The organism is Vibrio sp. MED222, assembly GCF_000153005.1.
GTDB classification, from domain to species: Bacteria; Pseudomonadota; Gammaproteobacteria; order Enterobacterales; family Vibrionaceae; genus Vibrio; species Vibrio tasmaniensis_A.
Genome location: NZ_CH902610.1, coordinates 172,292 through 229,962 on the forward strand (window position 1 = coordinate 172,292; position 57,671 = coordinate 229,962).

Annotated in this window: 46 protein-coding genes and 1 other RNA gene (2 of these 47 running past the window's edge); 30 read left to right on the plus strand and 17 right to left on the minus strand. The window is 43.5% G+C overall.

What is annotated here, in order from left to right:
- Nucleotides 1-1,179 carry the 5' portion of an exodeoxyribonuclease VII large subunit gene (xseA, locus tag MED222_RS03705; protein WP_009848302.1) on the minus strand. It extends 168 nt beyond the left edge of the window, so only the first 1,179 of its 1,347 coding nucleotides appear in the window; the start codon lies at nucleotides 1,177-1,179; its stop codon lies beyond the left edge, outside the window.
- Nucleotides 1,180-1,450: 271 nt separating this feature from the next.
- On the opposite strand from xseA, the gene guaB reads away from it, so the two are divergent.
- The 5 genes from guaB to MED222_RS03680 all read left to right on the plus strand — a co-directional run bounded on the left by guaB (nucleotide 1,451) and on the right by MED222_RS03680 (nucleotide 8,287).
- A complete protein-coding gene (guaB, locus tag MED222_RS03700; RefSeq protein WP_004735127.1) occupies nucleotides 1,451-2,914 on the plus strand; it encodes an IMP dehydrogenase in 1,464 nt (487 codons plus the stop codon).
- Nucleotides 2,915-3,116: 202 nt separating this feature from the next.
- Nucleotides 3,117-4,670, plus strand: a complete 1,554-nt coding sequence (guaA, locus tag MED222_RS03695) for a glutamine-hydrolyzing GMP synthase (protein ID WP_009848303.1) — start codon at nucleotides 3,117-3,119, stop codon at nucleotides 4,668-4,670.
- Between the two features lie 286 nt (nucleotides 4,671-4,956).
- On the plus strand, nucleotides 4,957-6,669 hold the full coding sequence (locus MED222_RS03690) for a chitinase (protein WP_009848304.1): 1,713 nt from the start codon (nucleotides 4,957-4,959) through the stop codon (nucleotides 6,667-6,669).
- A gap of 142 nt (nucleotides 6,670-6,811) precedes the next feature.
- On the plus strand, nucleotides 6,812-7,606 hold the full coding sequence (locus MED222_RS03685) for a hypothetical protein (RefSeq protein ID WP_009848305.1): 795 nt from the start codon (nucleotides 6,812-6,814) through the stop codon (nucleotides 7,604-7,606).
- An 87-nt stretch (nucleotides 7,607-7,693) separates the two neighbouring features.
- Nucleotides 7,694-8,287, plus strand: a complete 594-nt coding sequence (locus tag MED222_RS03680; protein ID WP_009848306.1) for an acetate uptake transporter — start codon at nucleotides 7,694-7,696, stop codon at nucleotides 8,285-8,287.
- Between the two features lie 210 nt (nucleotides 8,288-8,497).
- On the opposite strand, the gene MED222_RS03675 is transcribed toward MED222_RS03680, so the two are convergent.
- The 4 genes from MED222_RS03675 to MED222_RS21605 form a co-directional block, all read right to left on the minus strand.
- Nucleotides 8,498-10,045, minus strand: a complete 1,548-nt coding sequence (locus MED222_RS03675) for an alanine/glycine:cation symporter family protein (RefSeq protein ID WP_009848307.1) — start codon at nucleotides 10,043-10,045, stop codon at nucleotides 8,498-8,500.
- Nucleotides 10,046-10,501: 456 nt separating this feature from the next.
- Nucleotides 10,502-11,842: an MBL fold metallo-hydrolase gene (locus MED222_RS03670; RefSeq protein WP_009848308.1), complete on the minus strand. Its 1,341-nt coding sequence runs from the start codon at nucleotides 11,840-11,842 to the stop codon at nucleotides 10,502-10,504.
- Nucleotides 11,843-12,019: 177 nt separating this feature from the next.
- Entirely contained in the window at nucleotides 12,020-12,787 is a 768-nt protein-coding gene (locus MED222_RS03665) for a 1-acylglycerol-3-phosphate O-acyltransferase (protein WP_009848309.1), read from the minus strand.
- A 197-nt stretch (nucleotides 12,788-12,984) separates the two neighbouring features.
- Nucleotides 12,985-13,923 carry a hypothetical protein gene (locus MED222_RS21605; RefSeq protein WP_032555325.1) on the minus strand — a complete coding sequence of 313 codons (939 nt, stop codon included), beginning with the start codon at nucleotides 13,921-13,923 and terminating at the stop codon, nucleotides 12,985-12,987.
- Nucleotides 13,924-14,193: 270 nt separating this feature from the next.
- Here MED222_RS21605 and MED222_RS03660 point away from each other — a divergent pair, with 270 nt between their 5' ends.
- The 4 genes from MED222_RS03660 (at nucleotide 14,194) to MED222_RS03645 (ending at nucleotide 19,789) form a co-directional block, all read left to right on the plus strand.
- Entirely contained in the window at nucleotides 14,194-15,906 is a 1,713-nt protein-coding gene (locus MED222_RS03660; RefSeq protein WP_009848311.1) for a class I SAM-dependent methyltransferase, read from the plus strand.
- Between the two features lie 58 nt (nucleotides 15,907-15,964).
- Nucleotides 15,965-16,693: a DUF429 domain-containing protein gene (locus MED222_RS03655; protein ID WP_009848312.1), complete on the plus strand. Its 729-nt coding sequence runs from the start codon at nucleotides 15,965-15,967 to the stop codon at nucleotides 16,691-16,693.
- 82 nt (nucleotides 16,694-16,775) lie between these two features.
- Nucleotides 16,776-17,603 (plus strand): M15 family metallopeptidase, encoded by an 828-nt coding sequence (locus MED222_RS03650; RefSeq protein WP_009848313.1) that lies wholly within the window; start codon nucleotides 16,776-16,778, stop codon nucleotides 17,601-17,603.
- 305 nt (nucleotides 17,604-17,908) lie between these two features.
- Nucleotides 17,909-19,789, plus strand: a complete 1,881-nt coding sequence (locus MED222_RS03645) for an ATP-dependent zinc protease family protein (protein ID WP_009848314.1) — start codon at nucleotides 17,909-17,911, stop codon at nucleotides 19,787-19,789.
- A 139-nt stretch (nucleotides 19,790-19,928) separates the two neighbouring features.
- Here MED222_RS03645 and MED222_RS03640 read toward each other — a convergent pair whose 3' ends face one another.
- From MED222_RS03640 to MED222_RS03630, 4 genes are all read right to left on the minus strand, one after another.
- Entirely contained in the window at nucleotides 19,929-21,242 is a 1,314-nt protein-coding gene (locus MED222_RS03640) for a HipA domain-containing protein (RefSeq protein WP_009848315.1), read from the minus strand.
- Nucleotides 21,226-21,528: a helix-turn-helix transcriptional regulator gene (locus MED222_RS03635; RefSeq protein ID WP_009848316.1), complete on the minus strand. Its 303-nt coding sequence runs from the start codon at nucleotides 21,526-21,528 to the stop codon at nucleotides 21,226-21,228. The genes MED222_RS03640 and MED222_RS03635 overlap by 17 nt, the downstream gene beginning before the upstream one ends.
- A gap of 318 nt (nucleotides 21,529-21,846) precedes the next feature.
- On the minus strand, nucleotides 21,847-21,999 hold the full coding sequence (locus MED222_RS22115; protein ID WP_442852149.1) for a helix-turn-helix domain-containing protein: 153 nt from the start codon (nucleotides 21,997-21,999) through the stop codon (nucleotides 21,847-21,849).
- A 663-nt stretch (nucleotides 22,000-22,662) separates the two neighbouring features.
- Nucleotides 22,663-24,333 (minus strand): DEAD/DEAH box helicase family protein, encoded by a 1,671-nt coding sequence (locus MED222_RS03630; protein ID WP_009848317.1) that lies wholly within the window; start codon nucleotides 24,331-24,333, stop codon nucleotides 22,663-22,665.
- 190 nt (nucleotides 24,334-24,523) lie between these two features.
- Between MED222_RS03630 and MED222_RS21680 the strand changes: the two genes are divergently transcribed.
- The 7 genes from MED222_RS21680 to MED222_RS03605 are packed head-to-tail and all read left to right on the plus strand — an operon-like array spanning nucleotide 24,524 to nucleotide 35,389.
- Nucleotides 24,524-26,962, plus strand: a complete 2,439-nt coding sequence (locus MED222_RS21680) for an N-6 DNA methylase (protein ID WP_009848318.1) — start codon at nucleotides 24,524-24,526, stop codon at nucleotides 26,960-26,962.
- Entirely contained in the window at nucleotides 26,963-28,714 is a 1,752-nt protein-coding gene (locus MED222_RS03625) for a type I restriction-modification system subunit M (protein ID WP_009848319.1), read from the plus strand.
- Entirely contained in the window at nucleotides 28,707-29,981 is a 1,275-nt protein-coding gene (locus MED222_RS03620) for a restriction endonuclease subunit S (protein WP_009848320.1), read from the plus strand. The genes MED222_RS03625 and MED222_RS03620 overlap by 8 nt, the downstream gene beginning before the upstream one ends.
- Nucleotides 29,981-30,820 carry a hypothetical protein gene (locus MED222_RS21685; protein WP_009848321.1) on the plus strand — a complete coding sequence of 280 codons (840 nt, stop codon included), beginning with the start codon at nucleotides 29,981-29,983 and terminating at the stop codon, nucleotides 30,818-30,820. The genes MED222_RS03620 and MED222_RS21685 overlap by 1 nt, the downstream gene beginning before the upstream one ends.
- A complete protein-coding gene (locus MED222_RS03615) occupies nucleotides 30,813-31,427 on the plus strand; it encodes a hypothetical protein (protein WP_009848322.1) in 615 nt (204 codons plus the stop codon). The genes MED222_RS21685 and MED222_RS03615 overlap by 8 nt, the downstream gene beginning before the upstream one ends.
- Before the next feature lie 17 nt (nucleotides 31,428-31,444).
- The gene (locus tag MED222_RS03610; RefSeq protein ID WP_009848323.1) at nucleotides 31,445-34,654 is read left to right on the plus strand and encodes a type I restriction endonuclease subunit R; all 3,210 of its coding nucleotides are present in this window, start codon (nucleotides 31,445-31,447) and stop codon (nucleotides 34,652-34,654) included.
- Nucleotides 34,655-34,657: 3 nt separating this feature from the next.
- Nucleotides 34,658-35,389 (plus strand): M48 family metallopeptidase, encoded by a 732-nt coding sequence (locus tag MED222_RS03605; RefSeq protein WP_009848324.1) that lies wholly within the window; start codon nucleotides 34,658-34,660, stop codon nucleotides 35,387-35,389.
- Nucleotides 35,390-35,477: 88 nt separating this feature from the next.
- Here MED222_RS03605 and ssrA read toward each other — a convergent pair.
- Both ssrA and smpB read right to left on the minus strand, forming a co-directional pair.
- Nucleotides 35,478-35,844, minus strand: a transfer-messenger RNA (tmRNA) gene (ssrA, locus tag MED222_RS22120).
- A gap of 66 nt (nucleotides 35,845-35,910) precedes the next feature.
- Nucleotides 35,911-36,396 carry an SsrA-binding protein SmpB gene (gene smpB / locus MED222_RS03600; protein ID WP_004735156.1) on the minus strand — a complete coding sequence of 162 codons (486 nt, stop codon included), beginning with the start codon at nucleotides 36,394-36,396 and terminating at the stop codon, nucleotides 35,911-35,913.
- A 119-nt stretch (nucleotides 36,397-36,515) separates the two neighbouring features.
- Between smpB and MED222_RS03595 the strand changes: the two genes are divergently transcribed.
- Together MED222_RS03595 and MED222_RS03590 are read left to right on the plus strand one after the other, a co-directional pair.
- Nucleotides 36,516-36,944 (plus strand): SRPBCC family protein, encoded by a 429-nt coding sequence (locus tag MED222_RS03595; RefSeq protein ID WP_004735157.1) that lies wholly within the window; start codon nucleotides 36,516-36,518, stop codon nucleotides 36,942-36,944.
- Between the two features lie 3 nt (nucleotides 36,945-36,947).
- A complete protein-coding gene (locus MED222_RS03590) occupies nucleotides 36,948-37,259 on the plus strand; it encodes an RnfH family protein (RefSeq protein ID WP_009848325.1) in 312 nt (103 codons plus the stop codon).
- Between the two features lie 156 nt (nucleotides 37,260-37,415).
- On the opposite strand, the gene bamE is transcribed toward MED222_RS03590, so the two are convergent.
- The 3 genes from bamE to nadK form a co-directional block, all read right to left on the minus strand.
- On the minus strand, nucleotides 37,416-37,775 hold the full coding sequence (bamE, locus tag MED222_RS03585) for an outer membrane protein assembly factor BamE (RefSeq protein ID WP_009848326.1): 360 nt from the start codon (nucleotides 37,773-37,775) through the stop codon (nucleotides 37,416-37,418).
- Between the two features lie 167 nt (nucleotides 37,776-37,942).
- Nucleotides 37,943-39,607, minus strand: a complete 1,665-nt coding sequence (gene recN / locus MED222_RS03580; RefSeq protein ID WP_009848327.1) for a DNA repair protein RecN — start codon at nucleotides 39,605-39,607, stop codon at nucleotides 37,943-37,945.
- Nucleotides 39,608-39,884: 277 nt separating this feature from the next.
- On the minus strand, nucleotides 39,885-40,769 hold the full coding sequence (nadK, locus tag MED222_RS03575; protein ID WP_009848328.1) for an NAD(+) kinase: 885 nt from the start codon (nucleotides 40,767-40,769) through the stop codon (nucleotides 39,885-39,887).
- A gap of 143 nt (nucleotides 40,770-40,912) precedes the next feature.
- Here nadK and grpE point away from each other — a divergent pair, with 143 nt between their 5' ends.
- From grpE to dnaJ, 4 genes are all read left to right on the plus strand, one after another.
- Nucleotides 40,913-41,494, plus strand: a complete 582-nt coding sequence (gene grpE / locus MED222_RS03570; RefSeq protein WP_009848329.1) for a nucleotide exchange factor GrpE — start codon at nucleotides 40,913-40,915, stop codon at nucleotides 41,492-41,494.
- A gap of 387 nt (nucleotides 41,495-41,881) precedes the next feature.
- Nucleotides 41,882-43,156, plus strand: a complete 1,275-nt coding sequence (locus MED222_RS03565; RefSeq protein ID WP_009848330.1) for a dicarboxylate/amino acid:cation symporter — start codon at nucleotides 41,882-41,884, stop codon at nucleotides 43,154-43,156.
- A gap of 337 nt (nucleotides 43,157-43,493) precedes the next feature.
- On the plus strand, nucleotides 43,494-45,407 hold the full coding sequence (dnaK, locus tag MED222_RS03560) for a molecular chaperone DnaK (RefSeq protein WP_009848331.1): 1,914 nt from the start codon (nucleotides 43,494-43,496) through the stop codon (nucleotides 45,405-45,407).
- 284 nt (nucleotides 45,408-45,691) lie between these two features.
- Nucleotides 45,692-46,837, plus strand: coding sequence for a molecular chaperone DnaJ (gene dnaJ / locus MED222_RS03555; RefSeq protein WP_009848332.1), 1,146 nt, complete (start codon nucleotides 45,692-45,694; stop codon nucleotides 46,835-46,837).
- A gap of 143 nt (nucleotides 46,838-46,980) precedes the next feature.
- On the opposite strand, the gene MED222_RS03550 is transcribed toward dnaJ, so the two are convergent.
- Nucleotides 46,981-47,463 (minus strand): type IV pilin protein, encoded by a 483-nt coding sequence (locus MED222_RS03550; RefSeq protein ID WP_009848333.1) that lies wholly within the window; start codon nucleotides 47,461-47,463, stop codon nucleotides 46,981-46,983.
- A 51-nt stretch (nucleotides 47,464-47,514) separates the two neighbouring features.
- On the opposite strand from MED222_RS03550, the gene MED222_RS03545 reads away from it, so the two are divergent.
- The 7 genes from MED222_RS03545 (at nucleotide 47,515) to tadA (ending at nucleotide 54,475) form a co-directional block, all read left to right on the plus strand.
- Nucleotides 47,515-48,021, plus strand: a complete 507-nt coding sequence (locus MED222_RS03545) for a GspH/FimT family pseudopilin (protein ID WP_009848334.1) — start codon at nucleotides 47,515-47,517, stop codon at nucleotides 48,019-48,021.
- Nucleotides 48,002-48,634 (plus strand): PilW family protein, encoded by a 633-nt coding sequence (locus tag MED222_RS03540; protein WP_009848335.1) that lies wholly within the window; start codon nucleotides 48,002-48,004, stop codon nucleotides 48,632-48,634. The genes MED222_RS03545 and MED222_RS03540 overlap by 20 nt, the downstream gene beginning before the upstream one ends.
- Entirely contained in the window at nucleotides 48,631-49,941 is a 1,311-nt protein-coding gene (locus MED222_RS03535) for a hypothetical protein (protein ID WP_009848336.1), read from the plus strand. Before MED222_RS03540 ends, MED222_RS03535 begins: the two co-directional genes overlap by 4 nt.
- Nucleotides 49,931-50,380 carry a type IV pilus modification PilV family protein gene (locus MED222_RS03530; RefSeq protein WP_009848337.1) on the plus strand — a complete coding sequence of 150 codons (450 nt, stop codon included), beginning with the start codon at nucleotides 49,931-49,933 and terminating at the stop codon, nucleotides 50,378-50,380. Before MED222_RS03535 ends, MED222_RS03530 begins: the two co-directional genes overlap by 11 nt.
- Nucleotides 50,381-50,677: 297 nt before the next feature.
- The gene (locus MED222_RS03525; RefSeq protein WP_009848338.1) at nucleotides 50,678-52,240 is read left to right on the plus strand and encodes an AbgT family transporter; all 1,563 of its coding nucleotides are present in this window, start codon (nucleotides 50,678-50,680) and stop codon (nucleotides 52,238-52,240) included.
- Between the two features lie 230 nt (nucleotides 52,241-52,470).
- A complete protein-coding gene (locus MED222_RS03520) occupies nucleotides 52,471-53,760 on the plus strand; it encodes a hemolysin family protein (RefSeq protein ID WP_009848339.1) in 1,290 nt (429 codons plus the stop codon).
- Between the two features lie 76 nt (nucleotides 53,761-53,836).
- Nucleotides 53,837-54,475, plus strand: a complete 639-nt coding sequence (gene tadA, locus MED222_RS03515) for a tRNA adenosine(34) deaminase TadA (RefSeq protein ID WP_009848340.1) — start codon at nucleotides 53,837-53,839, stop codon at nucleotides 54,473-54,475.
- A gap of 61 nt (nucleotides 54,476-54,536) precedes the next feature.
- Here tadA and MED222_RS22755 read toward each other — a convergent pair whose 3' ends face one another.
- Together MED222_RS22755 and mltF are read right to left on the minus strand one after the other, a co-directional pair.
- Nucleotides 54,537-54,671 carry a hypothetical protein gene (locus MED222_RS22755; protein WP_009848341.1) on the minus strand — a complete coding sequence of 45 codons (135 nt, stop codon included), beginning with the start codon at nucleotides 54,669-54,671 and terminating at the stop codon, nucleotides 54,537-54,539.
- A 292-nt stretch (nucleotides 54,672-54,963) separates the two neighbouring features.
- The gene (mltF, locus tag MED222_RS03510; protein ID WP_009848342.1) at nucleotides 54,964-56,532 is read right to left on the minus strand and encodes a membrane-bound lytic murein transglycosylase MltF; all 1,569 of its coding nucleotides are present in this window, start codon (nucleotides 56,530-56,532) and stop codon (nucleotides 54,964-54,966) included.
- Nucleotides 56,533-56,861: 329 nt separating this feature from the next.
- Here mltF and purL point away from each other — a divergent pair, with 329 nt between their 5' ends.
- Nucleotides 56,862-57,671 carry the start of a phosphoribosylformylglycinamidine synthase gene (gene purL / locus MED222_RS03500; protein WP_009848344.1) on the plus strand. Its footprint extends 3,105 nt past the window's final position, so the window shows 810 of its 3,915 coding nt (coding positions 1-810); its start codon is at nucleotides 56,862-56,864; the stop codon falls past the right edge of the window.

Sequence of the window (57,671 nt, forward strand, 5' to 3'; positions counted from 1 at the left end):
TACTGTTTCTAACTTCTCGGCAGCCATGGCTAGTTGGTGGCGAGTAGTCAGTAATGTCTTGTCCATTGCATCCAATAGCTTTTGCTCTGAACGTTGTAGATGCAGTTTCTGTTCACCAAGGCGTTTCACTGGCGAGTTCAGCTGAAGTTGGTGCTGCTTACGTTCAACACGCTGAGCATGTTGCTTTAGGTATTGAGTCATACCACGACGCAAACGCATGTCTAAGTCATCAAGCTGCTGACTCTGCTTTTGCAGTTGGTAGCTCGGGTGTTGTTTCTCTAAGCGGTATTTCAACGTTTGAGTTGATTGCGCTTGTTTTATTAGTACATGACGAATCGCACTCACTAAACGAGCACGTTTAGACGCATAAGCTTGCTCTTTATGACTGTTGTCACGGCTAACCAATTCAGCGGCTGCTGATGGCGTTGGAGCTCGCATATCTGCGACGAAATCGGCGATAGTGACATCAACTTCGTGTCCAACGGCGCTGATAATCGGGATCTGACTTGCTGCAATGGTGCGAGCAACGATCTCGTTATTGAAACACCATAAGTCCTCTAATGAGCCGCCGCCTCGGCCAACGATCAATACATCACACTCATTGCGTTCATTGGCACGCCCAATCGCTTGAGCGATCTGAATCGAAGCTCCTTCACCTTGTACCATAGTCGGATATACGATGACTGGCAATGACGGGTCGCGCCTTTTCAGTACATCGAGAATATCGAAGAGGGCAGCGCCTGTTTTAGAGGTGATAACACCAACACATTTAGGATGTTCTGGAAGAATTTGTTTACTGGACTGAGCAAATAAACCTTCCGCCGCCAAGTTCATCTTAAGTTTTTCAAACTCTTGCTGAAGCTTGCCGTCACCTTCTGGCTGCATGCTTTCGATGATCAGTTGATAATCACCGCGTGGCTCATAAAGAGATAGGCGCGCTTTAACTAGCACTTGATTACCGTTCTGAGGCTTAAAAGTCACACGACGGTTATTGCCACGAAACATAGCGCACTTAACTTGAGCGCGAGAGTCTTTAAGCGTGAGGTACCAGTGACCAGAGACAGGTGCAGAGAAATTTGAGATTTCACCAACGAGCCAGACTATTCCCATTTCGTTTTCTAATAGGAGACGAACCTCTGAATTGAGGCGAGAAACAGTAAAGATGTTTGGATTGGTCATAGAAGCGCTATCTATCCTTGAAGGAAGGTCTTTCTCTTGGAATCTCACTGGGCGTGAGTATGGAAGATAGCGGCAATATAATACATAGCAAGGGGGTAAATGCAAATTAAAAGTATAAAAATGTGTAGCCAAGCGATTTCGTTGGCCGTATAATCCGTCCGCAATATCTAATCCAAATGCAGTTTGATTTTCCTTAATTGGCTGCCCTCATTAGGCGAAACGATGAGATTGGATTGTTTCTTTTTACTCCTATTATTGTGAGATATTGCAAATGCTAAGAATTGCCAAAGAAGCGCTGACATTCGACGACGTACTGCTAGTGCCAGCACACTCCACCGTTCTCCCTAATACAGCTGATCTTCGCACTCAGTTGACGAAGAATATTTCCCTAAACATCCCAATGATCTCTGCATCGATGGATACTGTGACAGAAGCTCGCCTAGCGATTGCACTGGCGCAAGAAGGCGGAATAGGCTTCATTCATAAGAACATGTCTATTGAACAGCAAGCTGAAATGGTTCGCCAGGTTAAAATTTACGAAGCAGGTGTGGTTTCTCACCCTGTTACTGTAAACCCTGACGCGACAATCGCTGATGTTGTAGCTCTTACTCAAAAACACGGCTTCGCCGGTTTCCCTGTTGTTACTGAAACAAACGAACTTGTTGGTATTATTACTGGCCGTGACGTTCGCTTTGTGACTGACCTTTCTAAGAAAGTTGACGTAGTAATGACGCCTAAAGCTCGCCTTGCTTCTGTTAAAGAAGGTGCAACTCGTGAAGAAGTTCAAGAGAAAATGCACGAAGCGCGTGTTGAAAAAGTTCTTGTTGTAAATGATGACTTCCAACTTACGGGAATGATCACTGCAAAAGATTTCCACAAAGCAGAACGTAAACCAAACGCTTGTAAAGATGAGCGCGGCAGCCTACGTGTAGGTGCAGCTGTTGGTGCTGGTGCTGGTAACGAAGAGCGCGTTGCTGCTCTAGTTGAAGCTGGCGTAGACGTTCTACTTATCGACTCTTCACACGGTCACTCTGAAGGCGTACTTAACCGTATCCGCGATACGCGTGCTGCATACCCTGACCTACAAATTATCGGTGGTAACGTAGCAACTGGCGCTGGCGCTCGTGCTCTTATCGAAGCGGGTGTTAGTGCGGTTAAAGTAGGTATCGGCCCGGGTTCAATCTGTACGACTCGCATCGTTACTGGTGTTGGTGTTCCTCAAGTAACAGCAATTGCAGACGCAGCTGAAGTAGCAAACGAATACGGTATTCCAGTAATCGCAGATGGCGGCATCCGCTTCTCTGGCGATATCTGTAAAGCTATCGTTGCTGGCGCATCTTGTGTGATGGTTGGTTCAATGTTCGCGGGTACTGAAGAAGCACCGGGTGAAGTTATCCTTTACAACGGTCGTTCTTACAAGTCTTACCGTGGTATGGGTTCTCTTGGCGCTATGTCTCAAGGTTCTTCTGACCGTTACTTCCAATCTGATAACGCTGCAGACAAGCTTGTTCCAGAAGGTATTGAAGGTCGTATCGCATACAAAGGTCGTCTAAAAGAGATCGTTCACCAACAGATGGGCGGTTTACGCTCAAGCATGGGCCTAACGGGTTCTGCAACTGTTGAAGATATGCGTACTAAAGCTGAGTTTGTTCGTATCTCTGGTGCGGGCATGAAAGAATCTCACGTACACGATGTTCAAATCACGAAAGAAGCACCTAACTACCGTTTAGGTTAATAATACGTCCAAACGTTTGAATAATGTGCTGATTTAGTCGGCACATTATTTTATCTACCGCCTGTTTTGCAGAAAGTCTGATTTTCTCAAAACACGAGGTTACAGATAACCAACGAAAACGTTTGCTTTATTTCTTGAAGAGTTAATCAGAGGTGAGTAAACTCGCCTCCGTTTTATCACATAGCCAATAAGACTGCTTACAATGACTAAAAATATTCATGACCAACGTATTCTAATTCTGGACTTCGGTTCTCAATACACACAGCTAGTAGCTCGTCGTATTCGTGAGATCGGTGTTTACTGTGAACTTTGGAGCTGGGACGTAGAAGAAGCGGATATTCGTGAATTCAATCCAGACGGTATCATCCTATCTGGTGGCCCTGAAAGTGTAACGGAAGAGAATTCTCCACGTGCACCTCAGTACGTATTTGATTCAGGTGTTCCTGTCTTCGGTATCTGCTACGGCATGCAAACGATGGCTGAGCAACTTGGCGGTAAAGTAGCAACGTCTACTGAGCGCGAGTTCGGCTACGCTGCTGTACAAGTGACGGGTGAATCTGCACTTTTCACTGACCTTGAGACAACTCAAGACGTTTGGATGAGCCACGGTGACAAAGTGGTTGAAATCCCTGCTGATTTCACAAAAATCGCAGAGACAGACACTTGCCCATACGCTGCAATGGCAAACGAAGAGAAGAAATACTACGGTGTTCAATTCCACCCAGAAGTAACGCACACTAAAAACGGCTTAAAAATGCTTGAGAACTTCGTTCTTAACGCGTGTGGTTGTGAAGGTCTGTGGACTTCAGCGTCTATCATTGAAGATGCAGTTGCACGTATTAAAGAGCAAGTAGGTGACGATGAAGTTATCCTTGGTCTTTCTGGTGGTGTTGATTCATCAGTAGTAGCGATGCTTGCTCACCGCGCTATCGGCGACAAACTAACATGTGTATTTGTTGATAACGGCCTTCTTCGTTTAAACGAAGGTGAGCAGGTTATGGAGATGTTTGGTGACCAATTCGGCCTAAACATCATTAAAGTTGATGCGGAAGATCGTTTCCTTGACGCTCTGGAAGGCGAAGCTGAGCCAGAAGCGAAGCGTAAGATCATCGGTCACGTATTCGTAGATATCTTCGACGAAGAGTCTAAGAAACTGAAGAATGCTAAATGGCTTGCTCAGGGTACTATCTACCCAGACGTAATCGAGTCTGCAGCATCTAAGACAGGTAAAGCACACGTAATCAAATCTCACCACAACGTTGGTGGTCTTCCTGATGATATGGAAATGGGCCTTGTTGAGCCTCTACGTGAGCTGTTTAAAGATGAAGTACGTAAGATCGGTCTAGAGCTTGGTCTTCCATACAACATGCTTTATCGCCACCCATTCCCAGGTCCTGGTCTAGGTGTTCGTGTACTTGGCGAAGTGAAGAAAGAGTACTGTGATTTACTGCGTCGTGCTGATGCTATCTTCATTGAAGAGCTTCACGCTGCTGACCTTTACCACAAAGTATCTCAAGCATTCACGGTATTCCTACCAGTGCGTTCAGTTGGCGTAATGGGCGATGGCCGTAAGTACGATTGGGTTGTATCTCTACGTGCCGTAGAAACTATCGACTTCATGACTGCTCACTGGGCACACCTACCATATGACTTCCTAGGTAAGGTATCTAACCGTATTATCAACGAAGTTAACGGCATTTCACGTGTTGTTTACGATATTTCTGGTAAGCCACCAGCAACTATCGAGTGGGAATAACCTCTTAGAGATTTAACCAGTTTTGATTAAAATCTTAAGCCTCGAACTCAGTTCGGGGCTTTTTTCTTTTTATTTAGGAGATTAAGGATTTACATCTACAACGAGCAACAAAATCCGTTGGAAGTTAGATATCACCTCAAGAAACAATGAGACGTTTTGTTGTGTTGAAGGGTACATAAAAGTGTCACTCGCACTTTTTATAAATTTACATGGTAACGACTAGCTCATTTCCCATGCGCCGCATACTCTTTGATGGACTTATTAAGGACAGATAAGAGAATCCATCATGTTAAAAATCAAATATTTGGCGACAGTAGTTGGCTGTACTTTAGCTGCACACAGTTACGCGTCTTTGAACATTCAACCTGATCCGCAAAACCCGAATGGCTACCTTGTTGAAAAGTCTGCACTGCAAGCGGCTGAACAAGCGAAAACATCCGATCCTATGTATGCGATCTGGTCACAAGCATTACAAACTCGTCCCAATAGTATCGTTGAAGCGATTGAGCCGGGTTTAGCCTCGAATCCTGAAAACGTGAAACGAGTCGAGCGTGTATTCCCTCAATCTGAATGGGACTTCCTCACTCAGATGGCTGCGCCAGAATACACGTACACTCGCTTCTTACGGGCGATTGGTAAATTCCCTGCCTTCTGTGGAGAGTACACTGATGGCCGAGACTCAGACGCCATCTGTAAAAAATCCATCATCACGGCCTTTGCTCATTTCGCTCAAGAAACAGGCGGGCACATCGCAATAGATAACACCTCTGATAACCCATTAGCTCTAGAAGAGTGGCAGCAAGCGCTGGTGCATGTTCGTGAAATGGGTTGGTCTGAAGGCCAAGAGGGTTACACCACCGGTTGTGGCCAGAACGATTGGCAGAATGCACGATGGCCATGTGCGGCAGGGCAGGGTTACTTTGGACGTGGTGCTAAACAGCTTTCTTACCATTTTAATTACGGTGCGTTCTCGGAAGTGATGTTCGATGGTGATGCGACGGTTCTATTGAATAACCCAGGTTTGGTTGCTGATTCGTGGTTGAACTTGGCTTCTGCTATCTGGTTCTTCCTTACACCTCAAGCTCCTAAACCAGCAATGCTGCACGTTATTGACCGCACTTGGACACCCTCTCAGCGAGAGTTGGATGCGGGAATTGGCTATGGGTTTGGTACCACAATCAACGTAATTAATGGTGGTATCGAGTGTGGTGAGCAGAACAAAAACAAAGGCCAACCAGTTAACCGAATTCGTTATTGGGAAGGATTAGCTGCGCATTATCTGATCCCTGTAGAAGCGGATGAAGCCAATACATGTTGGCAGCAAACGCCTTATGGAAGCTTGAACTTGAATGGTGCGACTGATGTGTTGTACACCAACTGGGATGGTAACTGGAAATACTACGCAGACCGCCCAGAAGGCTATTCATTTGAGTGTGAGCTTGTTGGTTTCCAAACCGCTTATTCAGCCTTGGTGGCCGGAGATTATGAGAAGTGTGTGACCAATTTTTATGGATCACATGCGAGTTGGCCTGAAGTGAAAGTGGTCGATAAGCTTGATCCGGTTGACCCTGGTACTAACCCCGGAGGTAACGGTTGGAGTGCGAGTAAAGTTTACAATGCTGGCGACCAAGTCACTCACAACGGTGCGACTTACCAAGCTAAATGGTGGACTCAAGGGGATGATCCTGCCAATGGCGGCCCTTGGAAATTTGTAGCGGGTGAACCAACACCACCCGTAGTGACAGATCCATCGCCAGTTGTCCCTGCACCTGTCGATCCTGCTCCGGTAGACCCAACACCGGTTGAACCACCTGTGACTGAGCCGCCTGTCGTTGTTGATCCATCGGTGTTTATCACATGGCAAGCGGGTGTTAGCCAAGTGAGCAATGGCGACAAGGTGACACATAATGGCAAGTGCTTCGTAGCTAAAAACGGTCCAGGTGTCTGGGAAAGCCCTGTTCAATCGAACTGGTTCTGGGATGAAATTAGCTGTAAATAATTAAACTAAGCAAGCCTCTGTTATAAGAGGCTTGCTTGTTCAGTGACAGTTATACGACACTTCCCTTACTTTCTATTACAGTAGTGCTTTCCATTTATCGATAAACTGTGTTCGTGAATAATTTGATTACAGGGCAATTAAAATGAAGTTAAAGCTATCTATTCTTGCGTTATTGGTAACTGGAGTTACTGGGTGTAACAGTACGCCGCAGTCAGGTCTCGAGCAAAGTTTGGGATGGGGTAATTATGGCAGTTTGAGTTTTGAAACGAGCTCTGAAGGTATTGTTGCTCAGCGTTATCAAGTCTTAAAAAGTCCTGTAGGCCAAATCACATCTATTGAGGAACAAGGTAACCAAATCCATGTTATTCAAACACTTGAAGGCGCTTTAATTAAAGGTGTCGATAGTACAGGCATTATGAATTACGAAGGCTGTATGGAGTCTGTTGGGGAAGTTGATGCTGCTGTTAATGCATACCCGTCAATCGTTCAATTCTTATTAAAGCAAGCTGCGCCTCAAGGTCCTAATTCTGTATCAACATCATTACCTTTCACTGTCTCAGAGTCAGCCAATAACGCTCAAATTTACATTGGTGAAGCAACTTCTGTAGAAATTGAAGGTGAAAGCTATCCTATCGGTCCTATGATCGAACTTTCTGCGCCGTGGGGGGCATCTGGCCAAATCACATCTGTCGATGCGACAACCTTTGAGTTTTCATATTTTACGACCAACGATGGGCACAAAGATACGGTTGATATCCGTGGTGCATGGAGCCAAAGTATGGGCCCGATGGATAAGTTTAACCAAGAACCTTCGGGAGAGTGGTTAGCGTGTGTAAAGCCCGAGGTTCAAGCGGTCTTGATGGAACTAAGCCCTAAACGAGTTGGCGAGATACTTGAAATCATCACGAAAGCCGAACTGGCGAACGATGCAATCTAAGATTGCGATTTAGCGATCTATCTTTTTATGCCGTTCGGATTAAAATTTGCGTACAAATTTTATTAACTTTTTTTAAAGGCGCGCAAAATGTCAACAAAACTGGCGAACCCGGCACCACTTGGCCTAATGGGTTTCGGTATGACTACTATACTTCTTAATATCCATAACGCAGGTTTCTTTCCAATCGATTCAATGATTCTTGCTATGGGTATTTTTTACGGTGGTCTAAGCCAAGTTATCGTGGGCACAATGTGTTTCAAACGTGGTGACACGTTCGGTACAACTGCGTTTACTTCTTACGGTCTATTCTGGTTATCTTTGGTTGGTTTAATTGTAATGCCTTACATGGGCCTACCAGCAAGTCCAGCAGCGTTTATGGGTTGGTACCTACTACTATGGGGCATCTTCACTGGCTTCATGTTCATTGGTTCTCTATGCTACCCAGTAGCGAAACAAGTAGTATTCGGTTCACTTACTATTTTGTTCTTCCTACTTGCCGCTCGTGATTTCACAGGCAGCGAACTGATCGGTACTATCGCTGGTTTTGAAGGTATCTTCTGTGGTGCGTCAGCTATCTACTTTGCAATGGCACAAGTAATCAACAACGAATATGGCCGCACAGTACTGCCAATCGGTGAGAAAAAAGCGCCTCAAATGACGGCTCAAGAGATCGCTGCTTAACGCTCTAGCTTGGGAACAGTTAGTTTGTTATAAGCAGTCAGTTCGTTATAAGTAATGAGCTCGTTATAAACTGCGATTTTTATGAACAAAACAAAAGGGGTTAGCCGAAATGGCTAACCCCTTTTTTATGCGTTATTAATAGCGCGAGTTAAAGCGATCTACTCATAAAAATGATCTATTCGTAAACGCGATCTGTTTGATAAGGCAAGCTTAAGCTGAAGGTTGCTCTACAGGTTTACTGTCTGCAACTTCAGATTCAGGAGACTTGCCAGTTTTACGCTTGTATTTCTCTTCCCAGTAAGTAGCACCTTTAATGCCTAGTTTTACAGGGTTGAATGTGTACTCAGTCACACCTTGTTTCTGTTGTTCTTCGTAGTCTGCTAAAGCCTTAAGCGCAGGCTTAGACATGAAGAATATGATCAGAATACCAACGATGTTTAACCATGCCATCAAGCCAACACCCACATCACCCATTGCCCATGCAAGGTTTGCTGTTTTAACGGTGCCATAGAAAACGGCACTAATAAGAACAAGCTTAAGTACGAACATCATGCCAGGGATCTTGATGGTACGACGTAGGTAAGCAATATTCGTTTCTGCGATGTAGTAGTAAGCAAGAATCGTTGTAAATGCGAAGAAGAACAGAGCAAATGCGATGAACGGCTTACCAATGCCTGGCAGTGCACTTTCAATAGCAAGCTGTGTAAATACGGGACCATTCGCACCGATGTTTGCTGCTAGGTTCTGAACAAGGAATACACCTTCAGCGCCGCCGTGAACGTTGTAAGCACCAGTGATGATGATCATGAACGCTGTAGCAGAACATACTAGAAGAGTATCAATGTAGATAGAGAACGCTTGAACCAAACCTTGCTGAGCTGGGTGATCAACACTTGCCGCAGCTGCCGCGTGAGGACCAGTACCTTGACCTGCTTCGTTTGAGTAAACACCACGTTTAACACCCCAACCGATTGCAGCACCAAAGCCTGCCATAGGAGTGAATGCATCACCCAGAATCATTCCGAAAACAACAGGAACTTGGCTGATGTTTAGTAGGATGATAACGAATGCGATGATGATGTAAGCCAACGCCATGAATGGAACGACAATTTGTGTGAAGTTCGCGATACGTTTAACACCACCAAAGATGATGAAAGCAAGGATGATAGCAACAACAGTACCAGTGAAAATTTTAGCGAAACTGAATGTACCGATAGCTGTTTCAATCATATCACCTGAGCCAAATGCAGCTTCTACAGCATTACCTATACTGTTTGACTGAACACCTGGAAGCAAAATACCACATGCAAAAATAGTCGCGATAGCGAAGATCCATGCGTACCACTTCTGACCCATTGCTTTTTCAATGTAGTAAGCCGGACCACCACGGAACTGGCCTTCATCTTCTTCTTTATAGATTTGCGCCAGCGTAGATTCTGCGTAAGCAGTCGCCGCGCCAAAGAAAGCTACCACCCACATCCAGAATACTGCACCAGGGCCACCGAAACCGATAGCGGCAGCAACACCTGCAATGTTACCTGTACCTACACGGCCAGACAGCGAAACGGCAAGAGCTTGGAAAGACGAGATGCCTTTTGATGAGCTTTTACCCGAAAGTAGCAAGCGCCACATTTCAAAGAAGTGACGGATTTGAACAAATCGAGTCATGATGGAGTAGAACAAACCTGCACCTAAACATAGGTAGATAAGTACTGGGCTCCAGATTATTCCATTCAAAAAATCAACGAACGACTGCATGAGTATTTTCCCTGTTAGTTTTGCTTATGATTGTTTTTCGAACAACACAATACTTCACTTGTAACCCGAGTGTTAAATTATTTAACTGCGCATTAGGATTACTGTGACATAAAGCAAGTTATAGAGGGTGTTTGTTAATGCTTAGTGCTAATTCGATAATCGTTCCATTTAACTTGTTATGCAACAGATTGTTGAGGCTGGTGTTTTGCAAAGTGAATAAATAGTGATTAATACAAAAATGGAAATTTGAGCCATGCAGATGAGACAAAATCGAGAAAAACAGAGGTTAAAATCGCTTAGCATGAACGGCTGATATATGAGTGGTGAGATGGATTTGATTGGAATATATCACCTGCATCGAGTGATCTCGCAGGTCTAAGAGACTGTGTTTTTTGAAGGTTCGATAGTTGAGGACTTCATGTTTACTGAGGGAAAGTGGCTAGTTTGATGCGTGTTTCAAACAACCACAAACCCTCGCGCCTTTAGTTCTTGAGCGAATTCAGACTGAGTATTTGGCTCACCGTGAATCAAATGCACCTCTTTCGGTGGAGTCGCGATGCCCTCTATAAATCGATTGAGATCCTCTTTATCGGCATGAGCAGAATAGCCAGACATGCCATGAATTTGAGCATTAACCTCAACGTCTTTGTTATCAATAGAAACTTGCATTTCGCCTTGTTGCAGCTCTCGTCCGAGCGTTCCGTGTGCTTGATAGCCCGCTAAAATCACATCCGTCCGTTTATCGGGAAGCAAAGCGGATAAGTAGTTCATTATCCTGCCGCCCTGACACATTCCAGAAGCTGCGACCACAATCGCGGGTTCACCTGTCGACTTGAGGCGATTCACGATTTTCTTGTGCATTCTATGTCCATCAACCGTAATGCACTGCTCAAAAGCGAGTGGGTGACGTTTCAGTTCAAGACGCTGCTTTGCTTCTTGCCCCCATAACTCTTTAAAGCGTCGGTAGGATCGCGTCACCTTTTCTGCCATAGGCGAATCGAGGATGATAGGAATATCGCTGCTGAGTTGATGCTCAAAAATTAGGTGTTCGATATCAAATAGTAGTTCCTGTGTTCGACCGATGCTAAAAGCCGGAATTAGAATAACGCCGCCATCGAGTAACGAACGATCAATGATTGATTTGAGGCGTTCAGAGCGTGAAGCAATATCGTCGTGCGTGCTAGTGCCGTAAGTCGACTCAATAAACAGATAGTCGGCTTGCTGTGGTGGTTTAGGATCCGGCAGCAGTGGCGTGTTACTAGGGCCCAAGTCACCTGAAAAGACCACTACCTCTTGGCTTGGTAACTTAATCTCTATATAGGCCGAACCTAAGATATGCCCTGCAGGTTGAAAACGAGCATACAGAGTATTTGGCCTATGATGATCCTTTCCGTTGTTTTGTTGTGTGGACGTGATGGGAAACCAATCCCCGTAAGGCTTGGGAGCTATCAACGAATGAATCTTTTTGAGTATCAGCTTTGATTGTTTATTGCTGAGCCCTTGCAGTTTTAAGCCATCTTCAATCATTAAAGGAGCGAGCTCTGCGGTGGCTTGCGTGCAATAAATTGGTTGGTTAAAGCCACTGGCAAGCAACCAAGGTAATCGACCAATATGATCAATGTGAGTATGAGTCAGCAGCAGAGCGTTAAGGTGAGACGTTTCAAATTCAATATCAAGAGGGCGGGTGTCTTCTCCTTGAAAAAGGCCACAATCGATGAGAACCGCTTGGCCTGAATCTCTTAATTCGTGACAAGATCCTGTAACGGTATGTTTGCCGCCATGGTGAATCACTTCCATCGTTTACTCCCATTACTCTATAAAGCCATTAACGCCTGTTTTTATTGTGCGGATAAGCGCCAGCAAGTAAAACAAGAACAATGAGAGTTGCGATCGTTGAGTGTCTTTTTAAGTAACTGAGCAATGACTCTGTGGGTTCGTTGCGAGTTAGCTCTTGTTCCTTCTGTGACTACCTTGTTAGCGCGTAGAAGAACGGTCTGAATCCAGCTCTGGATTTTGTTGAGCCTCTATACGAGCCACTTCGACATCAAGCTCTGCTATTTTTTCAGCCATGATTGCGTGACAGCGATTGGCTAGTTCTCTAGCGTCGCTGATCTTGTATCCAGTCACATCGATAGGTTCAAGCATCTCGGTGATCACAATGCCATTATTAATTCGGTTGAGATCAATCTTATTGTGTGTGGTGCTGGTACACATCGGGGTGATAGGCACACCGGCTTCAATCGCCATCCGAAAAGCACCCGTCTTGAATGGCAGTAGTCCACGCCCTTTACTGCGCGTTCCTTCAGGGTAAACCCAAACAGACAGATCTCGCTGATGAATCGCTTCCGCCACTTGCTTGATGGTATCGCGTGCTTTGGATTTATCTTCGCGGTTAATCATGATATTACCTGTGATCCAATACAGCAGGCCAAAGAAAGGCACATACAACAAATCACGCTTGCCTAAAGAAACGGTACGAGGCCTTAGCATTCCTGGGTCGGTCACAAAGTCTAATATGCTTTGGTGGTTAGAGATGTATACGCTTTTTTCTGATGTCGGCGCATTGTCTAGGCCGCGCTGCATCAGTTTTACACCGACGATCTTTTGTAGCTGGTTGAACCAACGACAGAAAACGTACACATGCTTGGGGTTCTTGGGGCTAAACAAGCAGTAAACAAAAGCACAGAGGGTGGTGAAAATAATAAACACCGTAGCCAAAATAATACGAAGAACAGCAAGCACAATTCACTCCTTACTCACCGCAAGATTGCAGTGATTAAATAGTTTTAGATGCTTGAAGTTTTCACTCTATTTAACTGAATTGCAACAATTAACTGTTATAGGGTTCTGTTTTTAGATCTTTATATAAAACAAGGACTAACAATGGGTGTTTGACACGATTATCGAGCTTACACGTGTTCACCAGTAGCGAGGCATGTTCACCAATACTGTTTATTTGGATCCGACTTTTCTACCCATTCAGGATCTTGACGCGACTCTAAATAGAGTTGTAGGCCGTTATAAGACATGAAAGCCGCAGGGCCACCAAGATGCTCGAAATAGTCAAAATAATCATCCTCGAGCGCGCAAAGGTGAGCTAAATCTTTAACGTTATTCATCATTGCCCATTGAATAGCGAACACCGGAGCCGTCGAACCTGAAATGCTGACCTCTTCGACATTTGGGTTGAACAGTGAGTTGGCTTGTTCAAGCAGTATCTCTGCTTGTTCAGACTCTTGCTGTAACACCTCTTCGACGATCTCTGAGCGTTTGGTATTAGAGACATTCTTGTTTAGCTTGGCGATTCGTAGTGCGTAGCTAAAACGGTCTGTTGAAACTATGTCGACAAGTTGCGATAGCAGCTCTTTGTCTACGCCTGCAGCCTTAGTGAAATAATCGATACATGAATTGATTGAAGCATAGCGAGTACCGTCGAATTCAAAGCCACTGGTTTCGTCGTAGACCTCTATTACAATGTCATCAACCGACAAAGGCCAACCTTTATAGTCGATTCGCTGTTTGGCTATTTGATACATCTTCCAAGCACTGCGCCCAAACCCGCCAAGTGTCGATCCCGAGAAATCTGAATCAATAAGCTCTTGCTCCGTCCAGTTCTCACCGATGCCTAGGTGCTTTGCGTACTTATCGATGAGTGCGTGTTTTATCTGATCGCGCACAGCCCAAATTGAGGTTAGATCCTTTGCATACCTAACACTCGCGCACTCCTTGCAAGCAGGCAGTGCAATCGGTGAATAGTCTATCTTGGCAATAGCCTGAGCAATCTTAGGGAATTCAACAACATCATTGGAAGGTTCACCACAAAACCAACAGGTGTGGCGCAGGTTGAATGGGATGTCTATGTACGAGTATGTGTTCATTAGTCTTTATCAGCTAGGTGCTTGAGGCGAGTTAATCATCTTCAAACAATTATCTCTGTTCGCACGTCAGCTTGCACCTTGTTTGTTTTTATTTTGCTGACGAAACTGATTCGTGATGTGACTCGCCTGATGAAATCATTAGGTGGATATTGATATAAAACAGTCACTAACGATAAATATTGCTCGGTGTGGCTGAACTTGCGTGAGCTGCTAGCAATCGCCTAAGCTCCCCATTACTATTGAGATAGACTCCTTACCCCAATAGTGCATATGTCCTCATCGATTCCTTTTTACGATAAAAATGCTCACACACTTTGTGAACAGTACAACTCAGTGACGTTCGAGACGGTACATAAAAGCTGGCAAGCTTATTGGCCTTTAGAGGGCGATAAAGTACTAGATGTTGGTGCAGGAAGTGGTCGTGATGCACTATGGATGCACAAAGCCGGAGCTGATGTTATTGCGATAGAACCAAGTACTTCATTACGCGAACAAGGCTCGAAATATACAAGCCCAAGTGTTACCTGGATTGATGATTCACTTCCCTCGCTTAGCCGCATTGAAAACCTCGGAATGCGTTTTGACTTGATATTGGTGAGCGCAGTATGGATGCACTTAGCCTCGTCTCATCGAGAGCGTGCATTTAGAAAGTTGTCTAACTTGCTGGCTCCAAATGGCAAGTTGGTGATCACTCTGCGTCATGGGGAATTTCAAGACAGTCGACAATGCTATGAAGTCTCAGTTGAGGAGCTCGAGCGTTTATCAAAAAACAGCGCCTTGTTGGTTCGTCATGTTGATGATAGCCAAGATACATTGAACCGCAGTGAAGTGTGGTGGCAAACCGTGGTGATGACATTGCCAGACGATGGCTCCGGTGATTTGAACAAGGTGCGCCACATTATTGTGAATGACAACAAGTCGGCCACATACAAGTTGGCTTTGTTGAGAACGTTACTGCGAATTGCGGATGCTCATTCAGGCGCTGTGATTGATCGGACTGATGGGAAAATTTCTCTACCAGTGGGCTTAGTTGCTCTATATTGGGTAAGGCAGTTTAAGCGTTTGATTGATATCGATATAGAAGGCGCTGGAATTCAGCAAAATAGCAACACGAGTAAAGGCCTCGGATTTGTAAAAGAGGATGGTTGGAATAAACTCAAACACCTCAGTGCTGATGATCTAGCGATAGGCGCTATGTTTCTCGGCGATGAAGCCAAGGCACTACAGAAGCTGTTTTCACAAACGATCAGCACCATTAAATCAGGGCCTGTGACTTTTATCTATCAAGGCTCGAAAGACAACCGACTATTCGATATATACCCACCTCAGAAACGACGGAAGAGCCGAGAATCACTGGTCATTGATAGTGAGTTCTTAGAAAGCTTTGGCTATTTCACTCTCGATGAAAGCCTGTGGGAGTGCTTTAGAATCTACCACTCTTGGATTGAACCGCTGGTGGTGAATCAATGGGTCATGGAGATGCAGCGTTTCGAGTTGAACCGACAGCGAAGTATCTCACTACAGACGTATCACGACTGCTTGGTATGGATCGATCAAAACCACGATACTCGCGATGTGCGTAAACGTGTCGAACAACTTAGATCTGAACGTGCCGATATTGTCAGTGTCTGGAGTGGAAAATCATTAAAAAATGAGTATCACGTTGATCACTGCTTGCCTTTTGCTTATTGGCCGAATAACGACAAGTGGAACCTCTTTCCGACCACAAGCAAAGAGAACCTAAGCAAAAGTGACAAAGTTCCTACGGCTGAAAAACTTCGAGCGTCTAAGTTTCGTATTCTCGAATGGTGGCAATTGGCGTGGAGCGATTCGGCTCATTTTGAACAACAATTCTTCTCAGAAGCCGCTCTTTCGTTACCTAACATCCCTGCGAAGTGTCGAGACTTTGAAGAGGTGTTCGATGCAATGGGCTTGCAGGTACGTGGTGTAAAAAGCAGACTGCTGATTAGTGAGTGGCACTGATCATTTAGTGGGCTAGTTATCCCAAATAACCCTCAACAAACTAATAATCGAGAGCATAATGAAATACATCGGAATTGATGGCTGCAAGGCCGGTTGGATCGCTTGGATTATCTCAGACAATGAGATACCTGCGTTTAAAGTGGTAAACACGCTCGATGAGTTGCTTGATTATCTTACAGGTTCGACGACGTTAATCGATATGCCTATTGGCTTTAGCGACTCGCTCACGCCAGACCGATTATGCGATAAAGCGGCAAGGCGTTTTCTCACCAGTAAGCGTGGCTCTTCCGTTTTTCCTGTTCCGTGTCGTGAGGCGGTTTACCAAACCAATTATATTGCAGCGTGTAATGCCAATGTGGAGCAGCTTGATAAGAAGTTTTCTAAACAGACTTGGGGAATAGTGCCCAAGATCCGCGAGCTTGATGAGCTCATTGAAACTCATCCCAATCTTTCTATCAGGGAATCACATCCTGAGGTGGTGTTTGCAGCTTTGAAAGGCGAACCGCTGACGTTTTCCAAACGAACCCAAGAAGGCAAAGAGGAAAGGCTTTCTATTATTCAGCAACTTGCCCCTCAATGGTGTGACGGCTTGTCGTTGGCCATTTTAAATACTAAGCGTAAAGACGTCGCGATAGATGATGTCTATGATGCGTTAGTACTGATGTTGGTTGCCTATTACGCTCCGCAACTATCGACCTTACCTGAACTTTCTGATGTTGGTGGAGAAGCTGACAAGGATCAGAACGGACGAGTTCGAGAGATTGTCTATTGGAATAAAGCGCGCTAACAAAGCGTGCGCTCAACTTGGCTTAATATGATATTTTCCAACCTCTGCTACTTTTCACTCTTACTATTTTTGAGTCTTTGATATGAAACGTTTTATTGTCGGCTGGCTGGCCACTGTGCTCAGTGCTGCGAGTTATGCTCAAGTTGCGCCTATATCTCAATGGCAATGCGACATGATGAAAAAGAACAATGTCTTGAGTAATGGTGCGCCCGTTGGTTGTGAGCGACTATCCAAAGTGGATTTCGATTTCATTAATTTCAAAGGGGAGACGCAACAGGGCAATATGATCGTTCTTGATGTTATTGCGCCTGCTGTTGAACAAATCTTTTCAGAGCTTAAACAGCGCAATTTCCCTCTTCATTCCGCTCGTTTAATGCGAGAATTCAGAGGTGACGACAACGCCTCAATGGATGCGAACAACAGCAGCGCGTTTAATGCTCGTCCTATTACAGGCGGAGGAGGTTGGTCGAAGCATGCCTATGGTGTGGCGATAGACATCAACCCAGTTCAAAATCCTTTCTTAGAGTTCGATAAAAACGGAACCATCACGGTCAAGCCATCACAATCGGCAACCCGCTATGTGAACCGTACTCGTTTTCGCGCGCGTGATGAAATTGAACGCCGAGGCATGGCAGAAGATGTGGTTGAGCTGTTTGCTCATCACGGATTTATGATCTGGGGAGGGGATTGGAATAGCCCAATCGATACTCAGCATTTTGAGGTCGGCTCAAGAAAATTTGTTAACCAACTGCTCTTTAAACCAAAACCTGAAGCCAAGGTGTTATTTGAGCGTTACGTCGAATCTTATCGACAGTGTTTTAATAAGAACCACAGTGATTCAAAAAATAAAGGTGAGGGCGCAGAAAAAGCTCGTGCTATCTGTGCAAAGAAAACAGTCGGCACTTTTTAGTGCTATGTTTATCTAGAACCGTTTGTATTTTAGCAAGTTAAACTCGCTTCAGAGGTGTTTTGAGTCGCTAAGGTCAGCGCTTGTCGTTGGCCTTTTTTGTATTCATTTCTTCAATAGAACACCACATATTGAAAAGGTTATTGGGTATCCAATGGTCAAAAATCGATAAGCGAATGCAGCGCAAAGTCATCGGTTTGTCATCGAAAAACTCATAGCGTTAACGTTATGTGAGAACCATTGCTGGTGGGGGAACTATTTGCCGAATCGCCAGTATTATTAGTGAACTGATCACAACGGACCAACTAATGAAAAAGATACCTTTGGCTCTAACTCTTTTAAGCACTCTACTTTTTACACAATATTCTTTGGCTACAGACACTTCACACACCACTCAAAACCCGACTTACGAACTCGATGGTAAGTCGGTATTAGGTCGCACTGAGAACGTGTACCTATCTAGCGTTCAAGGGCTAAAAGACGTTCCTTTCATTGGTAAAATTGATACCGGTGCGGAAACCACTTCTATGCATGCGGAAGACATTCATGTGAAGAGCTCTAATCCCGATTACCAAAATCTCAAAGACAAAGAGTTGATGGCGGCGTTAACCGAAGACCTGTTGAACAATTCTGATGTTGATTACGATGATTGGGATGGCAGAACCTTTGCGAAATATGAAGCTGTGGTCTCTTTCAAGGTTCAAAACCCACGCACGGGTGACATGGTATTAATCGAAGCACCTTTAGAGCGTGTCAGCATAATACGCAGCCGCACCAGCAGCACGCCTTTGCTTCGTCCTACCGTCAAAATGTCGCTCACCATTGCGGATCAAGAGTTAAAAACAGACGTTAACCTGACCGACAGAAGCCACTTCTCTGCGCCAGTATTGATCGGCAAAACCTTCCTTGCGGATAACGCACTGGTGTTTGCTGGTTACGACTATTTGCAGGAGCAGGAAAACGCGACGGTTGTTGGCCGAAAAGAGGTGATGTCTATCTCGGGAATGGCGATGAACGCGACCTTCTCATTAAAAAATCGCTACAGCATTCTTCATGCGAAAGACATCGATGTAGATAAGAAGAACAGTGAAGTGACGTTTGATATGTTCGACAACGATGGTAAGCAGAAAGAGATGACACTGCCATTAGTTCGTATGTTAAGTGTAGGTGGTAAAAAAAGACCTTTGGTGTATGTGCCGGTTCAACTCGATGAAAACACAACCAAAGACGTTCTGGTGTACCTGCGCGACCGTTCGAATAGCAGCTCACAGCTCAGATTGGGCACTGATACAGCAAGCGAGCTTTTTATGATTGACACCAGTGCTGAGAATATTCTTTCAGAAGGATCTGAGAATTTCAGTGAGGTCACGAAAAAGACTGAGCCACTGATTATCTCACCGGAAGAAGATATCACATTAGATGGTTTCCCTATGAAGGCTGTTGCTTCATTTACTGTCAACACGCCTTTGTTGAAGGTCGACAGTTTTGAAATGACAGGTAAAGGCAAAGAGGCTTCCGTTGAATTTTATCTTACAGATGTAAATGGTGAGAAGCAGAAGATAACAAAGCCAATTATTAAGAAGCTTAAGGTCGGTGATGATACTCGCCCGGTTGTAAGTGGTGAGTTTTTGGGAGCTGGTAAAGTTCGCCAACAAGAGTTTGCTATCGATGTGCTTAACAGCAATGAAAAAGAAGCGTACTTCATTCTAGGTAAGAAGATGGCGAAAGATGGGGTATATGTGAATACTCGATCTGATTATCTTTTGAAATCGGAACCTTTGTTTAAAGTTGGGCATATAGAAGTTGTTGAAGTCAACGGCATGAAGTTCCCGGCCAAGTTGGATACTGGCGCAGATGTAAGCTCAATGAACGCAGTCAACATCAAACGATTTAAGAAAGATGGCCAAGACATGGTGAGCTTTACCTATCAAAACAACCAAGGCGATAAGCAAGAGTTCACTAAGCCAGTGATTGATGTGATGCGTATTAAAGCCAAAAAAGGCGAGAAGGTGAACATTCGCCCTGTGGTAGAAATGAAGGTTAAGTTGGGTGACTTAGAGAAAGAGGTGAGGGTAAACCTTCAAGATCGCTCTCGCTTTGAATACAGCATGATTCTAGGTAAAAACTTCTTAAAGCACGGCGCAGTAGTGAGTAGCGATGAAGATTACTTACTGGGCGATATGGAGTAACACCTAAATTTATCTAATTTCTATCGGTTCAACTTCCTCATCAGTAACTGAACTGGCTGCGTTAATTATCAAGTAGGTAACACAAAGAGCTTTTGCTCTTTGTGCTTTCTATATTCTGATTAGATAGCTTATCTATAAGTTAAAGCTCAATTTCAGTGATGAGTGGTGATTGTTTAAGGAAGTGCTTACATCTAGCCACAACGATTTCACGGTATCGGTTTAAATAAGGTAATTGTGAATCAGAAGTAGGAGTGACGAGAGATATAGCATCATCAATGTTGTTTATAATGTCATTTGCGATCTTTACTAGGCTCTGTTGAAGCAATTTTGGTGAAATACCACAATCGTCAGCAAACTCTACAAGTTGGTAGGCATTAATAGAATCTGAGTCAAATTCATCCCCAATTGCCATCGCAAGATCCTGCTCAAATTCAGGGTACATCCTTACATTGACTAGATCGTAAAGTGGCGTTGGTGTTAAGCCCGATTTTTGGACAAAGAAACTGAAGTTTTTGCCATGTGCATCTGCGTTATAAATGCAGAGATTGAACATTGCCCACTTTAGGATCGCTAGTTTTGCCGCTAATGGGTTTTCACATTGCTCTGTTACCGAAAAAAGTCGGGTGAAGCTGACACCATCACGAATATGACTGACATCTCTTTGTTTACCTAAGTTTCGTTCATACTTTCTATCGACACCTAGGTTACTAGCTTGACAGGCATCGATCATATGCCTTCGTTTCACACTTGTTGAGCTAAATAGCTTTCGATCAAATCTCTCTACAATTAAGGCTGGAAATTGGTCAAAATACCGCAACTCAACATCAGCAACATCTAGTTCAACTAGCTTCGCTAACTTCATCGTCACAAATTCATTTATGACAAGGTGTTGTTGGTCATTTTTTTCGAACTTCACAATGTGAGTTGAGCATAGTTCACCCTCTCCAAACCCTAAGTTTCCATCGATAGATAAAACGTTTAGCTTAGATTGAACCCCCGCTACTGATAGTCTTGGTTTTCCTTCCCATATTTCTAAATACCCAAGCTCAGGGTCAGATAGTTTCTTAATTAATTCACTATCGTTGATTGGGTTGAAAGAGGTTTCAGTTTGAACGGGAGAAACACCTTCAGATAAGAACATCATTGCACCTGATGTATCTGTTCCAATACCACCAACTTGTGCAAATACGTTTGAACGTGATACGCCAAGAAAGTCGATCAAATAATCTAACCCTTTATTTTCAGGGAGCAAATTCTGTAAGAACCTCCTGATATTGACTGATGGTATATCAGAGTTAAATGGAAGGTGTGGCGATATGGGAAACCCATTATCAATCCAATCTTGCTTGTAGATTACAGATAGAGCATCACTTTCTTTACTCAGTGATAGTTTGCCTATGACTTGCTGGCTATAGACTATATCGAGGATGTATTGATTAGACCCAGACATCATTACCTTTCTCCTGTGATGAGACTGAAGCATCTAAGTCTTGCCATGGTTGTATCGATATCTTTATTCCTAGAGCAGACACAACTTTCATTAAAGAGGTTAGTTTAATATCGGAGCTGCCTTGTTCAATTTTTATGTAGGTTTGTTTTGAAACACCAGAAAGCAATGCTGCATCTTGCTGAGTGATTTTACTTTGAGTTCTTTTTGCTTTGATCGCCTCACCAAGTAGTGATGGTGTGAACACCTGGCTTAGATCTGGTGACTCAGTTGCTTTTACTTTCTTAACCATAGAACCTCCATATAGCATGATGCAATAAAGTATGCCTTAGTAGACTTTTAAGTTATTTATACGTAGATTTTAAATAAAAGTCTATTAAAGTTCACTTTTATAGTGGATACATTGAGTTATCACATAAAAGTCTACCATAGTGAGCTTTTATGGTTACAAACTTGGCGATCTTATTAAAAGTCTAATGTGATTTACTTTATCTAATGAAAGAACAATAGAAAACTCAAAGCCATGGGGCTTTGAGATACCTAAAGTATGGCTAACTCTCTATCGGAACCTTAAGGTGGTCGTTCAAGTATTGTGTGTAATACAAAGGCATTACAACATTGTCTTGCTCTCACTTCTTGTTTCAACCTTTACTGTCAGATCTAAGGCTTGAATGATTTTAAACATGGTAGAGAGCGTGGCTTTATCTGGTCTAGTTTCAAAGTTAGAAATGGTAGCTTGTTTTATGCCGACTCTCTTTGTCACTTCGAACTGAGTCCACTTATTTTTTTGCGTATTAGCAATAAAGTACTGGCTAATTGTTGTGGGCTATAAATCACAAGTTGTCACTTCATATTATGAGGTTTGATCCCCATTAGAGGATATTGGCCGTGCTATCCCAACAAAGGGATATATATAACTTTATACCTTGCAGGGGATAATCAAAGCCTTTAGCTTAAAGAGGTATTGCAAGAAGGTGGATACCAGCCTTTATAAGACTTGTCGCTAAGTTTTTCTGCGATTGGCGATTATCCATGCGGGTAAGGTGAGGCGATGGTTACACGTAAGTAGATCAAATATGCCACACAAAAGTTAATTGGAAATACTGACTTTGAAGCGCATGAGATGGTTCGAAACTAAAGTCATGGGAATCAAAAGCACTTTACACCGTGCGTCACCCTGTGAGTGAAAGGTAGCGCGTTTAGTACCGATAGCATAATTGATGATTATAAAATACAAAAAGGGCCAACTCTTTCGAGTTGGCCCTTTCCAAACGTTTGGTGGAGCTGGCGTCATCTGACTTTGCATGCTAACTGTTTGGTATTTAATGTTTTATCTGATTGTTTTTTTTTTAGTACTTCTCTTGGTACAAAAAATCGTTGCTAGAGAAGTGAGATAAAGTTTTCAAATAAAGTTATTAGTCCTAATTCACGGCTCTAATGACCAGTCTGAATCAACAAAATCTACAATTTGTCCTGTAACATTCTCTTTGTGTGGCCTGCTAACTTGGGCAACTAACTTATATCTTAAATCGAGTGACACTGGGCTAGTAACATAGGCGGTATCAACTTGAAGTCTTTCATTATCGATTAGAAAAGCACTTGTTCCTATCAGTATTGAAAGAGGTGACTGATTATCTTGGAATTGTAGGATAATTGTCTCCCTATCTTGTGGAGTCTTTTTAGTGGATATTGTGTTAACTGTATTATTTGAAGATTCAATTCCACCCCATTTAGGCCTTATCTGGTAAATCAAGTTTAGTAGTATCTCTGCAGAGTTTATATCTCGAACTAGGACAATAGCTTTTCGCAAGTATACTTGTGATTCTGTATGTCGAATTATTTGTTCTGCTATGGCTTGGAGGTGTCCACTCGTTGGGACAGTCGCGGTTTCAAACGAGCGAAATAGGGGCTGTATCAATTGTACAGAGTCGAAGAGCGAAGTCTGTTTTTCCAAATTTAAAGGAACAAGCACATGGTCTTCAATAGCTTGATAGTAGGAATACTTACCAATTACTTCGCCATAAAACTCTATTGCTCGTTCAGTAGCTAAACTTGTGAATAGAATGCGAGTTGAATTGGGAAGCAGGGATTCAAAAAGTTCTGGTATCCTAGATAATTGAAACCCAACCAATAAAAGTTCATCACTGATTTTGAGATTTTTGGAAATTATATTTTGAATAGTGGTAATCGTAATATTGCAGTCGCCGCTTTTTAAAGTGAGCTCATACTCATTAATTGAATTACCTACTTGGAGGTTGGTTTGGAAATTTTCAGTGATTAATGAATTTAGTTGATATGCAATATCTGCTCGGTCCACTATGATTAAGATAGGTAGAGAATAAAGGTCTGTGTGTTTAGTTATAGCTAAAATATAGTCTACTAGAGAGTTAGACAAACCACTTCCTGTCACTTGCTCAACTATACCCACTTTCGATAGGTGATTATTAGCAACTGAATCATGCGTGACCTTTAGCGCATGTTGTACAATTTTATCACGGTTTCGCTCAACGTAAGAATGTATTGGTTTCGCTGATCTTATGATTTCAGGGAGGACTTTCTTTTTGAAATTTTCATCCATGACCTCTCTAGAGAGCAAGGCTAATAAGGGATCTAGGATGTCATAGAGTAATGTGGAAACTTGGGTGACGTTAATTTCTATAGAGAAGTGAACTATTTTATTTCTATATTTTGATAAGTCATCTATTAGAATTCGTAGGGGTTCTTTTTCAGAAAGTTCATTGAGTTTTAATTCTTTCGTTGCCCTTTTTATTACGTCTTTGAAACCAACAGACATTACTCCTTCATCATGATCGAATAAATCTAACAGCGCTGCCTCTGCCATGCCTTTTCTCTTTCTAAGAGAGCTTAATCTTTCGACTGCTTTGTTGACGTTTTGGAAGACTAAAAATTCATTTGATTGTACTAACAACTGCTTCAAAAGTAGCTCTATGCCATGGTGCACCCAAATCACTGCTTCCTTTAAGAGCCAAGGATTATCTGTTTTTTCCCATTCCTTCCATATTTCATACCCGCGAGTTAGGGAGTGAGAACCATTATCGAGTAGGCCGATATTTAAACTACTTTTGACATTTGACATTAGTTAAGTCCTTACGTGTTATGAATTTTGTATTTTACTGTTATGTTTTTTGTGGCATATGCATTGCTCATTCTCATAATCAATCTAAGTTGATTGCTCCGTCAATCACATATCCGTAAAATTCTCACCAATATTTATTCGCTTACATGCGAGCTTGTTCCAGTATGTACAGCTTTACTTGGTAACCCACATGCCTCAAACACTATCTCTCCAGCAACTAGAATCTTTCCTATGGGAAAGTACTGATATTCTTCGTGGTTCTCTGGATGCCGCTGACTATAGAGAGAATATATTAGGCATGCTGTTTTTAAAGCGGTTGTCAGATGTATTTGAAGATAAGAAACAGAAAGTTATTCAGCATTACATCGATAACGGTAGAACAAAGGAACAAGCAAAAGAGCTAGCTAGAAATAGAAGTGAGTATGTGAATACCTTCTTTGTTCCTGAGAATGCAAATTGGTCTGCGTTAACAAATGTAAAGGAAGAGATTGGTCAAAGTTTAGATAGATCAATGCTGGCGATTGAAGAGCATAACTCAGAACTCAAAAATGTACTGACTAGCATAGACTTCGGCAAAAAAACGCGACTTTCCAATGCTCAGTTAAGAGACTTGGTTTTGCATTTTAGTAAGTGTCGCTTACTCGATGAAGACTTCGAATGCCCTGATATTCTTGGTAAAGCCTATGAATATTTAATTAAAATGTTCGCAGATAGTGCGGGTAGAAAAGGTAGTGGTTTTTATACTCCACGAGAGGTAGTAAAGCTAATGGTTAGCTTGCTTGAACCTAGTTCGGGTATGAGTGTTTATGACCCAACAGTTGGAGCTGGAGGTATGCTGGTTCAATCTCGTAACTATCTAAAAGATATTGGAAAAGATGTAAATTTATCCCTGTATGGGCAGGAGGTTAATCAGGGTACTTGGACAATATGTAGAATGAACATGTTTTTACAAGGGGAAAGTAATGTAGATATTCGTCATGGAGATACTCTTCGTAACCCCAAGCATACTGAAGCAAATAGATTGATAACTTTTGATCGTGTTATATCGCATCCTCCATTCTCATTGAAAGAGTGGGGAGGTGATGAGCTTAGCAATGATACTTTTGGACGATTTAAATACGGTATTCCCCCAAGAAACTCCGGTGATTTTGCTTTTATTCAGCATACCTTGGCTACTATGAACGAAAGTGGACGTGCTGTAGTAGTTTTACCTCATGGCCCTTTACACCGAGCAGGCAAAAGTGAGTTAGATATTCGACGAGGTATGCTAGAAGACGACGTAATTGAAGCAGTTATAGGATTACCGGCGGGGATTTTCTATGGTACAGGTATACCTACATGCCTTCTCATATTAAATAAATGTAAAGGTAGGAAACAACGAGGGAAGGTTCTTTTTGTTGATGCATCAAATGGGTTTAAATCTAATAAATGGATGATGGAGCTTAGAGGTGAAGACAGTGAGAAAATTCTAAAAGCGTATGGTGATTTTGAATCTATAGGGTCATTTAGTCGTATTGTAACTGTTGATGAGATTTTGAAAGACAAATATTGTCGATTAACAATTAGACTTTATATTGATGATTCAGAAGACGGAAAGCGGCTGGAAAGCCTCATTGAGAGTCATTCTAACTTCAAGCATGTAAGGTTCAATAACCGAGATGTAGTTAAGGGAATAACTAGTGTTGGTGCGGGAAAGCTTCATCCATATAGAGAGAACAAGGTCTATTTTCCTAGGTCATTGAGTAAGAGTGTCGTTTCAGAAATTAGTGATGTCCAGACACATTCGTCATATTTACAGGTCGAGCTCAATCCGGATGAAGCTCTAGCCGAGTATTTTGAGCTTTTCTTCTCCTCTGAGTTGGGACGACTTATCTTAAAGAAATTACCAATTGGGACATACTTGCCTGCATTAAGTGTGGCGACTTTAAGGGAGGTTCAGTTTCCCTTACCACCTTTAGAATTGCAGAAAGAGATAGTTGAAACTCAAAATAAACTAAATCAATTAAAGAAGTTTATTAGTGAATATGTATCTGAACTAACGGTTAACCCAGTTGGATTTCAGAACGTTAGGCAGCAAGCCGATAAACTTTTAGAAAGCCTTTCCCTTTTAAGTGACTCTGAGCGGGTCAGAGCAAAAATAAAATTAGGGGAGTCTGAGCGGCTGGAATTTAAACGGTCATTTTCTTTGAATATAAAAATGTTTAAAGAAGGTGGAGACTATAAAAATAAGAAGAACTGGCTGAAGCAAGAAATGGCTGTGTTGAAAACACTATCAGCCTTTATGAATACTCATGGTGGTACTTTGTTGATTGGTGTTACTGACAGAGGTGCGATTTCCGGTGTTAACGATGAAATCAATGAGATACATAAAGGCAGTGAGGATTCGTTCTTAAAGTTTTTTAAGGATAAGTTTAACAACAGAGTTGGCGCTAATTTCCATAAAAATATTCATTTTAAGTTCATTGAATTCGACAATAAAACAGTGATTGAAGTAGACTGCGAAACGTCTGCTACCCCGTGCTTCATCGATGAAACTGAGTTTTACATCCGTACACCAGCATCTTCCGATACATTGGTTGGTAAAAAATTAATCGACTATGTTAATACCCATTTCAAAGGCAATGTCTAAATGACCAACAAACTCTCTCTTCAGCAGCTTGAATCTTTCCTATGGGAAACGGCTGACATTCTTCGTGGCAATATGGATGCCTCTGAATTTAAAGACTACATCTTTGGCATGATGTTCCTAAAGCGCATGTCGGATGCGTTTGAAGAAGAACAAGAGAAAGTTATTGCCTACTACCTCGGTAAAGGTAAAACCCAAGAACAAGCTGAAGAGCTAGCAAATGATGAAGATGAGTACGACGATACCTTCTACATGCCTGAAAGTTCCCGTTGGTCTGCGCTGAAAGACTTAAAGCACAACATCGGTGAAAGCCTTAACAAAGCAACCGAAGCGATTGAAGAACACAACTCAGCGCTTGAAGGCGTGTTGGTCACTATCGACTTCAACATTAAGAACAAACTGACCGATGCTAAGTTGCGTGACTTGCTTTCTCACTTTAGCCAGCACCGTCTGCGTAACGAAGATTTTGAGCGCCCAGATATGCTGGGAACCGCTTATGAATACCTGATCAAGATGTTTGCCGACAGCGCAGGTAAAAAGGGCGGTGAGTTCTATACCCCAAGTGAAGTAGTACAACTGCTGGTGGCACTGTTAAAACCTCATGCGGGGATGCGTATTTACGATCCAACCACAGGTTCGGGCGGTATGCTGGTTCAAACTCGTAACCACCTTGCTAAAAATGGTGAGAACGCATCAAACCTATCGCTATTTGGGCAAGAGATGAACCTAAATACGTGGGCGATTTGTAAGATGAACATGTTCTTACATGGCGTGCAAAGTGCCGATATTCGTAAAGGCGATACATTGCGTGAGCCTAAGCATACCGAAGGTGGCGAGCTTATGAGCTTTGACCGCGTAATCGCTAACCCGCCGTTCTCACTGAAAAAGTGGGGTAAAGACGAGTGTGATAGTGATGGCTTTGGTCGTTTCCCTTATGGTACGCCGCCAAAAGATGCGGGTGATTTGGCCTTTGTTCAGCATATGATTGCTAGCACCAACAATGAAGGTATGGTCGGTGTGGTTATGCCTCATGGTGTGCTATTCCGTGGTTCAAGTGAAAAAGCGATTCGCCAAGGTATTTTGGAAGACGATTTATTAGAAGCGGTGATCGGTCTTCCATCGGGCTTGTTCTACGGCACGGGCATTCCTGCTTGTTTGCTTATCATCAATAAGAACAAATCCGCAGCTCGTAAGGGCAAGGTCCTGTTCATCAACTCAGAGCTTGAGTTTGAAGAGGGCAAAAACCAGAACAAACTGCGCGAGCAAGATATTACAAAGATTGTCGAAACCTTCGAAAACCATTCGTTTGAAAGCAAATGCGATATTAAACGCTATGCAAAAGTCGTGAACTTCTCAGAGATTGCCGAGAACGATTTTAACCTCAATATCCGCCGTTATGCCGATACCTCGCCACCAGCAGAAATTTTTGATGTACGCGCTATTCTTCATGGTGGTGTGCCAGTGCGTGAAGTGGAAGATGAGTACATTGAAGAAGAAATCCTAGCAGGGTTTGATATCTCTTTGGTGTTCGATAAAACCGACAACGACTACTACGCCTTTAAATTAAACATAACCAGTAAAGAGCAGATCCGTCCTCTTGTCGAAAAACAGGCTGGTGATGTTGATGTGAAAGTTATCACTCAACTAGAACGCTGGTGGGATAAGTACCAAGTGTCGCTGCATGAGTTAGACCAACAAGTAGCAGATGCCGAACAGGTAATGCAGGGGTATTTGAAGGAGTTGGGCTATGAGTGATAGTCCATTGACTTTAGTGTTAGATACTGAGGATTGGAATGTATCCAATTTGTCCGAATGTTCGTTATTTATTAAAGATGGTACTCATGGGACACATAAAAGAACGCCCACTGGTATTCCATTATTAAGTGCGAAGAATGTAACTGCTTCGGGCAAGATTAAGTGGGATGTTAATGATTCTCTAGTGAGTGAAGCTGATTATTCAAAAATCCACTCTAAGTATGAACTTGAGAAGGATGACTTACTTTTAACGGTAGTTGGAACGCTAGGAAGAAGAGCTTTAGTTGATGGTTCGGCTAAATTCACTATACAACGAAGTGTTGGTGTTATTCGACCGGACAAAAATAAAGTTACTCCGAATTTTATCTTTCATTTCTGCGGTTCGGATTTTTTCCAGAATCAACTAGAACTGAGAGCAAATGCCACTGCACAAGCTGGAGTTTATCTTGGAGAACTTGCTAAAGTTCCGGTTCCGTCCCCCCCACTCCCAGAACAAAAGAAAATCGCCGCTATCCTCACCTCAGTCGATGAGGTGATTGAAAAAACACAGGCGAAAATCGACAAGCTCAAAGACCTAAAAACAGGCATGATGCAAGAGCTTCTCACCTGTGGTGTCGGTGTGGATGGTAAACCGCATACTGAGTTCAAAGACTCGCCAGTGGGTAGGGTTCCGAAAGGGTGGGAAGTTGTTGAGTTAGATCGCGCAGCCAAAGTCATTGATTGCAAACATGCTACGCCTAAATATTTTTCTAACGGTTTTCCTGTTGTTAAACCGGGAAATATTCGAGAAGGTTTTCTTGAACTACGTGGATGCTCCTTAACCGATAAGGCAGGTTTTGATAACTTAAACGAAAATCATACTCCTACTATCGGGGATATCATATACAGCCGAAACCAAACGTATGGTGTTGGAGCATATGTAAATCGTTCAATGGAGTTTTGTATTGGGCAAGACGTTTGTGTTATAAGTCCCAAAAAATGTAATTCCATCTTTCTTTTTTACATGATTAATTCGCCTTTAGTTAAAGAGCAAGTAGAGCTCTTAGCTGCTGGCTCTACATTTAAACGAATCAATTTAGGTTCAATAAGAAAGCTAAAAATTGCATTACCATGCATTGAAGAACAGCAGGCAATTGGGGCGGTATTTGAGAGCATAGACAACAAAGTATCTCTGCTTGAGAAAAAGCTAATTAAGAAGAAAGATACTAAAAAAGCCCTTATGCAAGACCTCCTGACAGGCAAGAAACGAGTCAAGGTAGACAGCTAATGCTAAAAGCAATTCTTCACGGAAAAGCAGGGCGCATAGAGCACGGTGGGCAAGACTCGGTACGCTGGGCAAGCGTGTTTAAAGCCCGTGAAGATTTGCTCACGTCTACCTTTTTTGAGCGCTTTGCTTACCTATCTGATGATGTTCAAACTCAAATCCTAGCGAGTTGTTTTTCTCTGTCGCCTGATGATTTTCAGGCGAAATTTGGTGTATTTCAATCTATCGACTATTGGCCGAGGTATGCTTTAACAGAAGACGGTGAATCTCGCCAAGTTGAACCTGATTTGGTGATCCGCTTTGAACTGTGCAATTTAATTGTTGAAGTAAAACCACCAGCAGGCGGCGATCAGTATTACGACCAATGGCAAAGAGAGGTGGCTTCTTTTATTCAGTCGGATGAGCATAACGAGCTACCGCTACACTTTCTTGCGATTGGGCGAATTGAAACAGGCAACGCGACCCAATGGGCTGAGTTACTTCACGAATGCTATGATTGCCTTAAAACAGTTAGTGCAACTAAGTGGCAAGCCGTTGCCGACAACTTGGTTAAGTTAATGGAAGGGGATGGCATAAGCCCGACAGACAGACGAGTGCTTACCGATATGCTAGAAGCATTAGCTTTGTATGGGTTAAAAACGAATAGCTTTGAGTGGCATGATCTTATCTGTCACGGTTTTAAAGCATTGTCACTTCAACACTCATTACTTTCTGATCATAGCATCAAGCAAGAGCTTGTTTCTGCCTGTGCATTTCAGTCTGAACCTCGTCTTATCAATCATAACTTTACCCCCGTCAGTTTAGATACCCTGTCGGTTTGGCCTAGGAACACCCATGAATAACTCACAACCAGAAGATCTGTTCACCCAAGTCAGAACTGCCCACCGTTTGCTGGCGGCCTATTATCAGCGCTTACTGCCGACTCTTGAACAAATAGCACATAGCGTTAATACCGAATTCTATTTTTGGAAGCCTGTTCGTTTTGATAAGCCGGGGAAAAATCCGTTTAAAAAGTGGCAGTGGGATTTATTACCCGCCACCAATACGCGCTATGTGTTTAAGCAGTTCAGTAGCTACGGCGCCGTCACGCTCAATGATTACATTGTTGAATTTATTGTTATTAATGACTCGGGTGTGAATGATAAAGAGTATCAAGCACAGCCAGACGCATTAAAATTGAAAATTCCTGTAAGTGAAGCGGCAAGTGTTCTAAGGGTAGCGATTTATCGAGCTGTGGCTGAAAAAGAGGGCGATTTTTATCAACAGTGGGAGGCAGGCAGCTACCCTAACTACTGTGATTCCGTTGAGATTGAGCAAGACAACCTCTTTTTAAAATATGGCTTTGAAGTCCCTTTAGAGAGCCTACTAACAGAGGAAGGTGTTGAAGCGATAACCGCGAGAATTCAACAGCGCCTTGAAGAAACCAAACAGGTAGAGCCCGTCGCATAGCGTTATCTAGGAATGATATGAAAAACAACGAATTCGATAAAGTAGAAGCGCCCGCCATTGCTCAGCTGGTGAAGCTCGGTTGGACTTACGTGCAAGGTAAATCACTTTCCCCAGAACATTCAAACCAAGAGCGTGCCTATCTACGTGACGTAATACTGGTGAAGCGCTTACAAGCGGCGATTAAACGCATCAACCCTTGGATAAGCGACGAGAACCTACGCAAAGTATCAAGGGACGTGACTCACCCTAGCTTTGCTGCCTTAATGGAGTACAACCACGCCTTCTACCAAACCATGGTGAATTACCTATCGGTTGAGCAAGATCTAGGGAAAGGGCGCAAAGGGCAAACCGTTAAACTTATCGACTTCGATACGCCTTCCAATAACGAATTTCTAGTCACCAACCAGTTCAAAGTGGAAGGGGTTAACCAGAAAATTATCCCCGATATTATCTGCTTTGTGAACGGCATCCCTCTTGCGGTAATTGAGTGTAAATCGCCGTACATTTCAGACCCAATGAGCCATGGTATTGATCAGCTTCGCCGTTATGCAGATTTGCGTGAACAGCAAGACGGTGAAGGGGCAGAGAAGCTATTTTGGTATAACCAACTAATGGTTTCTACCTGTCGTGACCAAGCCAAAGTCGGCACCATTAGCTCGAGCAGCCAGCACTATGGTGATTGGAAAGACGCTTACCCATTCAGTGATGAAGCGTTAGCGAACCAGTCGCTACAAGATAACGTAGTGACGTTTCGCTCTGCGGTAGAGGTTCAATACCCTGATGATGTATTAGATGATGACGCTGTTAGTGAATCTAATATAGAAAGCCAAGTCGAACTTATGCAAGCAGCAGAACCCAAAGCCAGTTATGAGGTTTTGACTCATGTGACGGCTCAGCAACGTTTGCTAGCAGGTATGTTCAGCTTAGACAACTTCCTCGATATTCTGCAAAACTTCATCATCTATGAAACCGATGATGGGAAAATCATCAAGAAAGTGGCTCGCTATCAGCAATATCGAGCGGTGAATAAAGTCATCGAACGCTTGAAGGGAGGCAAAGATCGCAAAGCCCTTTCTCGTAAAGAAAGAAGCGGTGTGGTTTGGCATACCCAAGGCAGTGGTAAATCACTCACTATGGTTATGCTCGCGGTGAAGATGCGCCGTGACCCAGAATTACAGCAGTACAAATTGGTCTTTATTACCGATAGAACACAACTGGATGAGCAGCTTTCCAATACCTTCCGTGATGCCCAAGGCGAAACCGTTTATAACGCGGGTTCTGTGGCTGAGCTAAAAGAACTCTTAAAGAAAGACAGCTCTGATCTTGTAACTGCGATGGTGCAAAAGTTCTCCGATCTTGAAAAAGAGCAAGAGAAACAATCGTCAGTAGCGGAAGGCTTTGTAGACTTAAACCCGAGTGACAAAATAATCGTTCTTGCTGATGAAGCTCATCGCACTCAGTTTGGTGGGCTAGCCATGACCATCAATGCCGCGCTACCGAATGCGCCTAAAGTAGGCTTTACGGGGACACCTTTGCTTAAAACGCAAAAGATGGGTCAAGCGTTTGGTGGCTATATTGATGAATACAAAATCAATGAAGCAGTCGAAGATGGTGCAACCGTACGCTTGCTGTATGAAGGCAGAGAAGTGCAATCAGAAGTGGCGGGAGAGTCTCTTGATAAGCTGTTTGAAGAGTATTTTGGTGAATACACCGAAGACGAACAACGAGAAATAAAGAAAAAGTACGGAGTGGAGCGTGCAGTACGTGAAGCGCCGGCTCGTATTCGCTGGGTATGTTTAGATCTGCTTAAACACTATAAAGAACACATTCGCCCAGATGGTTTTAAAGCGATGATAGTGGTGGGTAGCCGTCATGCTGCCGCTATTTTTAAAAAGACGCTTGATGAGCTGGGTGCGCCTCCTTCTGAGGTGATCATCTCAGGTATGCAGAATGAAAAGCAGTACTTGGCGCAATACACCGACAAAGCACATCACAAGAAGGTGATCGCTAATTTCAAGAAACCATTTGGTATTGATAGAGCGGGAACTGAAGAGAAGAACAAAAAGTTTGATAACACGGCGTTTCTTATTGTGAAAGATATGCTGTTAACGGGGTTCGATGCGCCTATTGCTCAAGTCATGTATATTGACCGTAAGTTACAAGACCACACACTGATGCAAGCTATTGCCCGTGTGAACCGTACCTATAAAGGTAAGAATTGTGGCTATGTGGTGGATTATCACGGGTTAGCTACTCATCTTACTGAAGCGTTAGACTTGTTCAGCAGCGAAGATGTAGAAGGCACATACCAAAGCCTGAAAGATGAAATACCTAAGCTAAAAGCGAAACACACGAGAGCAATGTCGTTCTTCAATAATGTCAAAAGTGACGATATTGATGACTACGTGTTGGCGCTAAAAGATGAAACGACTCGTGCGCAGTTCGACCTTGCTTTTAAGTTGTTCGCCAAACAACTCAACGTGATTTTGCCTGACGCCAGTGCTGCCCCTTTCATTCCGGATATGAAGTTACTGGGCAAAGTTCATAACGCATCAAAAACGCGGTATCGAGACGCTGGCTTAGATATGCGTGAAATCGGTGAAAAGGTTCGCCAGTTGGTGGATGAGCACATTCTTAGTACAGGAGTAGACCCGAAAATACCCCCTGTAGATTTACTGGCGGCGAACTTCAAAGAGACGATAAAACCAACCAAGTCGGATGAATCGAAAGCGTCTGAGATTGAGAGTGCAATTAAGCATCACATTACCATTAATCTCGATGAAGACCCTGAATATTACCGTTCGTTGAGTTTACGCCTGCGTGATGTCATTGAAAAAACAGCAGGTCAATGGTCACTTCAGTTAGAACTACTGCTTGAGATGACCGACGATATTGGCAATGCCCACCAGCAAGCAGCACAAGATGTGGGTTTGTCGGAAACGGAATTTGCTTTCTACAATATTCTTATCTCGGAAGTTACGCATGTCAGTGATGGCGATGTGATTGATGAATCGCTTCATGAATCAATAAAGCAGACAACTCAAACTTTAGTCGCGATGCTGGGTGAAGCAACAGAGATTATTGATTTCTTCGCTAAGCAAGATGAAGTGAAGCGTATGAAGAAAGAGATTAAGCGTGCTGTGCTCGATCAGCCATTCGGTGATAAAGCGTTAGTGAGTGCACTACAAGAACGTTTTATGGATCTCGCTAAGCATAAGTTTTGCTAATAAGTGAATAAGCAAAAAGCTACGAGCAAGCATGAGCCTGAGCTTATCCATACTGAAGGCTACAGTGTGCTGGTGGAGCGTACCTCTCGCAGAAAAACCGCTTCAATTAAAGTTGATGAAGGTGAAGTGATCATCGTTGTCCCTAAGCTGCTGGAGCGTGACAAAATAGATAAGCTTTTAGCGAGTAAACATCAGTGGATAGTCGAAAAGATAGCGCAATACCAAACCACCAGCCCTGCGACAATGCGAGAGTATGTGTCAGGTGAGTCATTGCCATACTTAGGGCGGAATTATCGCTTAAAAGTGCTTAAAGGCGACTTAGCGCCTACAAAACTGCTTAATGGGCGTATTACGGTCACCGTTCCCGATCCATCCACACAAACGCACTATATTCGCCGAGCTTTAACGAATTGGTATAAGCGTCATGCTGATAAGAAGATTCGTGAGAAGGTAAGGCGTTACGAGTCGTTGGTGGGCGTTGAAACGGGCGTTGTTCGTACTAAAGAGTTTAAGAGTAGATGGGGCAGTTGTACCCCCTACGGTGATTTAGAATTTAACTGGGTGATTGTTATGGCTCCCAACAGGGTTGTTGATTACGTAGTGGTGCATGAGCTTTGTCATCTAATTCACCATGACCATTCGCCACAGTTCTGGAAAGAAGTTGAACGAGTCATGCCCGACTATAAAGAGCATAAAGAGTGGCTTAGAGAAAATGCACAAAATCTAATCATATAGAGCGTACATTCACTAATGTAAAAAGACATCCTCAAATGAGACATAAAAAAAAGGGCCAACTCTTTCGAGTTGGCCCTTTCCAAACGTTTGGTGGAGCTGGCGGGAGTTGAACCCGCGTCCAAAAATCATTCATCATTGGTACTACATGCTTAGTCGATCTTTAATTTCACCAGCAACCTGCGAACCGACACGCTAGTTAAAGGCTAACCTGAATTGTTATTCGCGCTTTTCCTCTCAGGTGGGAGAATCCGCGCTAGCTAGTTTGGGTTTGATCTCTTATTGGTCCCCGTCTTACGAGCGGAAGCTAGGGTAAGAGAGCTCTGAGCAGGTTATTAAGCTGCTAGTGCGTAGTTTTCGTCGTTTGCGACTATTTTTTTGCGGCTTTTAACGTGGCCAACCGCCCCACGGCATGCACCTCAGACTTCAAAATTCCTGTCGAATCCTAAATCAGCCCCAAGTGTTATTTGCATAGTACCAGAAAAGCTTTGCCTGTCTAGCACTGTGCGTTTAAGTGCTTAAAATTAACGCAAATTACTCTTCATAATCCGTGCTTTATCTCTCGCCCAATCTTTTTCTTTCATATCAGTACGTTTATCGTGCAGCTTTTTACCTTTCGCTACGCCAACTTTAATCTTCGCCCAAGAGCGAGACCAATAAAGCGCGGTTGCGACAAGTGTCATGCCTTCACGGTTAATACGACCGATAAGGTTATCGAGTTCTTTTCTCGACATTAGTAGTTTACGGATGCGTGTTGGGTTCGCCACGATATGAGTACTCGCTTGAGTTAGCGGAGTGATCGTCATACCACTGATGAATGCTTCGCCGTCTCTGATGTAGACGTAGCTTTCTGCGATATTGGTTTTGCCTTCACGTAGGGATTTTACTTCCCAGCCTTGTAGCTCAAGCCCCGCTTCTATCTCATCATCGATGAAATATTCGTGGCGAGCTTTCTTATTAAGCGCAATGGTATTACTACCGGCTTTTGATTTTGATTTATTCTTTGCCATAATGGCCTCATTATACGGATTGCACCCTAGTTGGGGAATCCTTTTTATTTGCGCTCTGGCCCAATACAATTAAAATTGCAGTTTGTGTTAATGTAACGCTGTCTTTAACAGGAGTCTATATGCCAAAGGTTACTCGTTCAGCATTAGTGTCGTTTAGTGCCGACCAGATGTTCAGCTTGGTCAATGATGTTGCTCGTTATCACGAGTTTTTGCCAGGGTGTTCTGGTTCACGTGTGATCGAATCTTCAGATTCAACGATGGTGGCTTCGGTTGATGTCTCTAAAGCGGGTATCAGTAAAACATTTACCACATCGAACCGCTTAGCGGATGGCGCTGAGATCTTGATGGAGCTGGTGGACGGCCCGTTTAAAAAGCTACAGGGCGGTTGGTATTTTACTCCGCTCGATGAGCAAGCGTGTAAAGTTGAGCTTAAGTTAGAGTTTGAATTCTCTAGCCGAATGATTGAAATGGCATTTGGTAAGGTTTTCAATGAGCTGACGAGTAATATGGTCAGTGCTTTTACTCAACGCGCGAAACAGGTCTACTAAGCCATGACTATTGAATCGGATATGATCCACGTAGAGGTTGTGTTTGCACTTCCGCATGAACAGCGTGTGTTTACTTTAGTAGTAAACAAGCACGCGACCGTTGAAGAGATCATTGCGCAGTCTGGCGTTTTGGAATTGTACCCAGAGATCGATTTAGCAAAAAACAAGGTCGGTGTATTCAGCCGCAACGTTAAGCTAGATGCGACGGTTCGCGATAAAGATCGTATCGAAATATACCGAGCACTATTGGCCGACCCAAAAGAGATCCGCCGTAAGCGTGCTGAGCAAGCGAAAGCAGCCGCAGCTAAATCGTAATGCTAAAAAAATTCGACTAAGAAGAGAGCTCGCAATGTTGGCGAGCTTTTTTGTGCCTGTTGGTTAGACACGCAGCTAATTTGTTAGCAGATATTAAAAAGCCTGCTCGTGTGAAGTGAGCAGGCTTTTGCGATTCATACCTTGTCGACTGGAAAGCTAGCGAAGGCTTTCGAAGAACTCATCACTGGCTTCAAAATCACCATTGATCGTTACTAGAGTGCCAGTGGCATCAAAGTTCACGACAAGGTTTTTCTGGATAGGGTCGTTATGGCCTTTTTGGTGGTGGTAAATGTAGTACCACGTATCTGGATAGCCATTTTCGATAAGCATAGGTGATCCCATAACGTAACGAACTTGTGTTTTTGTCATGCCAAACTTGAGCTGGTCGACAGCTTCTTGTTCAACATAGTTACCCTGATTGATGTCAATTCGATAAACCAACTTCTCTAGTAGAGAGCAACCGGTCAACATTGTTAGTGCAAGTGGAACTGCAACTAACCACTTTTTAATTCGCATAGTTTGAGATCTTTCTTCGCTAAAATACTGCCTGATAATAAACAAGCTCCAGCAAGAAGTAAAAAGCTCCTTGCGCTTTGAGCTTGTTATGACTGGCAATTTTGAATTAAGTTGCAAAATTGCCAAGAATTTTCGGTAAATTATCAGAAAGTTGCTGAATATGTAACCTATGCTGCGATTAATAACTCTTTTGCGTTGGCAAGCGTCGATTCGGTAATTTGGCTGCCACCAAGCAGTCGAGCAAGCTCTGAAACGCGTTGTTGTTCATCAAGCGTGTGCATTTGAGTCTCGGTTTTACCTGATTTCGTGTTCTTTGCAACGAACAGTTGTTGATGTCCACAACCTGCCACTTGAGGTAAGTGCGTTACACACATAACTTGCGTAGATTCGCCCAGCTTACGTAGCATTTTTCCGACAACCGCAGCGGTTGGTCCACTGATACCCACATCGACTTCATCGAAAATCAGGCTTGGTGTATCCACTTTTTGCGCTGTGATCACCTGAATCGCTAGTGAGATTCGTGATAACTCGCCCCCAGAAGCCACTTTAGCAATGGGCTGCATTGGTTGACCTGGGTTGGTCGAAACAATGAAGGTCACGTTATCCATACCTAATGGAGAAGGGTGTGTGTTGGTGTTGTTTACTTCAATGGCAAACTGCGCTTTTTCCATGCTCAGTTCATGCATGCTTTGCGTGATCAGCTTGTTGAGTTCTTTTGCGTAACGAGTTCGAGATTTATGAAGCTTCTCTGATTTAGCCATGAACGACTGGTATTGGTTTTCTACCTCGTTTGCCAATTCTTCCAATTTTTCATCAGAGCAATCAAGCGCTTCAACTTGTTGTAGTAAGTCTTGATGGTGCTTATACAGTTCTTCAGGTAATACGTGGTGTTTACGAGACATCGACATCACTTTAGAGAAACGCTCCTCAACGTAAGCCATACGACCGGGATCAACATCAATGCTGTCTAGGTATGTTCTTAACTCGTTGTTGGTTTCTTCAATCTGAATAATGGCTTCAGACAATAAGTTTGGTAACTCAGCCAATCTTTCATCTAGCTCCGCTAACTGAATTAAGGAGTTATTGGCCGATTGCAGAATACCAAGCGCATTAACTTCTTCACCTTCATAAATAAGCTCGATAGCTTGTTGGCAGGTTGTGGCCAGTTCTCCGCTATTGGAGAGGCGCTTATGCTCTTGTTCGAGGTCTTCATATTCTTCCTCCCCAATAGACAGCTCATTTAACTCTTTGATTTGGTATTCAAGAAGTTGTTTTTGAGCTTGGTTTTGCTGGCTATTTTCACGTAACTCTTTCAAGTGGTTATCGGCTTGTCGCCAGGCTTGGTAAGCATTACGTGTCGATTTCAATAGGTTCAAGTGACCTGCGTATTGATCAAGCATGGCCATTTGGTAATCGCTTTTCATCAACTGATGGTGCGCGTGTTGACCATGAATGTTGATCAACAGCTGTCCAAGCGATTTTAATTGTGAAAGAGGCACCGGACTGCCGTTGATGAATGCGCGAGAACGACCTTCTTTAGAGATGGTTCTGCGTAGGATGCATTCACCGCCATCAAGCAGTTCATTGTCTTCTAACCAGCGGGTAGCATGCAGATTGTTCTCAAGTAAAAAAGCGGCACTGACTTCGGTTTTTTCTTCACCTTGTCGAACCATTCCTGCATCAGATCTTCCTCCAAGACACAAGCCTAAAGCGTCGATAGCGATAGATTTACCCGCACCAGTTTCTCCGGTGATTGTTGTCATGCCTTTAGAGAGTTCTAGCTGTAAAGACTTAACAATAGCGAAATTATTAACACTTAGATGAGCCAGCATTTTTATTTACCTGTATAACTGAACAATACTGTATATAAGCTCAGTATATACTGTTTCTTTATACAGTAAAGTCGGTGGGTGAAATTTTTTTGCGACAGATCTCAGAATTGAGGTTGTCTGTAGATCACTGAAACCGCAGTAGATTCCCAACTCAGTTGTTCCTCCCTGTCGGAATTGCAGAGAAGCGAGAGCCTACGGGCTTTCTATGGGCAATAAAAAAGGCTGACGAACGTCGTCAGCCTTTCATAATTCGGTTACTTCTGGAGCTTTTATTCTTTTAGAACAACTTACTCGACCAGCCTAGTTTGTTACGTAGAACATGGTAGTAGTTGTAGTCTTTAGGGTGGATCAGCTTGAGTACATTCGGGCTTTGGTAAATGTGGATCTCATCACCAGGAGAAACCGGTAGCGAGATTTGACCATCGCAGCTCACTTCCTGAGTTCCGCGGTTATCAGGCGATACGATCAGCTTGATACGACGTTTTCCATCCACTACCAGTGGGCGGCTTGAAAGGGTGTGTGGGAACATCGGTACTAATGAAATTGCATTTAAACTTGATGACAGGATAGGACCACCACCAGAAAGCGAATAGGCGGTTGAACCTGTCGGTGTTGAGACGATCAAGCCATCAGAACGCTGTGAGAAGGCGAAGCTGTCATCGATATACACTTCGAACTCGATCATATGTGCGACTTGACCGGGGTGAAGTACTGCTTCGTTGAGTGCGGCGTTGTGGCTTTTTATTTGGCCATGACGATGAATTTCAGTTTCAAGTAAGAAGCGCTCTTCTTCCATGAATTCACCCTTGAGTACATCAGTAAGCGCACTCTGGAAGTTTTCAGGATTAAGATCGGTAAGGAAACCTAGGTTACCTCGGTTTACGCCAATCACTGAAATATCGAAACGTGACAAGATTCTAGCGGCACCGAGCATATTTCCGTCACCACCCACCACAATGGCGAGATCGGCGCGTTTACCTAATTCAATTAGGCTAGAAAAATGTTCTTGTGGGATATCGTCTAAAATTGTAGCGAGTCTGTCATCCACAAACACTTGATAACCCTCAGTACTTAACCACTGATAGAGCTCTCTATGAGTCTGAATTGCTTGCTGATCTCGAGGTTTACCAATAATGGCGATGACTTCAAATGGCTTTTTCATAACGTTTCCAAACGAATTAGGCTTGAATCAAAATTCTTCATCCCCATAATAAAGGCAAGTTGAACGTCTATGCGAGTGTTTTATATCAATTTGGGGTGCAAACACACCTGTCACTTGCATTGAAAACGAATTCTGGAGAGATCATGAGCAACGAAGAAAACAAAGTAACGGAAGAAGAGCTAGATCAAATCATTGCTGAAGCTGAGAAAGTTGAAGAAGCTGAGCTAAATGAAGAGTCTGTTGATGAGCAAGAAGCAAAAATCGCTCAACTAGAAGCTGCACTACTTTCTAGCGAATCTAAAGTGAAAGAGCAGCAAGATTCTGTTCTTCGCGCAAAAGCTGAAGTTGAAAACATGCGTCGCCGTAGCGAGCAAGAAATTGATAAAGCGCGTAAATTCGCTTTGAACAAGTTTGCTGAAGGTCTACTTCCTGTCATCGACAACCTAGAGCGTGCAATGCAAGCTGCAGACGCTGAAAACGAAGTGGTTAAGCCACTGTTTGAAGGTGTTGAGCTAACACACAAAACATTCGTAGACACCGTAGCTAAGTTTGGTCTTAAAGAGATCAACCCTGAAGGTGAAGTGTTCAACCCTGAATTCCACCAAGCGATGTCTATCCAAGAAAGCCCAGATCACGAATCAAACACGGTTATGTTCGTAATGCAAAAAGGTTACGAGTTAAACGGTCGTGTGGTTCGCCCTGCGATGGTTATGGTTGCTAAGTAATGACGTGTTACGCTGCCAAGTGATTGAGTCGCGCATTGACTGAGTAGTCGCGGCGACAAAATAAATCACTGGTTTACGTAAAATGGAAAGAGAGGCATATGCCTCTCTTTTTTTGTGCCTATAACTTGAGACCCCACGTAAATAGTCACCAAAACCGCATTAAGAATGTTGTTCCTTTTATATTACCCAGAACAATGATTTAGAGTTTTATATTATGAAACCAGTTGTTAATGAAGAAATGTTTTGATGTCACACTTGTAATGTTTTTGTAAATAAATGCTTTTAATTGTTATCTTTGTATGTAAAATCCACTGCGATATAGCGATTTAACTCGCATATATAACTATAAAAGTACAAATTTCAAACACAACAAACTGGAGAAGAACGATGGATAAATCGCTCTCAAGTAAGATTTTTGTAGGCTTGTTTGCCGGCCTACTTATTGGTACTGCTATTCAGTACCTATTCAACGGTATTGCAGTATTTGATACTTACCTGCTAGGTCTAGCAGAAGGTGTCGGTGGTATGTTTGTCTCTTTGATCAAACTATTGGTTGTTCCACTGGTATACGTATCTATCGTTTGCGGAATTGTTGAATTGAAAGACATCCGTTCTTTCGGTCGCCTAGGTGGTAAAACTTTTGCTCTTTACATTATCAACACCATCATCGCGATTTCTGCAGCCCTAACTGTTGGCCTTATTTTCCAACCGGGTGCTGGTGCAGATTTAGCCGGAACGATATCTGAGACAGTTCAACTAACAACAACTGAAACTCCAGATATCTTCTCTCTTGTTGTGAACATCGTTCCTAGCAACCCAGTTCAGGCGTTTGCAAGCGGCGACATGCTACAGATCATCTTCATGGCAATTTTGACTGGTCTTGCTATTCAGGCTCTTGATTCACGTGGCGGTCCAGCGATCAAAACGTTCAAGATGGCTAACGAAATCATGATGAAGCTTATCGGCCTAGTAATGAGCTTGGCGCCATTTGGTGTATTCGCTCTGATGATTCAACTAGGTGCGACACTGAACGCTGAGACACTTATGTCTGTAGCTGGCTATGTAGCGCTTGTTGTTGCGATGCTAGTGTTCTGGATTTTCTTCTTCTACCCAATGATGGTTGGTATCGCGACAGGTATTACGCCTAAGCAATTCCTACGTGCAACTCGTGAGCAAATCCTTTTCTCACTATCGACGGCAAGTTCGAATGCGACTATCCCAGTAACAATGCGCACTCTAACTGAAAAGCTTGGTGTATCAAGATCTGTGGCAGGCTTCGGTGTACCACTGGGTGCGACAATGAACATGTCTGGTGTTTCTATCTACATCGCACTAGCGACAATGTTCGTAGCAAACGCATTCGGTCAACCAATCAACACGGCTGACATCTTTACTCTGGGTCTAACTATCTTGCTACTGTCTATCGGTGCGGGTGGTGTTCCTGGTGGTGGTGTTGTAATGGTAGGTGTTCTATTGCACCAACTAGGTTTACCACCAGAAGGTCTAGCTATCATTGCTGCGGTAGACCGTATCAACGATATGTTCTGTACTTCTTCTAACGTAGTAGGTGATACAGCGGTTAACACTATCGTTGCTAAGTCTGAAGGCGAAATCGGCGTTGAAACAAACGAAGAAGCTGAGCTAAAGAAAGCAGAAGCGTAATCAGAGATTTTCCTCTATAGATGAAATCTAAGTGGAAAGCCTGAATAGACAAACGGAGCCTAAGTGGCTCCGTTTTTTATTGGGTGATAAACCCAGTTACTAGGCTTATGTGAAGGTAATGATATGTATTCGTGTCTAACCATTCCTTTTATCAAAATAAATGTGAAAAAATCCAGTATCCCCCTTGAAAAGGATTCGTGAGCCCTTATCTATGGTGCATACGAAAGCAAATTACATTTGCACTTAAATTTGTGTATTAGGGTTGAATCCCTGATTACTACCCCCCACATAGTGGGTATAGCAAAAAACTAAATAGAATTTATTCGGAGAAAGCCTGATGGGTCGAATCATTGGTATTGATTTAGGTACTACTAACTCTTGTGTTGCTGTTCTTGACGGTGACAAACCACGCGTATTAGAAAATGCTGAAGGCGAACGCACAACAGCATCGGTAATCGCATACACTGAAGGCGAGACGCTAGTTGGTCAACCTGCGAAACGTCAAGCTGTTACTAACCCTCAAAACACGCTATACGCGATTAAGCGTCTAATCGGTCGTCGTTTTGAAGATGAAGAAGTTCAACGCGATATCGAAATCATGCCTTTTAACATTGTTAAAGCTGATAACGGTGATGCATGGGTTGAAGCGCAAGGCCAAAAGATGGCTGCTCCTCAAGTATCTGCTGAAGTTCTTAAGAAAATGAAGAAAACAGCTGAAGACTTCCTAGGCGAAGAAGTAACTGGCGCAGTAGTAACTGTTCCTGCTTACTTCAACGATGCTCAACGTCAAGCAACTAAAGATGCTGGCCGTATCGCTGGTCTAGATGTTAAACGTATCATCAACGAACCTACTGCTGCTGCTCTGGCTTACGGCCTAGACAAGCAAGGTGGTGATCGCACTATCGCTGTATACGACCTTGGTGGTGGTACATTCGATATCTCTATCATCGAAATCGATGAAGTAGAAGGCGAGAAGACTTTCGAAGTTCTTTCAACTAACGGTGATACTCACCTTGGTGGTGAAGATTTCGATAACCGCATGATCAACTACCTAGTAGATGAGTTCAAGAAAGAGCAAGGTATCGACCTTAAAGCTGATCCACTAGCAATGCAGCGTGTTAAAGAAGCAGCAGAAAAAGCGAAAATCGAGCTTTCTTCTACTACTCAAACTGACGTAAACCTACCTTACGTTACTGCTGATGCGACTGGTCCTAAGCACATGAACATCAAAGTGACTCGTGCGAAGCTTGAGTCTCTAGTTGAAGACCTAGTTCAACGTTCTCTTGAGCCACTAAAAGTTGCTCTAGCAGATGCTGACCTATCTGTAGGCGAAATCACTGACGTAATCCTAGTGGGTGGTCAGACTCGTATGCCTATGGTTCAAGCTAAAGTAACTGAATTCTTCGGTAAAGAGCCACGTAAAGACGTGAACCCTGACGAAGCTGTTGCAATGGGTGCTGCTGTTCAAGGTGGTGTACTAGCTGGTGAAGTTAAAGACGTTCTTCTTCTAGACGTTACTCCTCTATCTTTCGGTATCGAAACGATGGGCGGTGTAATGACTAAGCTTATCGAGAAAAACACAACTATCCCTACTAAAGCGGATCAAGTGTTCTCTACAGCTGAAGACAACCAAAGCGCAGTAACTATCCACGTTCTTCAAGGTGAGCGTAAGCAAGCGACTTACAACAAGTCTCTTGGTCAGTTCAACCTAGAAGGTATCCAACCTGCACCACGTGGCATGCCACAAGTTGAAGTAACATTCGACCTAGATGCTGATGGTATCCTGAACGTATCTGCTAAAGATAAAGCGACAGGTAAAGAGCAGAAGATCACTATCCAAGCATCAGGCGGTTTGTCTGAGGAAGAGATCGAAGCAATGGTTCAAGAAGCAGAAGCTAACAAAGAAGCTGACAAGAAGTTCGAAGAGCTAGTAACTGCACGTAACCAAGCTGACCAAATGATTCACGGCACTAAGAAGCAAGTAGAAGAAGCTGGTGAAGCTCTACCTGCAGACGAGAAAGCTAAAATCGAAGCAGCAATCGAAGCTCTAGAATCAGTTAAGTCTGGTGACGACAAAGAAGCTATCGACGCTAAAGTTCAAGAACTTATGCAAGCAGCTCAAAAGCTAATGGAAATTGCTCAACAGAAAGCTCAAGCTGAACAAGCTGGTGCTGACGCTGGTGAACAACCTAAGCAAGACGACGATGTGGTAGACGCTGAGTTCGAAGAAGTAAAAGAAGACAAAAAATAATTTCGTCGCAGAGTAGCCTGATTTCGTTGTCGGAAGTGCTCACCTACTAGCGTAGGCTCCGCGCTTCCTCCTAGAACTCAAGCTATCTGCTTAGAAATTTGTCTCAAAGACTTATTATTGCGGGCGTCAGAGGTAACTCTCACGCCCGTAAATTTGTATTTAGACTTGTCGATCTAGATAATAGCTTTATTCGGCGTTTCAGCCGACAGAACTTTTATCTAGATTGATACACAGACTGCTGAAGTGATCATTCGGCAGTAGCAATTATTTTGGTGACCTAGAACATGTCAAAACGTGATTTTTACGAAGTATTAGGCGTAAGCCGCGATGCATCAGAGCGCGATATTAAAAAAGCGTACAAACGCTTAGCGATGAAATTCCACCCAGACCGTAACCAGGGTGATGACAGCGCAGCAGACAAATTTAAAGAAGTAAAAGTAGCGTACGAGATCCTAACCGATGCTCAAAAGAAAGCAGCTTACGACCAATACGGCCACGCAGCTTTTGAACAAGGTGGCATGGGTGGCGGCGGTTACGGCGGCGGTGGCCAAGGTGACTTCGGCGATATCTTCGGTGACGTATTTGGCGATATCTTCGGCGGCGGTCGTCGTGGTGGTGGTCAAGCGCGTGCACAACGTGGTTCTGATTTGCGTTACAACATGGAACTTTCTCTAGAAGAAGCCGTTCGTGGTGTATCTAAAGAGATTGAAGTACCAACACTTGTTGAATGTGACATTTGTGATGGTAGCGGCGCGAAAGCGGGTTCTTCTGCACAAACGTGTGGTACTTGTCATGGCCACGGTCAGGTACAAATGCGCCAAGGTTTCTTTGCGGTTCAACAGACTTGTCCTACTTGTAATGGTAAAGGCAAGATCATCAAAGATCCATGTAACTCATGTCATGGTCAAGGTCGCAAACAGAAGACGAAAACGCTTAACGTTAAGATCCCAGCAGGTGTTGATACAGGTGATCGCATTCGTCTATCTGGCGAAGGCGAAGCAGGGGAGCACGGCGCTCCAGCTGGCGACTTGTACGTACAAGTACACGTAAAAGAGCACAATATCTTTGAGCGTGACGGCAACAACCTTTACTGCGAAGTGCCAGTAAGCTTCTCTATGGCTGCTTTAGGTGGTGAAGTTGAAGTTCCAACACTCGATGGCCGTGTAAACCTTAAAGTGCCAGAAGAGACACAAACGGGCCGTATGTTCCGTATGCGTGGCAAAGGCGTGAAAGGCGTTCGTGGCGGCGGTGTGGGTGACCTAATCGTTAAACTAGTGGTTGAAACACCGGTTAAGCTAAGCTCTCGTCAAAAAGAACTACTGCGCGAATTTGAAGAAACATGTTGTGGTGAAGCTGCAAGCAAGCACAAGCCAAAATCTGAAGGTTTCTTCAGCGGCGTGAAAAACTTCTTTGATGACCTAACTAAGTAATCAGTTCAGTGATTTGGTAGCTTAAGTTACTAATAAAAAATAAAACCTGCTCATGTAGCAGGTTTTTTTGTGTCTGAAGATAGTGTTTTCAAAGTGATGTTATACCTTTGGCTTCAGATTTTACGCGGTTCCTGATTTCTACATTACTTCCAACACGCTTGAGGCTCTGAAACACCTGAGTGATGTAGCTCCAGAATATCAGTCGGTGAGTCTAAGCAGTCATCATTTGTCTGTGGTGCGTGTGGTTCAGCTTGAATGGAGTATGAGGTACTGCTAGCCGAAATTGTTAGTGTGTACCTGCTTGTATCGGTATCGCAAAACGAGCACGTCCCTCCCGAAACTATGTTTCCAGCAGCTGTGGCATAATTTCCGGCGTAAGCACTCTCAAGTTCAAGTTGAATTTTTGCCATATCTCCTATCGCTGTCATTCGATGCGATTTTAAAACATGGCTTGTGTAGCTTGGATAAGCTATTGCACTGAGTACTCCTACAATGGCAACAGCGATCAATAATTCGATCAGTGTCATTCCTTTCATACTTAAATTGTTGTTGTTACATCTTTTTATTCGAATCTTCACGAGTAGTTTCCTTTCATAACCCTGTCCATTTTTCTCGGGTGGTAGCATCGGTGCAAGATTAAATATTCTTACGCACCTGATTACATAGGAATTTGGGAAATGACTCGCGGGTTTACTTTATTAGAGCTGTTAATAACGGTGTCGATACTGTCGATATTGGTAGCGACGGCTGCTCCGAGTTTTAGTTCAGTCACCCAAACAGTCAAGATACAGCGCGTTGCTGGGGAGTTGAATGGTTTCTTAGTACAGGCAAAGTCTGAGTCTGTGAAAAGAAATCAAAAACTCTGGGTACATTTCTCGACGGCTAAAAATGAAGAGCAATCTACGGGGGAGTGGACAGTATGGTTGAAGCCTACGGAAGATCTGTCTGGTGATACATTGCTGATGTTGTCGGGAGAACCGTTTCGAGATTTATCGTTTTCTCATAACTATACAGGCTCAAAAATCAGCTTTGAAAGTGTAAGAGGAAGGCCTGCCAGAGGTACGATTTACTTGGCTCCTAAAAGAGCTTCAACCGACCGGCTTTTGATTAAACTATCTAGCCCTCCGGGGCGAATTAAAGTGTGCGGCGAATCAGGCGCTCAGTATGGTTACTATGCTTGCTAAGGCCCGCAGCAGAAGCTTGCGAAAGCAAAAGGGCGCATCTCTCATTGAACTGATGGTCACCTCCGTTATTGGTGTATTCGCGATTGCTATTATCGGCAGCGTATTTATGACGGGGCACAGAATAGCCAAAGACAAAGGCATTGAGCTATTGCTGCTGCAAAACCTTACGAGCACGATGCAGGTAATGAAAGAAGATATTCAACGAGCAGGCTACGATGGTTCAAATGGAGAGTCCCTGAAGCTATTAGATGCCGTTAATACGATTCATGTTAGCGGTGGTGTTGAGGTGGGGTTCGTCTATTTGAAAGAGGGATCAACTGACGGAAAAAATTACAGGAATATCGTGTATAAAAAGGAGGGGACTCGATTGAAAGTTTGTGAAAAGGGCGTTCTTACTCCAGGGAACATTTTAGCCCATGATCAAGTTACCTCATGCTACTCACTTTTCGACGATAGCATTATTTCCGTCGACGATTTATCAATATCCTCACAAGTGTTGAGCAAAAATGGGGTGAGCACTACGCTCACTGATTTGAATATTGTTGCGTCAATTCCGAGTGCTGGGATCTCTAAAGGCGTCGCTATAACCGTTAAGCAAAGGAATTGGCAATGACCTCGGTAAAGCAGCAAGCTGGAGTGGCTACGTTGTTAATCACATCTGTTTTAGTGTTGAGTGCTTTAATTGTTACTTTGGGCACCTATCGCAGTGTTTTTCATCAAATTAAGGTCGCGCAGAATGAAGTTCAAGTCCGCAAAGCTCATTGGAACGCCGAGGCTGGGTTGGAGTGTGGTTTTACCTATATAGCTGAAAATGATCTCACGGCAATTCCCAATGATTTAATGAATCACTGTCAGCAGTCGAAAGTCCTTACGTTGAAATCAGATAACCTAACACCGAATATATTGGTGTCGAGTGCTCACTATTTATCTCTCAACAAAGAGATAAGTTTTAACAATTCGTCGGGGCTAGGGGCGATGCAAACCAATTCGAGTTTGGAGTTTATTTCTGATCACAATATCGATATTACCCCAGATATTAGTCTTACTGCGGTCGGTGGTATTAACGAATGTGTGTCTGTTCGGTTCTTAGATAGTGTGATCTATAAAAACCAAGGCGGCGGGCGTTTGAAGACAATCACACCTACGGGCGGTATCCCTCCTTTTCCTACCTTTGAGTCTTGCCAACCGACAACCGATATTAACCGCAATGCAACCATTGATTCAGTTGGGTCATTGCCTTCAAATGCTTTTCAATCAGATTTCAAATTTGACCCAGCCATCGATACTTTCTCTAATTACTTTGGGGTATCTAAAACGCCAGAAAATATTGACCAGATTAAGCGTGATTATCATGTGATTGACCTCATTGACAGGACTGTATCTCCCCCCAAGCACATTGATTTATTCAACGGGAAGTATCAAGGTAATAAGTGTAGCCAAGCGATTAATAACGCCTTTACTAGTGGCAGAGATAAGGTGTGGGTGATCGGTGATTGCGTGGTCTATCACCCACCAATTAATGTGGTAGAACCTATCCCCGGTGTTATTACTCCACGTTCATTAGTGATTCAAGATGGCATCGTTGCGAACGGTAATGCAAGTGTGTTTGATGGTTCCTTTTATCACCTAAATGATATGAGCATATACGACGAACCAGCCTCCCCTGATGTTGATACGGACCTATTGAGCGGCTTATGGGCCAAAGTTCCAAATACGATACCTATCGCCGGCTTAGTGCAGAACAATTCGGTTTATATTGGATTTGCTTCTTTTTTTCCCAAGGGAGGGATGTTCTTTGATTCAGTTGGCGGGTTATCGACAATTCAAGGTTCGATTAACTTAGATTACACAGGCGAATACAACCCCCATAGTGTTCCTTTGAAAGCCAAATGGAAAAAGGGATCATGGAATGACTTATAAACATTCAGGTTTTAGCTTGATAGAGGTCCTGATCTCTTTTCTATTGATCGGTATCGCTTCGCTAGGGTTGGTTAAGCTACAGGTCTATGCAGAACAAAAATCGGATTACGCGTTGCACAGTGTAGAAGCGCTTCATTTTGCTGAAAGGCAGATGGAGTATTATCGAACTCGTGTATCGGATGTGGGGGGAGCTGTAGGGTTAATCCTTTTTACGGATCTCAATCAAGCGGACTACTGTCGCAATGCGACAAGTTCGGATCCTTTATCTGGTTTGTCGGACTCTGGGTATACGATGAGCTGTGAGGTGACAAATGCCAGTGGTGCCTTGTCTCACGCTTTGAAAAACATTACGGTGACTGTTGCATGGCGAGATCGCATGAACCGTGCGCAAAGCATTCGCCTCGAAACTATGCTCTCCAAATACAGTGAGTTTGATTGATCTATTAAGCAAACGTTTACTGCATGCCAAGCCCTACGCTTCTCCTTTACTGATAGTTTTCACTCCTCGGACATTGTTTACGTGCCAGTTAAAACTCTGTATATGGAATGGTGTTTTTTGTGTTTTTATATTGTTGCTGTTGTACAGTATTTTTGCAAAATATGTCTCCATTTATGGAAAATGATGTGGAACCTTGTGCTTTTTAACAGCGACTTTAATAGAATATGTGCTGTACCAATAGGCCATGGTCAAAACTTATATTAGGCCTAAACAAACAACATCACATATGGAGTTACAATGAGTAACCAAGCCGTAAAAAAAGCACCATCGACTGAGAAGATCAGTGGTATGGACCGCTTTCTAAACTTCATTGAACGCGCCGGCAACAAAATTCCAGATCCAGCAATTCTGTTCTTCTGGGCTCTAGTTATTGTATGGGTAGCATCTGCACTTTTATCGAATCTTTCATTCGACTTAATCAACCCTCAAACGGGTGCTGCTCTTGAAGTAAACAACCTACTTACTGGTGAAGCGCTTGCTAGCTTCCTAGCGAATATGGTTACCACGTTCACAGGCTTCGCACCGCTAGGCATCGTACTTGTTGCTATGCTAGGTGTTGGCGTTGCTGACTCTTCAGGCTTCATTACGACTGGCCTTAAGAAGATGCTTAACTTCACGCCAGCTAAGTTGCTAACGCCAATGCTAATTCTTGTTGCTATCGTGTCTCACACAGCAGCAGATGCAGGTTACGTTCTAGTAATCCCTCTTGGCGGTATCATCTTCCACGCAGCGGGTCGTCACCCTCTAGCGGGTATTGCAGCAGCGTTTGCTGGTGTATCAGGTGGTTTCTCAGCGAACTTCATTCCTTCAGGTATTGACCCGCTACTCGCAGGTTTCACTCAAACAGCGGCAAACGTTCTTGACCCTGCATACGTGATCAACCCTCTAGCGAACATCTTCTTTACTGGTTTGTCTTCAATTCTAATTGTGGCAATTGGTTGGTACGTTACAGAGAAAATCATCGAGCCTCGTCTTGCTAATACGCCTGTCGATGAAGATGCAGAACAAGCACCTGATCTAGGTACGTTTACAGCCATTGAATCTAAAGCATTCAAATTCGCTGGTTGGGCAATGGTTGCCGGTATTGGTCTGCTTATCGCGGCTCTAATGCCTGAAAACTCAGCACTTCGTTCACCAGAAGGCGAACTAACGGCGTTCTCAGCACCAGTAATGAAGTCTATCGTTCCTCTGATCTTCATCCTGTTTATTATTCCGGGTATCGTCTACGGCCGTGTAGCGGGTACCTTCAAGAATAGTAATGATGTTATCAAAGCAATGTCTGAGACGATGGCAACGATGGGCGCATACATTGTAATGTCGTTCTTCTGTGCTCAGTTCCTATCAGCATTTGCTCAATCAAACATCGGTACTATGCTGGCGCTTTACGGTGCTGAAGGCTTGAAAGCAATGGATCTTCCTGGTGAAGCAACGGTTGTTGGTATGATTCTACTAACGGCTTCAGTTAACCTTCTTGTAGGTTCAGCTTCAGCTAAGTGGGCTCTTATTGGTCCTATCTTAGTTCCTATGTTAATGGTTGTGGGTATCTCTCCTGAGCTATCTCAAGCGGCTTACCGTGTAGGCGATTCAGTGTCTAACATCATCTCTCCACTGATGGTGTTCTTCCCACTGGTTGTTGTTTACTGTCAACGTTACGTTAAGTCGACAGGTATCGGTACTCTAGCTTCTCTAATGATGCCATTCTCGATTGCTATGCTAATCGGTTGGTCTATCTTCTTGCTAGGTTACTGGGCTCTTGGTATCCCGCTAGGTATCCAAGCTCCTTACACTTACATAATGTAAGATTGAACTAAGCAAAATTAAGCTTTATTCATTGCTAAGCCCGCACCGAAATGTGCGGGCTTTTTTTTGCTATTTTTTTCTGTTTTTTTATCCAAGATTTTTATAGCCAAGACTTTTTATATCCCAAACTTTCTATATCCAAAACTTTTTATATTCAAAATAAAGGCACTCAGCTTATACTCCGGATTACGGCTAATTGTTGGCCGGTAAATTTAGGAAATCCAAGCCACATGAAGATTCTGCTTTTAGTAGGGTTAATTGTTTTAAATGGTCTGTTTGCCATGTCAGAGATTGCACTGGTAGCAGCAAAGAATAGTCGGCTGAAACGCTTAGCCGAAAAACATCGCTCCGCTCAGGTTGCTCTTGAGCTCAAAGAAAATCCAACCCGCTTCCTTTCAACCATTCAAATCGGTATTACGGTAATCGGTCTACTCAGCGGTATTGTGGGTGAGGCGACGCTTTCTGCTCCACTGGCCGTTCAACTTGAACTGTGGGGACTCGATCCAACACAAGCGAATATCCTGTCTACCACGGTAGTCGTTGTGGGTATTACTTACTTCGCGATTGTTGTAGGTGAGCTAGTGCCAAAACGTTTTGCTCAATCTCAAGCTGAAAACATTGCTGTGCTAGTCGCGCTGCCTATCTTCTGGTTATCTAAAATTGCGACGCCGTTTGTGTTTGCGTTGTCTGCTTCTACGGAAGGTATTCTCAAGTTAATGGGACGTGGTGGCGAAGAAGACAGTGTGACGGAAGATGATATTCATGCACTCGTGAAAGAAGGCTCGGAATCTGGTGTGATTGAACGTGGCGAGCAAGAGATGATTCGCAATATCTTACAGCTTGATGACCGTTTGGTGAGCTCGTTGATGACGCCACGTCGAGACGTCGACTTTCTGGATATTAGCCAACCGGTTGAGCAGATATTTAAAAAGCTGCGCAGTTCAAAGCATAGTGTGTTTCCATTGTGCCAAGACCACCTCAATAAAGTGGTCGGTACGGTGTCAGCCAAAGCCTTATTGAATCAGGCGGGCAATTTAAACATTCAAGTGATCATGGGGCTATCTCGCTCTCCGATCTATGTTCCTGAATCGATGAAGGCTTTACGTCTACTTGGCTATTTTAAAGAGTCGGGTACAGAGATGGCATTCATTGTTGATGAATATGGCGATGTTCAAGGCCTTGTGACTCATTACGATATTCTTGAAGCGATTGCCGGTGAGCTATCCAATAACCCCAATGACCTATGGACAGAGCAAGTGGAAGATGGATTGCTGGTGGATGGATTGATTCCTATCAGTGAACTGAAAAACCGCTTAGAGCTGTCGGATTTTGAGGGTGAAAGCGAGAGCTTCCAAACGTTGAATGGCCTAGTGACTTGGTTAATAGGGCGCTTACCTGATGCCGGTGAAGTTGTTCAATACCAGCAGTGGCAGTTTGAAGTTATCTCTGTTGAGAACAATCGAATTGTGAGTATCAAAGCGACGCAAATAGCCGATGACATAGAAGGCGCCAATAGCTAGCGATCCGCCTAATCAGTAAGCGGCGATTGTTCATTGCCTCTTATCTCTTTATTGTTCATTATCACGAAGATTAGGTATGCTTCACCGCATACCTATTTTCGTTTTTATCCTTTGTTTTCTGGAGCTCCCTTTGTTAGACCATCAATTCAGCCCTCAAGATGAAATCTTCATGCGACGCGCCATCGAGGTCGCTAAGCAAGCAGAAAAAGAGGGAGAGGTTCCCGTTGGTGCTGTTCTAGTGAAAGATGGGGAGGTTATCTCTGAAGGATGGAACCGCTCGATTGGCTGCCACGATGCAACCGCACATGCAGAAATCGAAACCTTGCGTAAAGCAGGTCAAGCCTTGGAAAACTATCGCTTACTTGATACCACCTTGTATGTCACCTTAGAACCTTGCCCAATGTGCGCGGGTGCCTTATTACACAGCCGAGTAAAGCGCATTGTGTTTGGTGCTCCAGACTTAAAAGCGGGTGCGGCGGGTACGGTATTGAATCTCTTTGAAAGCCAAGCCTCATACCACTATGCCGATGTTGAGCATGGTTTGTTAGAGGAAGAGTGTCGTGAACAATTACAGGCGTTTTTTAAGCGCCGTAGAAAAGAGATCAAAGAGAAGCGAAAGCTTGAGCGTTTGCAGGAAGAGCAGCGTTTAGAATCTGACAAGGCAAGTAATAAGAATAAGGTCAGTAACAAGAACAAGGTCTGTAACAAAAAATAGCAGCGATCTTTCGGCACTCTCAATCATAAGAGTGCCAAGCAAACTTAGTTGGTCATTACTTTTACTCAGTAATCATCTGCATGAAAGCACGGTTGCGCCAAATGATCTTCTTCTTATTATTTGAAAGCATACGCTTACGACGGTTGGCAGCAACGGTCTTATCAAGGCGTTTCGATTTCAGTTTGTTCTTCATCATTTCAACGATTTCCTATTTGTCGTCTGGCTTTGTAAGTATGACTTCAGTTTTAATTATAGTGGTTATTTGCTTATAAGCTTTGCCACGAACTTAGCGTTGGCTTTCTGAACCACTATCGTGATGGCTAAGAGCTGAATGCAACAGAGCATTATGTCGCTTATGGTGTGACGTTATAAAGTTCGATTGTTACTGCAATATGACACTCTGGATATCGCAGGCGTTTTGTTTGTTTTGGTCATTTATCGTGATGCAATAAAAAAGAGCAATGCTAAATGGCATTGCTCTTTTTCTTTTATTTGGAAGACTCAGCGTCGTTCACTGCGGATTCAGTTTCACTGATTGTTGATTCAGCATCTGATACCTCTAGAGGTGGGATAACGACCAAACCTTCAAGGCTCGCTTCTTCCTCTTTATTACGCTTATTTACATGGCCAATAATGCTCTGATAATAACGGCGAATGTTCTCAACGTAATTCCTTGCTTCATCACCACGCGCATACCCGTAACGAGTTTTGCTGTAGTACTTCTTCTGTCTTAGCAGAGGAAGCCTGTCTTTCACATCACCCCAAGCATCAGGATCACCGCCTTGTGCTTTGGTTAAGCGACGAGCATCCATCATGTGCCCGTAACCTACGTTATATGAGGCAAGCGCAAACCAGATCTTCTCGTGTTGGGTGATTGAATCTGGTACTCGATTCACGATACGACGCAGGTATTCAACACCGCCTTGTACCGACTGTTTCGGATCGAGACGATTGGTTACACCAACGCTCTTCGCGGTTGGTAGCGTCAACATCATCATGCCTCGAACACCGGTTGGAGAGCGTGCGACAGGATTCCAGTGTGACTCTTGGTATGCTAAAGCGGCAATCAAGCGCCAGTCAAATTCTTGAGAATATTTCTGAAATAGCGGCGACCATTTTGGCAGCTTGCTATCCAATGCGCGGATAAATGCACGAGTATCAACGTAATCAAAAGTGCCGATATGGCCGATGTATTTTTCTTCCAGTGAAGCCAGTTCACCAGACTGTTTTAGGTTACCAAAGAACTCAATCAGTAATGCATAAAGGCTTTCATCTTCAGACTTCTGTAAATACCAAGAGATAGGTTGGTCTTCTGTCAGCTCAAATGCCAAAGCGACGTCTGGGTACAAACGCTGTGCGAGTGACAACTCAATCGAGTCTGCTACCGTAAACAAGCGTTCACCAGTCGACACTTCTTTTAGCAGGTCATTGATGTCAGCATTACCTATTGCATCGTAGATAAAGTCATCGTGCTTGTTCTGGATCTGTTTTAGCGTTGGCTCAAAATGTGAGTCCTTCACTACCACCAAAGATGGCGTCAATGTTTCGGTAGATGCCGGCTCTTCTGATTCAGTTTGTGCTTTTACGAAATCAGCCTGACGCTTATTCTCGAACTTGATCAGTTGTTGAAGGTTTCTTGGGCGCCACTGTCCTTTTTTATACACCACTTGCTGGCTTACATAGTAATAGGCGGGCGCGGCGCGATAAGCGCGTGTCAGGTTATTGTTTTGCGTTAACCCTGTCGCGATAAGATCGATCTCGCCTTTCTTTAAGGCTGGAAAGAGGCCGGATAAACGGTAAGCGGGTTTAATCTCAAACTGTACACCAAGTTCCTGCGCAAATTCACGAGCTAACTCGTAATCCAAACCAGCAGGGCCATCGGGACCAATGTAATAAGAGAGTTGGTTATTTAGGGTGCCGACGCGAAGAACGCCTCGCTCTCGTATCTGCTCAAGGACACTTTTAGGTTCTGACTCAATCTGGCATCCAGCCAACCCTACTAGGGCAATGGCAAGCAGAAGGAACTTAGACGAAAAGATGAGCGTAAATTTAGGCATCAAAATGAAATCTCGAAAAGTGGAAGCCCCTTTATACCAAACCCCGCAAGGCTGGCAAAGCAGGTTTATTTAAACAGTTGTAAAAGTGCTGATAAATGCAGCAAAAGTACCATTTATGCATAAAGATAAAAAAAATAACGCAAACGGTTGCTTTTGGTGTTACGTCACAAAAAGAAATGCTTTATAATGCGCTCGCATTGAAGAGGTGGAATCGGCATAGGTTTGGCAACCTTCGGGAATAGCTTCGAAGAAAACAGTTAGGTTGTTCCTATAACCCACTGAATTTATTCCAATACTACCTTAATCAACTGCATAAGAGACCTAAGCACATGAGAATTTTGCGTGGCTCCCCAGCTCTATCTGAGTTTCGTGTTAACAAGCTTTTAGAGCTTTGTCGTGAATTAAGCTTACCTGTAACAGGTATTTACGCTGAGTTTGCCCACTTTGCTGATCTAACGGCAGACCTAGATGAGTCTGAAGTTGAGAAGCTAGAAAAGCTACTGACTTACGGTCCAACGATTGAAGAGCATGAACCTGAAGGTTTACTGCTGCTTGCAACGCCACGCCCGGGCACTATCTCGCCTTGGTCTTCAAAATCAACAGATATCGCACACAACTGTGGACTGGCTAAAGTGTCACGTCTAGAGCGCGGTACTGCTTTCTACATTGAAACCTCTGCTGAACTTTCTGAGCTTCAACTTGTTGAGCTGAAAGCAATCCTGCACGACCGTATGATGGAAGTGGTTTTCACTGACTTCGAATCAGCGGCGGCACTATTTACCGTGGCTGAGCCTGCTCCTTATGCGGAAGTTGACCTATTAACTGGCGGACGTAAAGCGCTTGAAAAAGCAAACGTTACCCTAGGTCTTGCACTTGCAGAAGATGAGATCGATTACCTTCTTGAAAGCTTCACCGAGAAGCTAGGTCGTAACCCGACTGACATCGAACTAATGATGTTTGCACAAGCGAACTCAGAGCACTGTCGTCACAAGATCTTTAACGCTGATTGGACTATCGATGGCGTTAAGCAAGAAAAATCATTGTTCAAGATGATTAAGAACACCTTTGAAACGACACCAGAGCACGTTCTGTCTGCTTATAAAGATAACGCAGCGGTAATGACAGGTTCTGAAGTGGGT

What these genes read in the sequence shown, in the direction of transcription:
- guaB (WP_004735127.1), top strand. Translation starts at nt 1,451, where the DNA reads ATGCTAAGAATTGCCAAAGAAGCGCTGACATTCGACGACGTACTGCTA.
- guaA (WP_009848303.1), top strand. Translation starts at nt 3,117, where the DNA reads ATGACTAAAAATATTCATGACCAACGTATTCTAATTCTGGACTTCGGT.
- MED222_RS03690 (WP_009848304.1), top strand. Translation starts at nt 4,957, where the DNA reads ATGTTAAAAATCAAATATTTGGCGACAGTAGTTGGCTGTACTTTAGCT.
- MED222_RS03685 (WP_009848305.1), top strand. Translation starts at nt 6,812, where the DNA reads ATGAAGTTAAAGCTATCTATTCTTGCGTTATTGGTAACTGGAGTTACT.
- MED222_RS03680 (WP_009848306.1), top strand. Translation starts at nt 7,694, where the DNA reads ATGTCAACAAAACTGGCGAACCCGGCACCACTTGGCCTAATGGGTTTC.
- MED222_RS03675 (WP_009848307.1), bottom strand. Translation starts at nt 10,045, where the DNA reads ATGCAGTCGTTCGTTGATTTTTTGAATGGAATAATCTGGAGCCCAGTA.
- MED222_RS03670 (WP_009848308.1), bottom strand. Translation starts at nt 11,842, where the DNA reads ATGGAAGTGATTCACCATGGCGGCAAACATACCGTTACAGGATCTTGT.
- MED222_RS21605 (WP_032555325.1), bottom strand. Translation starts at nt 13,923, where the DNA reads ATGAACACATACTCGTACATAGACATCCCATTCAACCTGCGCCACACC.
- MED222_RS03660 (WP_009848311.1), top strand. Translation starts at nt 14,194, where the DNA reads ATGTCCTCATCGATTCCTTTTTACGATAAAAATGCTCACACACTTTGT.
- MED222_RS03655 (WP_009848312.1), top strand. Translation starts at nt 15,965, where the DNA reads ATGAAATACATCGGAATTGATGGCTGCAAGGCCGGTTGGATCGCTTGG.
- MED222_RS03650 (WP_009848313.1), top strand. Translation starts at nt 16,776, where the DNA reads ATGAAACGTTTTATTGTCGGCTGGCTGGCCACTGTGCTCAGTGCTGCG.
- MED222_RS03645 (WP_009848314.1), top strand. Translation starts at nt 17,909, where the DNA reads ATGAAAAAGATACCTTTGGCTCTAACTCTTTTAAGCACTCTACTTTTT.
- MED222_RS03640 (WP_009848315.1), bottom strand. Translation starts at nt 21,242, where the DNA reads ATGATGTCTGGGTCTAATCAATACATCCTCGATATAGTCTATAGCCAG.
- MED222_RS03635 (WP_009848316.1), bottom strand. Translation starts at nt 21,528, where the DNA reads ATGGTTAAGAAAGTAAAAGCAACTGAGTCACCAGATCTAAGCCAGGTG.
- MED222_RS03630 (WP_009848317.1), bottom strand. Translation starts at nt 24,333, where the DNA reads ATGTCAAATGTCAAAAGTAGTTTAAATATCGGCCTACTCGATAATGGT.
- MED222_RS21680 (WP_009848318.1), top strand. Translation starts at nt 24,524, where the DNA reads ATGCCTCAAACACTATCTCTCCAGCAACTAGAATCTTTCCTATGGGAA.
- MED222_RS03625 (WP_009848319.1), top strand. Translation starts at nt 26,963, where the DNA reads ATGACCAACAAACTCTCTCTTCAGCAGCTTGAATCTTTCCTATGGGAA.
- MED222_RS03620 (WP_009848320.1), top strand. Translation starts at nt 28,707, where the DNA reads ATGAGTGATAGTCCATTGACTTTAGTGTTAGATACTGAGGATTGGAAT.
- MED222_RS21685 (WP_009848321.1), top strand. Translation starts at nt 29,981, where the DNA reads ATGCTAAAAGCAATTCTTCACGGAAAAGCAGGGCGCATAGAGCACGGT.
- MED222_RS03615 (WP_009848322.1), top strand. Translation starts at nt 30,813, where the DNA reads ATGAATAACTCACAACCAGAAGATCTGTTCACCCAAGTCAGAACTGCC.
- MED222_RS03610 (WP_009848323.1), top strand. Translation starts at nt 31,445, where the DNA reads ATGAAAAACAACGAATTCGATAAAGTAGAAGCGCCCGCCATTGCTCAG.
- smpB (WP_004735156.1), bottom strand. Translation starts at nt 36,396, where the DNA reads ATGGCAAAGAATAAATCAAAATCAAAAGCCGGTAGTAATACCATTGCG.
- MED222_RS03595 (WP_004735157.1), top strand. Translation starts at nt 36,516, where the DNA reads ATGCCAAAGGTTACTCGTTCAGCATTAGTGTCGTTTAGTGCCGACCAG.
- MED222_RS03590 (WP_009848325.1), top strand. Translation starts at nt 36,948, where the DNA reads ATGACTATTGAATCGGATATGATCCACGTAGAGGTTGTGTTTGCACTT.
- bamE (WP_009848326.1), bottom strand. Translation starts at nt 37,775, where the DNA reads ATGCGAATTAAAAAGTGGTTAGTTGCAGTTCCACTTGCACTAACAATG.
- recN (WP_009848327.1), bottom strand. Translation starts at nt 39,607, where the DNA reads ATGCTGGCTCATCTAAGTGTTAATAATTTCGCTATTGTTAAGTCTTTA.
- nadK (WP_009848328.1), bottom strand. Translation starts at nt 40,769, where the DNA reads ATGAAAAAGCCATTTGAAGTCATCGCCATTATTGGTAAACCTCGAGAT.
- grpE (WP_009848329.1), top strand. Translation starts at nt 40,913, where the DNA reads ATGAGCAACGAAGAAAACAAAGTAACGGAAGAAGAGCTAGATCAAATC.
- MED222_RS03565 (WP_009848330.1), top strand. Translation starts at nt 41,882, where the DNA reads ATGGATAAATCGCTCTCAAGTAAGATTTTTGTAGGCTTGTTTGCCGGC.
- dnaK (WP_009848331.1), top strand. Translation starts at nt 43,494, where the DNA reads ATGGGTCGAATCATTGGTATTGATTTAGGTACTACTAACTCTTGTGTT.
- dnaJ (WP_009848332.1), top strand. Translation starts at nt 45,692, where the DNA reads ATGTCAAAACGTGATTTTTACGAAGTATTAGGCGTAAGCCGCGATGCA.
- MED222_RS03550 (WP_009848333.1), bottom strand. Translation starts at nt 47,463, where the DNA reads ATGCTACCACCCGAGAAAAATGGACAGGGTTATGAAAGGAAACTACTC.
- MED222_RS03545 (WP_009848334.1), top strand. Translation starts at nt 47,515, where the DNA reads ATGACTCGCGGGTTTACTTTATTAGAGCTGTTAATAACGGTGTCGATA.
- MED222_RS03540 (WP_009848335.1), top strand. Translation starts at nt 48,002, where the DNA reads ATGGTTACTATGCTTGCTAAGGCCCGCAGCAGAAGCTTGCGAAAGCAA.
- MED222_RS03535 (WP_009848336.1), top strand. Translation starts at nt 48,631, where the DNA reads ATGACCTCGGTAAAGCAGCAAGCTGGAGTGGCTACGTTGTTAATCACA.
- MED222_RS03530 (WP_009848337.1), top strand. Translation starts at nt 49,931, where the DNA reads ATGACTTATAAACATTCAGGTTTTAGCTTGATAGAGGTCCTGATCTCT.
- MED222_RS03525 (WP_009848338.1), top strand. Translation starts at nt 50,678, where the DNA reads ATGAGTAACCAAGCCGTAAAAAAAGCACCATCGACTGAGAAGATCAGT.
- MED222_RS03520 (WP_009848339.1), top strand. Translation starts at nt 52,471, where the DNA reads ATGAAGATTCTGCTTTTAGTAGGGTTAATTGTTTTAAATGGTCTGTTT.
- tadA (WP_009848340.1), top strand. Translation starts at nt 53,837, where the DNA reads ATGCTTCACCGCATACCTATTTTCGTTTTTATCCTTTGTTTTCTGGAG.
- MED222_RS22755 (WP_009848341.1), bottom strand. Translation starts at nt 54,671, where the DNA reads ATGATGAAGAACAAACTGAAATCGAAACGCCTTGATAAGACCGTTGCT.
- mltF (WP_009848342.1), bottom strand. Translation starts at nt 56,532, where the DNA reads ATGCCTAAATTTACGCTCATCTTTTCGTCTAAGTTCCTTCTGCTTGCC.